At 61.7% G+C, this 45,473-nt stretch carries 35 protein-coding genes, 2 rRNA genes and 1 pseudogene (1 of these 38 cut by a window edge); 23 read left to right on the top strand and 15 right to left on the bottom strand.

The features are described 5' to 3' along the window. Positions 1-102: ribosomal RNA gene (locus ACQ4WR_RS09240) — 23S ribosomal RNA — on the top strand; the annotation flags it as partial. A 139-nt stretch (positions 103-241) separates the two neighbouring features. Then, a 5S ribosomal RNA gene (gene rrf, locus ACQ4WR_RS09235) occupies positions 242-354 on the top strand. A gap of 266 nt (positions 355-620) precedes the next feature. Here rrf and uraH read toward each other — a convergent pair. Continuing rightward, positions 621-974: a hydroxyisourate hydrolase gene (gene uraH / locus ACQ4WR_RS09230; RefSeq protein ID WP_102295694.1), complete on the bottom strand. Its 354-nt coding sequence runs from the start codon at positions 972-974 to the stop codon at positions 621-623. Between the two features lie 121 nt (positions 975-1,095). Between uraH and puuE the strand changes: the two genes are divergently transcribed. The 10 genes from puuE (at position 1,096) to ACQ4WR_RS09180 (ending at position 18,324) form a co-directional block, all read left to right on the top strand. After that, the gene (gene puuE, locus ACQ4WR_RS09225; protein WP_436486780.1) at positions 1,096-2,049 is read left to right on the top strand and encodes an allantoinase PuuE; all 954 of its coding nucleotides are present in this window, start codon (positions 1,096-1,098) and stop codon (positions 2,047-2,049) included. A gap of 99 nt (positions 2,050-2,148) precedes the next feature. Beyond that, on the top strand, positions 2,149-3,615 hold the full coding sequence (xdhA, locus tag ACQ4WR_RS09220; RefSeq protein WP_436486778.1) for a xanthine dehydrogenase small subunit: 1,467 nt from the start codon (positions 2,149-2,151) through the stop codon (positions 3,613-3,615). Between the two features lie 10 nt (positions 3,616-3,625). Further along, the gene (gene xdhB / locus ACQ4WR_RS09215) at positions 3,626-5,971 is read left to right on the top strand and encodes a xanthine dehydrogenase molybdopterin binding subunit (RefSeq protein ID WP_436486777.1); all 2,346 of its coding nucleotides are present in this window, start codon (positions 3,626-3,628) and stop codon (positions 5,969-5,971) included. A gap of 10 nt (positions 5,972-5,981) precedes the next feature. After that, positions 5,982-7,049, top strand: coding sequence for a xanthine dehydrogenase accessory protein XdhC (gene xdhC, locus ACQ4WR_RS09210; RefSeq protein ID WP_436486797.1), 1,068 nt, complete (start codon positions 5,982-5,984; stop codon positions 7,047-7,049). Positions 7,050-7,058: 9 nt separating this feature from the next. Then, a complete protein-coding gene (gene guaD, locus ACQ4WR_RS09205; protein WP_436486775.1) occupies positions 7,059-8,375 on the top strand; it encodes a guanine deaminase in 1,317 nt (438 codons plus the stop codon). Between the two features lie 83 nt (positions 8,376-8,458). After that, positions 8,459-9,973 (top strand): adenosine deaminase family protein, encoded by a 1,515-nt coding sequence (locus ACQ4WR_RS09200; protein WP_436486773.1) that lies wholly within the window; start codon positions 8,459-8,461, stop codon positions 9,971-9,973. 793 nt (positions 9,974-10,766) lie between these two features. After that, complete coding sequence (locus tag ACQ4WR_RS09195; RefSeq protein ID WP_436486772.1) at positions 10,767-14,177, top strand: TonB-dependent receptor; 3,411 nt, start codon at positions 10,767-10,769, stop codon at positions 14,175-14,177. A gap of 113 nt (positions 14,178-14,290) precedes the next feature. After that, the gene (locus tag ACQ4WR_RS09190; RefSeq protein ID WP_436486770.1) at positions 14,291-16,000 is read left to right on the top strand and encodes a bifunctional metallophosphatase/5'-nucleotidase; all 1,710 of its coding nucleotides are present in this window, start codon (positions 14,291-14,293) and stop codon (positions 15,998-16,000) included. An 18-nt stretch (positions 16,001-16,018) separates the two neighbouring features. Then, positions 16,019-17,248, top strand: a complete 1,230-nt coding sequence (locus tag ACQ4WR_RS09185; RefSeq protein WP_436486768.1) for a phospholipase D-like domain-containing protein — start codon at positions 16,019-16,021, stop codon at positions 17,246-17,248. An 8-nt stretch (positions 17,249-17,256) separates the two neighbouring features. Then, positions 17,257-18,324, top strand: a complete 1,068-nt coding sequence (locus ACQ4WR_RS09180; RefSeq protein WP_436486766.1) for a S1/P1 nuclease — start codon at positions 17,257-17,259, stop codon at positions 18,322-18,324. Between the two features lie 27 nt (positions 18,325-18,351). Here ACQ4WR_RS09180 and ACQ4WR_RS09175 read toward each other — a convergent pair whose 3' ends face one another. After that, positions 18,352-19,116: a DeoR/GlpR family DNA-binding transcription regulator gene (locus ACQ4WR_RS09175; RefSeq protein WP_436486764.1), complete on the bottom strand. Its 765-nt coding sequence runs from the start codon at positions 19,114-19,116 to the stop codon at positions 18,352-18,354. A gap of 75 nt (positions 19,117-19,191) precedes the next feature. On the opposite strand from ACQ4WR_RS09175, the pseudogene ACQ4WR_RS09170 reads away from it, so the two are divergent. Then, positions 19,192-19,776 (top strand): annotated as a pseudogene (locus tag ACQ4WR_RS09170) (NUDIX domain-containing protein); the annotation flags it as partial. A 473-nt stretch (positions 19,777-20,249) separates the two neighbouring features. Here ACQ4WR_RS09170 and ACQ4WR_RS09165 read toward each other — a convergent pair. From ACQ4WR_RS09165 to ACQ4WR_RS09135, 7 genes are all read right to left on the bottom strand, one after another. Further along, positions 20,250-21,221: an ABC transporter permease gene (locus tag ACQ4WR_RS09165; RefSeq protein WP_071325225.1), complete on the bottom strand. Its 972-nt coding sequence runs from the start codon at positions 21,219-21,221 to the stop codon at positions 20,250-20,252. Between the two features lie 4 nt (positions 21,222-21,225). Further along, positions 21,226-22,305 carry an ABC transporter permease gene (locus tag ACQ4WR_RS09160; RefSeq protein ID WP_436486762.1) on the bottom strand — a complete coding sequence of 360 codons (1,080 nt, stop codon included), beginning with the start codon at positions 22,303-22,305 and terminating at the stop codon, positions 21,226-21,228. Then, positions 22,302-23,831, bottom strand: a complete 1,530-nt coding sequence (locus tag ACQ4WR_RS09155) for an ABC transporter ATP-binding protein (RefSeq protein ID WP_102295674.1) — start codon at positions 23,829-23,831, stop codon at positions 22,302-22,304. Before ACQ4WR_RS09155 ends, ACQ4WR_RS09160 begins: the two co-directional genes overlap by 4 nt. A gap of 81 nt (positions 23,832-23,912) precedes the next feature. Further along, complete coding sequence (locus ACQ4WR_RS09150; RefSeq protein WP_102295672.1) at positions 23,913-24,908, bottom strand: BMP family lipoprotein; 996 nt, start codon at positions 24,906-24,908, stop codon at positions 23,913-23,915. Between the two features lie 516 nt (positions 24,909-25,424). Beyond that, positions 25,425-26,327, bottom strand: a complete 903-nt coding sequence (locus ACQ4WR_RS09145) for a LysR family transcriptional regulator (RefSeq protein ID WP_102295668.1) — start codon at positions 26,325-26,327, stop codon at positions 25,425-25,427. Positions 26,328-26,406: 79 nt separating this feature from the next. Further along, entirely contained in the window at positions 26,407-27,348 is a 942-nt protein-coding gene (locus ACQ4WR_RS09140; RefSeq protein WP_436486759.1) for a pseudouridine-5'-phosphate glycosidase, read from the bottom strand. 3 nt (positions 27,349-27,351) lie between these two features. After that, positions 27,352-28,521: a carbohydrate kinase gene (locus ACQ4WR_RS09135; RefSeq protein ID WP_102295666.1), complete on the bottom strand. Its 1,170-nt coding sequence runs from the start codon at positions 28,519-28,521 to the stop codon at positions 27,352-27,354. Positions 28,522-28,922: 401 nt separating this feature from the next. On the opposite strand from ACQ4WR_RS09135, the gene xapA reads away from it, so the two are divergent. From xapA to ACQ4WR_RS09100, 7 genes are all read left to right on the top strand, one after another. Next, positions 28,923-29,762 carry a xanthosine phosphorylase gene (xapA, locus tag ACQ4WR_RS09130; protein ID WP_102295664.1) on the top strand — a complete coding sequence of 280 codons (840 nt, stop codon included), beginning with the start codon at positions 28,923-28,925 and terminating at the stop codon, positions 29,760-29,762. A gap of 120 nt (positions 29,763-29,882) precedes the next feature. Next, positions 29,883-31,076 (top strand): phosphopentomutase, encoded by a 1,194-nt coding sequence (locus ACQ4WR_RS09125; protein ID WP_436486757.1) that lies wholly within the window; start codon positions 29,883-29,885, stop codon positions 31,074-31,076. Continuing rightward, the gene (gene deoC, locus ACQ4WR_RS09120; RefSeq protein WP_102295661.1) at positions 31,073-32,032 is read left to right on the top strand and encodes a deoxyribose-phosphate aldolase; all 960 of its coding nucleotides are present in this window, start codon (positions 31,073-31,075) and stop codon (positions 32,030-32,032) included. The genes ACQ4WR_RS09125 and deoC overlap by 4 nt, the downstream gene beginning before the upstream one ends. A gap of 12 nt (positions 32,033-32,044) precedes the next feature. After that, positions 32,045-34,426, top strand: a complete 2,382-nt coding sequence (locus ACQ4WR_RS09115) for an aldehyde dehydrogenase family protein (RefSeq protein WP_436486755.1) — start codon at positions 32,045-32,047, stop codon at positions 34,424-34,426. A gap of 170 nt (positions 34,427-34,596) precedes the next feature. Continuing rightward, positions 34,597-35,919, top strand: a complete 1,323-nt coding sequence (gene deoA, locus ACQ4WR_RS09110; protein ID WP_436486753.1) for a thymidine phosphorylase — start codon at positions 34,597-34,599, stop codon at positions 35,917-35,919. A 124-nt stretch (positions 35,920-36,043) separates the two neighbouring features. After that, complete coding sequence (locus tag ACQ4WR_RS09105; RefSeq protein WP_092798106.1) at positions 36,044-36,451, top strand: cytidine deaminase; 408 nt, start codon at positions 36,044-36,046, stop codon at positions 36,449-36,451. Between the two features lie 19 nt (positions 36,452-36,470). Beyond that, positions 36,471-37,682: a nucleoside deaminase gene (locus ACQ4WR_RS09100; RefSeq protein WP_436486751.1), complete on the top strand. Its 1,212-nt coding sequence runs from the start codon at positions 36,471-36,473 to the stop codon at positions 37,680-37,682. Here ACQ4WR_RS09100 and ACQ4WR_RS09095 read toward each other — a convergent pair. The 4 genes from ACQ4WR_RS09095 to ACQ4WR_RS09080 all read right to left on the bottom strand — a co-directional run bounded on the left by ACQ4WR_RS09095 (position 37,679) and on the right by ACQ4WR_RS09080 (position 40,320). Beyond that, positions 37,679-38,842, bottom strand: a complete 1,164-nt coding sequence (locus ACQ4WR_RS09095) for a dipeptidase (RefSeq protein WP_102295656.1) — start codon at positions 38,840-38,842, stop codon at positions 37,679-37,681. The genes ACQ4WR_RS09100 and ACQ4WR_RS09095 overlap by 4 nt on opposite strands. An 11-nt stretch (positions 38,843-38,853) precedes the next feature. Further along, positions 38,854-39,276 (bottom strand): VOC family protein, encoded by a 423-nt coding sequence (locus tag ACQ4WR_RS09090; RefSeq protein ID WP_102295654.1) that lies wholly within the window; start codon positions 39,274-39,276, stop codon positions 38,854-38,856. A gap of 143 nt (positions 39,277-39,419) precedes the next feature. Beyond that, positions 39,420-39,692 carry a hypothetical protein gene (locus tag ACQ4WR_RS09085; protein WP_102295652.1) on the bottom strand — a complete coding sequence of 91 codons (273 nt, stop codon included), beginning with the start codon at positions 39,690-39,692 and terminating at the stop codon, positions 39,420-39,422. Positions 39,693-39,837: 145 nt separating this feature from the next. Then, complete coding sequence (locus tag ACQ4WR_RS09080) at positions 39,838-40,320, bottom strand: hypothetical protein (RefSeq protein WP_374755252.1); 483 nt, start codon at positions 40,318-40,320, stop codon at positions 39,838-39,840. Between the two features lie 301 nt (positions 40,321-40,621). On the opposite strand from ACQ4WR_RS09080, the gene ACQ4WR_RS09075 reads away from it, so the two are divergent. Further along, positions 40,622-41,566, top strand: a complete 945-nt coding sequence (locus ACQ4WR_RS09075) for a choice-of-anchor A family protein (RefSeq protein ID WP_436486748.1) — start codon at positions 40,622-40,624, stop codon at positions 41,564-41,566. A 51-nt stretch (positions 41,567-41,617) separates the two neighbouring features. Here ACQ4WR_RS09075 and ACQ4WR_RS09070 read toward each other — a convergent pair whose 3' ends face one another. Continuing rightward, positions 41,618-42,274 carry a TetR/AcrR family transcriptional regulator gene (locus tag ACQ4WR_RS09070; protein ID WP_102295649.1) on the bottom strand — a complete coding sequence of 219 codons (657 nt, stop codon included), beginning with the start codon at positions 42,272-42,274 and terminating at the stop codon, positions 41,618-41,620. Positions 42,275-42,284: 10 nt separating this feature from the next. Continuing rightward, the gene (locus ACQ4WR_RS09065; protein ID WP_436486746.1) at positions 42,285-43,742 is read right to left on the bottom strand and encodes an aminotransferase-like domain-containing protein; all 1,458 of its coding nucleotides are present in this window, start codon (positions 43,740-43,742) and stop codon (positions 42,285-42,287) included. A 199-nt stretch (positions 43,743-43,941) separates the two neighbouring features. Here ACQ4WR_RS09065 and aptA point away from each other — a divergent pair, with 199 nt between their 5' ends. Both aptA and ACQ4WR_RS09055 read left to right on the top strand, forming a co-directional pair. Continuing rightward, a complete protein-coding gene (gene aptA / locus ACQ4WR_RS09060; RefSeq protein WP_102295646.1) occupies positions 43,942-45,258 on the top strand; it encodes an omega-aminotransferase AptA in 1,317 nt (438 codons plus the stop codon). 119 nt (positions 45,259-45,377) lie between these two features. Continuing rightward, positions 45,378-45,473, top strand: the start of a protein-coding gene (locus ACQ4WR_RS09055; protein WP_436486744.1) for a CoA-acylating methylmalonate-semialdehyde dehydrogenase. Its footprint extends 1,407 nt past the window's final position; only the first 96 of its 1,503 coding nucleotides appear in the window; it begins with the start codon at positions 45,378-45,380; the stop codon falls past the right edge of the window.

Raw genomic sequence — 45,473 nt, 5'->3', positions numbered from 1 at the left:
TCTTTGAAGGGTCGTTCGAGACCAGGACGTTGATAGGCTGGGTGTGGAAGTGCAGTAATGCATTAAGCTAACCAGTACTAATTGCCCGTACGGCTTGTCCCTATAACCTTAGCAGGTGCAGAGGATAAGACGGTACAACGTTGCGTGTGTGTTGATACAACCAGTCATTACCCCAATCTTTGCTTCTTCCAGATTCATGGCCTTGTCGTCCTACAGGAGACAAGCGTCAGTACAAGTTATGCCTGATGACCATAGCAAGTTGGTCCCACCCCTTCCCATCCCGAACAGGACCGTGAAACAACTTTGCGCCGATGATAGTGCTGCAACCAGTGTGAAAGTAGGTTATCGTCAGGCTTGTTATTCGCAGTAGAGAAAAACCCCGCCAGTAATGGTGGGGTTTTTTTTCGTCTGGAGATTCGTGGCTTATGTCTGTGGTGTTTGTCGGCTTACGCGCTGCGCGCTAAGCCGACCTACTTCGATTTACCGCCGGCCAGGTCAGGTAGGTCGGATTAGCGCGGCAAGGCCGCGCGTAATCCGACAACCACGCCAGCCGCTAGGTCGGATGCACGGGGCCGTCGAGGTGCGCAGCGTAAGCCGACAATATGCTTGGTACCAAATTATCAGCTCCCGCGATACGTGGAATACGACCACGGCGACACCACCAGCGGCACGTGATAATTCTCATCCGTGTGCGCAATGCCAAATGAAAGCGTTACCAGGTCGATGAAACGGGGCGACGGCAGTTCCACGCCTTGGGCGGCAAAATAGTCGCCGGCATTGAAGACCAGCTCATACTGGCCCGCTTTCATGCTGTCGCCTTCCAGCAAGGGCGAACTGCAGCGGCCATCGCTGTTGGTCATATCCATCTTCAACAACACTTTTCCTTCCGCTGCGACTGAAAACAGGGCCACCTTGACCCCGGCTCCGGGTTTGCCGTGGGCGATGTCGAGTACATGCGTGCTGAGTTTTCCCATTTGCTATCCTGTATATAGGGTGAGTGAATGTGCTTATCGTGCAAATCATATACCGGCGACGGCATCGGGCTATATGATTGGGCATATAGACCACATTGTCCTCCTATAGGCGAGCCAGCGCATGAGTACTTACGACCATTATCCACGTGACCTGATCGGCTATGGCCGCACGCCGCCCCATCCGCAATGGCCGGGCAAGGCCCGTATTGCGCTGCAATTCGTCCTCAATTATGAAGAAGGTGCGGAAAACAGCGTGCTCCATGGCGATCCCGCCTCGGAGACCTTTTTATCGGAAATGATAGGCGCCGCCGCCTTTCCCACCCGTCACCTGAGCATGGAGTCGATCTATGAATATGGTTCGCGCGCTGGGCTGTGGCGCTTGCTGCGCATGTTCGAGGAGCGAGGCCTGCCGTTGACGGTCTTTGGCGTCTCGATGGCCTTGAAGCGCAATCCGGAGGCAGTGGCCGCCTTCCAGGAGCTGGGGCATGAAATCGCCTGCCATGGCTTGCGCTGGATTTCCTATCAAAACATGGATGAGGCGACGGAGCGCGAACACATGCGCGAGGCCGTGCAGATTATCCGTGAATTGACGGGGGCCGCGCCGCAAGGCTGGTACACCGGGCGCGATTCGCCAAATACGCGCAAACTGGTGGTGGAACATGGCGGTTTCCGCTACGACGCCGATTATTATGGCGATGACCTGCCCTTCTGGGAAAAGGTCGCGTACACGGACGCGGCAGGCGTACCAGTCGTGCAGCCGCAACTGATCGTGCCCTATACCCTGGACACGAACGACATGCGCTTTGCTGCCATGCAAGGCTTTAATTCGGGCACGCAGTTCTTTGATTATCTGAAGGACGCCTTCGATGTGCTGTATGCGGAAGGCGATCCGAACGGCTTGAACCAGCCGAAGATGCTGTCCGTCGGCTTGCATTGCCGTCTGGTCGGGCGGCCGGGCCGCGCGGCGGCTCTGGCGCGCTTTCTTGATTACGTACAGCGCCATGAGCAGGTATGGATTACGCGCCGCATCGACATCGCCGAGCACTGGCATGCGACGCACCCGTTCCAGGCATAAGTTTTATTGATATAGGATGATAAGTAAAATCAGTCTTTGCATATAGTTGTCCTGTGTGCCGGTGTTAATCTTCTCCACTGGGACTATTCCGAGGCCAGCATGTCAGAACCGATTCGCTTTTATTACCGTGGTGCCGTGCAGGAAGTGCACAACGCCGCCCCCACGCAGACTGTGTTGCAGCACCTGCGCGAGGATTTGCATTGCACGGGCACCAAGGAAGGCTGCGCCGAAGGCGATTGCGGCGCCTGCACGGTGGTGGTCGCCAGCCTGCTCGACGGCAAGGTGGAAATGAAGGCTGTCAACGCCTGCATCCAGCTTACGCCCACCCTCGATGGCAAGGCCCTGTTCTCCGTGGAAGACTTGCAACAGCCCGATGGCGCCCTGCATCCGGTACAGCAGGCAATGGTCGAATGCCACGGTTCCCAGTGCGGTTTCTGCACGCCCGGTTTCGTCATGTCGCTGTGGGGCATGTATCTGGAAAAAAATGGCGCGACGCCCACGCGCTGCGAAATCGACGACACCCTGTCAGGCAATTTATGCCGCTGCACCGGTTACCGTCCCATCATCGATGCAGCCAGACGCATGGGCGAATTGCCGCGCGTGGAATTTGATCGCGCTGGCTTGCAAACGCAATTGCAGGCGCTGCAGCGCGGCAGCCTGCTGACCTATGAACATGGCGGCCAGCACTTCCATGCGCCGCGCACGGTGGATGAACTGGTGGCGCTGCGCAAGGCGCATCCGCAAGCCTGCCTGCTGGCTGGCTCCACTGATATCTGCCTGTGGGTGACCAAACAGCTGCGTGACCTGGGCGACATCATTTATTTGGGCAACGTGGCTGCGTTGAAAACCATTGTGATTACCGACGGCAAGCTGCAGATCGGCGCCGGCGCCAGCCTCAACGATGCCTACGGCACGCTGTGCCAGCATTATCCCGATGAATTGTCGGAACTGTGGCAGCGCTTTGCCTCCTTGCCGATCCGTAACGCGGGTACCCTGGGCGGCAATGTGGCAAATGGTTCGCCCATCGGCGACTCGATGCCGTGGCTGATCGCGCTGGGCAGCGAGATCGTGCTGCGCGGTCCCGCCGGCCAGCGCAGCATGCCGCTGGAAGATTTTTATCTTGGCTATCAAAAGAAGGATCTGCAGCCCGGCGAGTTCGTCGAAGCCGTGCACGTGCCTTTGCCACGCGCCGGCGTGCATTTCCGCACGTATAAGCTGGCCAAGCGCTTTGACCAGGATATCTCGGCCGTCTGCGCCGCGTTTGCCTTTGAGCTCGATGGCGAGCGCATCACGGACGCGCGTATCGCCTTTGGCGGCATGGCGGCCACGCCGCAGCGCGCCGCGCAAACGGAGGCATTTTTGCGTGGACAGGCTTGGACGGAAGAGAACTTGCTCATCGCCATGCGCTTGCTGGCCGACGATTACGCGCCGCTGTCGGACATGCGCGCGTCGAACACTTATCGCATGACGACGGCGCAAAACCTGCTGCGCCGCTTCTGGCTGGAAACACGCACCGGTGCGCCTTTGCCACGCACCGCCATCAACGCCTACGCTTGCCGCGCCTGAAAGGCCCCGCATGAACCATCCTGCCACGCCCGAACTGCAAGCTGCCGCCTGGAGCGCCGTAGGCAAGCCCAGCCCGCACGAATCGGCCCAATTGCATGTGCTGGGGCAAGCTACCTATACGGATGATATTGCCGAACTGCAGGGCACCTTGCACGCGGCCTTGGGCCTGTCGCAAAAGCCGCACGCACGCATCACGGCCATGGATCTGTCCGCCGTGCGCGCCGCCCGTGGCGTCGTCGCCGTCTACACGGCGCAGGACATTCCCGGTACCAACGATTGCGGTCCCATCATCCATGACGACCCCATCCTGGCGGCGGAGCTGGTGCAGTACGTGGGCCAGCCGATTTTTATCGTGGTGGCCGATACGCACGACCACGCGCGCCGCGCGGCGCGTCTGGCGCAAGTGTCGTATGACGAATTGCCGGCGATCATGACACCGCAAGCGGCCAAGGCGGCGCAGTCGTATGTGCTGCCGCCGATGCGCCTGGCGCGTGGCGACTACCAGGCCGCGTTCGAGCAGGCGCCGCATGTGGTCAAGGGCCAGTTGTATGTGGGCGGCCAGGAGCAGTTTTATCTGGAAGGACAGATTTCCTACGCGATCCCGAAGGAAGCGCAGGGCATGCTGGTGCTGTGTTCTACCCAGCACCCGAGCGAGATGCAGCACGTGGTGGCGCATGCACTGGGCGTGCATTCGCATAACATCACCGTCGAATGCCGGCGCATGGGCGGCGGTTTTGGCGGCAAGGAATCGCAGTCGGCCCTGTGGGCGGCGGCCTCGGCCATCGCCGCATCGAAATTGAAACGCCCGGTAAAACTGCGCGCCGACCGTGACGACGACATGCTGGTGACGGGCAAGCGCCATTGTTTTTATTATGAATACGAAGTGGGCTACGACGATGATGGCAGGATTCTTGCCGCGAAAGTCGACATGACGACGCGCGCGGGGTACTCGGCGGACTTGTCCGGTCCCGTCGCCACGCGCGCCGTCTGCCATTTCGACAACACCTATTATTTGTCCGACGTGGATATCCGCGCCGCTTGCGGCAAGACGAATACGCAGTCGAACACGGCGTTCCGGGGCTTCGGCGGGCCGCAGGGCGCCATCGCCATCGAATACGTGATCGATGAAATCGCCCGCCATCTGCAGCGCGACGCGCTGGATATCCGCCTGCTCAATTTTTACGGGCGCAACGATGGCGAAGGGCGCAACGTCACGCCGTACGGCCAGAAAATCGTCGACAACGTCATCCATGAACTGGTGGCCGAGCTGGAACAGAGCAGCGATTACCGCGCGCGCCGCCGCGCCATCGACGCCTACAACGAAGCCAGCCCCATCCTGAAGAAGGGCCTGGCGTTCACGCCGCTGAAATTCGGCATCGCCTTCAATGTCACGCATCTGAACCAGGCCGGTGCCTTGGTGCATGTGTATGTGGACGGTTCCGTGCTGGTCAATCATGGCGGCACGGAAATGGGGCAGGGCATCAATACCAAGGTCATGCAGGTGGTGGCGCATGAGCTGGGCCTGGACCTCGAACGTGTGCGCGCCACGGCCACCGATACAAGCAAGGTGGCGAATACCTCGGCCACGGCGGCGTCCACCGGTGCCGACCTGAACGGCAAGGCGGCGCAGGATGCGGCGCGGCAGATCCGTGAACGCCTGGCTGATTACGCGGTCAAACTGTATGGTGGCGAAACGGCTTCCGTGCGCTTCTTCGGTAACCACATCCACGTGCAAGGCCACGTCGTACCGTTTGCCGAACTGGTGCAAAAGGCGTATCTGGCGCGGGTGCACCTGTGGTCGGACGGCTTTTATGCCACGCCTGGTCTGTCGTGGGATGCGAAGACGATGACGGGCCATCCTTTTTCGTATTACGCCTATGGCGCGGCCGTGGCCGAAGTAGTGGTCGATACCCTGACGGGCGAATGGAAGCTGCTGCGCGCCGATGCCTTGTACGACGCGGGCCAGTCATTGAATCCGGCGATTGACCTGGGCCAGGTGGAAGGCGCGTTTATCCAGGGCATGGGCTGGCTGACGACGGAACAGCTATGGTGGAATGCCGCCGGCAAGCTGATGACGCATGCGCCATCGACGTACAAAATCCCCGGCATTTCCGATTGCCCGGAAGACTTCCGTGTGAACCTGTTCCAGAACCGTAACGTGGAAGACAGCATCCACCGCTCGAAAGCCGTGGGCGAGCCGCCGCTGCTGCTGCCGTTTTCCGTGTTCTTCGCCATCCGCGACGCCATTTCCAGCGTCGGCAATCACGTCATCCAGCCCCCGCTCAATGCCCCGGCCACCAGCGAGGAAATCCTCAGGGCGGTGATGGCCGTGCAAGCGGCTGGCGTGGCGGCGTAAGGGGCCGATGATGAGCGACTGGCTGACAGCGATGGAGAATGACACGCAAGCTTGCGTGCTGGTGACGGTGGCCCTGGTGGAAGGTTCCGGGCCGCGCGAGGCAGGCGCGAAGATGCGCGTCGCCACCAGCGGCCAGGTCGACACCATCGGTGGCGGCCACCTGGAACTGCGCGCCGTGGAGATCGCCAAGACCATGCTGGCCACGGGCAATACCCAGGCGCGCCTGGAACGCTTTGCGCTGGGCCCCAGCCTGGGCCAGTGCTGCGGTGGTGTCGTCTGGCTGGCGTTCGAACCAGTGGATACCGGCCGCGATGCGGTCTTGTCCGCCTTGCGTGAACGCCGCCAGCAAGACAGCTGGCGTCTGACGGCGCTCGATGGCGACGCCGCCTCGGCCCTGTTCGATACGGCGGGCAAGCTGATCGCTGGCACGGGCGAGCACGCGCCCGATACATTTTCGCGCGAACGGGGCACGCATGTGGCGCAAGGCATGGACGGGCGGCGCTGGCTGGTCGACCCGTGCCTGGCGCCGCGCGCCCATTTGACCTTGTTCGGCGCCGGCCACGTGGGCGCCGCCATCGTGCGGGCGCTGGCCCACTTGCCCTGCAACGTCACCTGGGTCGATGAACGCGACGACATGTTTCCGTCCGATATGCCTGATAATGTGCGCATCGCCGCCACCGACACGCCCGAGGAATTTGTGTCCATGGCGCCGCCGGGCGGCAGTTTTCTTGTCATGACGCATAGCCATGCGCTCGATCAACGCTTGACCGAGGCCATCATGGCGCGCGACGATGCCGGCTGGTTTGGCTTGATCGGTTCGCACACGAAACGCAAGCAGTTCGAGCACCGCTTGCAGGCGCGCGGCGTGCCGGATGGGCGCATCGCCGCCATGGTGTGTCCGATCGGCATGCCAAGTATCCGCAACAAGGCGCCGGCCGTGATCGCCGCGTCCGTTGCCTGTCAATTATTGATGGTGTGGGAGGAAGCCGCCAGCGCGGCCCTGGCCGCACCGCTGCGGCTGGTATCTGCCAACGCGCCGCCGCGCCGCAAGAGCCGCGCTGCCACTCACCCCTTATAGAAAGAAGTCATGCCGATTGTTCCTGCCACATTGCAAGCTTACCGTGCCAGCTTGCTGCACTTCCACGCCGATCCTGCTTTCAGCGACGACGCGCATGCCTGGCATGCGGACGGCTTGCTGATCGTTGCCGATGGCAAGGTCGTGGCGGCCGGCGATTATGCACAACTGCTGCCGACTTTGCCGCCAGGCAGCCAGATCATCGATTACAGCGGCAAGCTGATCGTGCCTGGCTTCATCGACACGCATGTGCATTTCCCGCAGACGGAAATGATTGCCTCGCCCGCGCCCGGTTTGCTGCCATGGCTGGAGACGTATACCTTCCCCACCGAGCGCGCATTTGAAAATCCTGAGCACGCGCGCAACGTGGCCGAGTTTTTTCTCGACGAACTGCTGCGCTGCGGCACCACCACGGCCATGGTGTACGGCAGCGTGCATCCGCAATCCGTCGATGCCTTCTTCGGCGCCAGCGAGGCGCGCGGCTTGCGCATGGTGGCGGGTAAGGTCATGATGGACCGCAACTGCCCGGAATTCCTGCGCGATACGGCCGAGTCCGGCGCGCGCGAAACTGAAGAGCTGATCCGGCGCTGGCACAAGCACGGCCGCTCGCTGTACGCGATCACGCCCCGTTTCGTGCCCACTTCGACGAATCAACAGATGCACCTGGCGGGCGAGCTGGCACATGCCTTTCCGGACACGTATCTGCAGACGCATGTATCGGAAAACGAGGATGAGTGCCGCTGGGTGCGCGAACTGCATCCGCAGGCGCGCAGCTACCTCGACGTGTATGACCAGTACGGCATGCTGCGTCCGCGTGCCATGTTCGGCCATTGCATCTGGCTCGACGAGCGCGACCGCGCACGCATGGCAGAGACCGACTCGGCCGCCGCCATCTGTCCGACTTCGAATCTTTTCCTCGGCAGCGGCCTGTTCGATTTTGAGCGGGCCGATGCGGCGCGCGTGCTGCTCTCGCTGGCCACCGACGTGGGCGGTGGCACCTCGTTCTCGATGTTGCAAACCATGAACGAAGCCTATAAAGTAGCACGCTTGAAAGGCAGCTATCTGCCCGCCTTGCGCATGTTTTACCTGGCAACCCTGGGCGCCGCGCGCGCCATGCAACTGGAAGGCACTCTGGGCAATTTCACGCCGGGCACGGAAGCGGATTTTATTGTGCTCGACAAGCAATCGACGCCGCTGCTGGCGCGCCGCACGGCCGCTTGCCAAAGCATCGAGGAATTGCTGTTTGCCTTTGCGCTGCTGGGCGACGACCGCGCCGTGGCCGCCACTTATTCAGGCGGACGCTGCGTGCATGTGCGGGAGCAGAACTGACCTACCCGTTGTTCAACCTTGATGTATCCTGATGATTTGCCGCTGCTTATTTTCAGGATGATTCACCCTGATCGAGAACGCTGATGCAAAAGAAATTCCCGGGCCTGGCGCTGGCCGCCGCACTCGCCGCCGCGCTGCCATTGGCTGGCACGGCCCACGCCGCCAACGCCGTGGCCGCTCCTTCCGCCAACGAGGTGGCCACCGCGCGCCATTTTGCCGCCCTGGTCTCGGGCACCCAGCCGAAGACCGCCGAGCTGAGCCTGTTCTTTTCCATGATGCCCAAGGGCGGTGATCTGCATCACCATTACTCGGGCGCCATCTATGCCGAGCAATTCCTCGACTGGGTCGACAAGGAAAACTATTGCGTCAACAAGACGACCTACCGCATCGAAAGCAACAAGGAAGTCGTGGCGGCCGAGCGCGCCAAGCCGGCCGCCCAGCGCGGCTGCCTGTCGTCCACGGAAGTATTCGCCGATGCGGGCCTGTATGCGGAATTGCTGCAGCGCTGGTCGACCAAGGATTTCTATAATCACGGTGCCATCCAGACGCCCCCTGACCGTACCTTTTTTGATACTTTCGGCTACTTCGGTCCCGTCGCATCGAGCAACACGGCCGATGGCCTGAAAACCCTGAAGCAGCGCGCCATCGCGGAAAACTTGAGCTATATCGAAACGATTTTCGAGCTGTCGCCGTTCGTGCAAAGCACGCAATTCGACCAGCAGGTGCTGGCGCCGGGCTTGCAGCCGGCCGCCCTGCAAGCCGTGCTGGCCAACTGGACAGCTAGCCTGGAGCAGGATGCCAGCTTCCAGAAAAGCATCACGGCCTATAACGACAACGTGAACAGCAGCAGCGCCGGCATCGACGACGCCGATTTCACCATGCGCTACCAGGCGTACGTGCTGCGCTTCCTGTCGCCATCGCAAGTATTTTCCTCGATGGTGGCGGCCTTCAAGGCGGCCAGCCTGAATCCGCTGGTGGTGGGCGTCAACATCGTGGGCCAGGAAAGCGTGAATGTCTCCATGCGCGACTACAGCCTGCACATGGAAATGTTCAAGTTCCTGAAGGCAAAGTATCCGAACGTGAAGATCGCCCTGCACGCCGGCGAGCTTGCGCTGGGCATGGTGCCGCCGGAAGGCATGGCATTCCACATCGCCGAAGCCGTCAATGTGGCGGGGGCCGACCGCATCGGCCACGGCATGGATATCGCCTACGAGCACAATGCGCTGGCCACCATGCAGAAGATGCGCGCGCGGGGCATTCCCGTGGAAGTGAATCTGACCAGCAATGATTACATCCTCGGTATCAAGGGGCAGGCCCATCCGATCACCCTGTACCGCAAGTACGGCGTGCCGTTCGTCATCTCGACGGATGACGCGGGCGTGTCGCGCAATACCTTGTCGAACGAATATGTGCTGTTTGCCAGCCAGTACAAGACGGATTACGCGGAACTGAAAAAGCTCTCGTATAACAGCCTGCGCTATTCCTTCCTTGCTGATGCTGATAAACAACGCTTGCTGAAAGCCCTGGACGTTCGTTTTGCCCGCTTTGAGGCGCAAATTGCCGCCGCCGACAAGACGGAAAAAAGCAGCAAACCGTAAGTTTCGCCCGCGTCGAAACTGACACTCTTGCCACGGCCGGGTTCTCCGGCCGTTTTCCATTTCCCTGCCGAATTTTCAACGATGTTTTATTGTCAATTTTGTGGCGGCTATGCGACACAATTCACCCCAGATGCATGACTTTATCCAATTTCCTGGATGAATCAATTTCAAGCACATATTGCTCACTTATAATCTCGCGCCATAAGCCCGGATACGCTCATCACGATATCAATCCTACTACTTAGTCTCTGCTATTTATATTTTAAATATATAAATATGTAAAAAAAAACGTATTTGTCATCCATTTTTTGATGATGCATAGTGAGATGAGGGTGATATTAAAAAGTCACAATTCATATTCGTGATGACGTATGAAGATGGGTATTTGCAGTAAATAAAGGTGAGATGCAGAGTGAAACAAACAGTCATGCCGCAAAATGACGAGATTTTTCTGCATCTTGCCGCCGTGTCACAGTCTTGAAATATTTAACAATTACACTCGCGGCTTGCCATGTTGGCCGGTGCAGCATGTCGGGTGAATGACACAGGTGCTAGCGCCCTGGGTTGTACGGACCGGAACAGTGTTTTCAGCCGAAATTGTCAGGATACGGAGAGCCGTGATGTGCGGAGAGGCGTTTGTGATGGTCTTTGTCAGGACCGCAGCCAGTCCAGCCGGCGTAACAGTTGCAGCATCGTAAAGAGGAAATGTTGTGTTTGTGTTGCTGTGCGGCGCAGCCGGGCGGTGAGGCAATCCAGGATTTTCAAAAAATAATAGTCTTTTCTGGGGTTAAAGATGATCAATCACAAACGACTTCGGCTAACGCAAATCGCGTTAAGCCTGTCTATTGCACTGGCGGCGGCACCATCGTTCGCACAGAACACTACCTCGGCCATTAGCGGACGTATCTCGTCCAACGATGGTCAGCCAGCAGCTGGCGCCCAGGTAAACATCGTGCACGTTGAATCTGGCTCCGCCAGCAACGTGACCACCGATGCTGAAGGCCGCTATGTTGCCCGTGGCTTGCGCGCTGGCGGTCCTTACACGATCACCATCACCAAGAACGGCGAAGTGGAAAAACGCGAGGGCGTGTACATCCAGCTGGCTGAAACGGCCAGCGTCGATGCGACCCTGGGTGCGCCGATGCAATCGGTGAAAGTGGTCGGCAATGCCGCCCGTGCACAAATCTTTAACCGCAGCAACATGGGCGCCGGCACCAACATCGGCCCGACGGAACTGGCAACCCAGGCATCGATCTCGCGCAGCCTGCAGGACTACGCCCGCGCCGACCCGCGCCTGTCGCAAACGGACAAGGAACGTGGCGAAATCTCTGTTGCTGGCCAGAACTCGCGCTACAACTCGATGACGATTGACGGCGTGGCCGTGAATGACACTTTCGGCCTGGAAGCATCGGGTACCGCGACCGGCAAGCAACCGATTTCGATCGAAGCGATCCAGTCGGTTCAGGTGAACGTCGCCAACTATGACGTGACGCAAAAAGGCTACACGGGCGCGAACATCAACGCCGTGACCAAGTCCGGCACCAACAAAGTCAAGGGCAGCGTTTACTACGTGTTCCGCAATGACACCACCGCTGGCGACCGCTACAACGATTCGACCGGTGAATACTACGCGCCGCCAAAGTCGAAAGACACCACCAAGGGCGTTACCCTGGGCGGCCCGCTGATCCAGGACAAACTGTTCCTGTTTGCGAACTACGAAGAAACCAAGAGCTCGCGCGGCGCGCCAGCCTTCGGTCCGATCGGCAGCGACAAGACCAACGTGGCCATTTCGCAATCGGCCATCGATAGCGCCATCAGTATCGCCAAAGATAAATATGGCCTCGATATCGGTAGCTCGGCTATCCCTGCCGGTTCCGAATTCTCGGCCAAGGAAAAGCTGCTGAAGCTGGACTGGAACTTGACCGACAGCCAGCGCATGATGCTGCGTTACACCAAGACAGAACAAGCGGAGCCGATTTACACGGGTTTCTCGCAAACCGGTTTGTCGTTGAGCTCGTACTGGTACACCCAGGAAAAGAGCCTGGAAACCCTGGTCGGCCAATGGACGGCCGAGTGGACCCCAACGTTCTCGACCGAAGTCAAGTTCTCGACGCGCGACTATGACAGCGTACCGAAAAACAATGCCTACCTGCCAGCCATGGGCTTGCAATTCACGGGCGCGCTGCCAGCAGGCGCACCGGCTGGCCTGGCCACCGGCAACCGCTTCCTGAACTTCGGTACCGAACAAAGCCGCCAGCAGAACGTCTTGAAGACCAAGACGAAAGATTTCTACGCTGCCGGTACCTGGGCGCTGGGCGACCATGAAGTCAAGTTTGGTACCGATTACAGCAAGAACGATGTCTACAATGCGTTCCTGCAAAACGTCTACGGTAACTACACCTTCGGTTGTATCAACAGCAGCGCAGCGCTGACCTATTCGTTTGGCGCGATCAGCTGCGGTACGGCTACCGCCGCACAATTGCAAGCTGCCGTGCTGGAAAACTTCAGCCGCGGTCGTCCAAGTTCGTACTCCTACCAGGTGGCACAGCCAGGCCGCACCCTGAACGATGCGATCGCGACCTTCTCGCTGAAAAACATCGGTTTGTTCGTGCAGGATAGCTGGGATGTCAGCAAGCAGCTGACGGTCATGGCCGGCTTGCGCATTGATGGCACCCGTATTGGCGAAAAGCCGATCTACAATGCGCTGGCAGCCCGTCCTACCGTGGCACGCACGACGCCAACCGGCCGTCAAACGGGCGGCTTCGGTATCGACAATTCGCACACCATCGATGGCGAGAATCTGTATCAGCCACGCGTAGGCTTCAACTACAAGCTCGATTCGGCTCGTCCGACGCAGTTCCGTGGCGGTTTCGGTCTGTTCCAGGGCGCGGCAGCCAGTGTCTGGCTGGGCAATCCATACCAGAACACCGGTCTGGTCACGCAAAACATCACTTGCACCTCCGCCGCTGGCACTTGCCCGACGACCGATGGTTTCTTCAACCCGGATCCAACCAAGCAGCCAACCAACCTGGCCGCCGTTGTTCCAGCCATGAAAGTCGACGCCCTGAGCCCCGATCTGGCGCAACCGTCGGTATGGAAAGCCAATCTGGCGTTCGAGCATGAGTTGCCATGGATGGGCTTGATTGTTGGCGCGGAATACCTGCGCCTGCAAACCAAGAACTCGATCTACTACGAAGAGCTGAACATGGGCGCGCCTACCGCCACCGGTAGCGATGGCCGTCCGCTGTACTATGGCCCGAACGCCTACAAGACTTCGTGCTGGAATGCGACCGGTGGTCTGATCGGTGGCGCCAACTGCAGCGCGTTGACCAAAGCGGGCAGCAACGCCGCCTTCGGCCAGGTGCTGATGGCCAAGAACACGGACAAAGGCGAGTCGAACGTGCTGACCCTGTCGGTACGCAGCCCGCTGCGTGAAGGCCTGTCGTGGGGTTCGTCGTACACCTACAGCGATGCCACGGAAGTGTCGCCGCTGACGTCGTCGACCTCGAGCTCGAACTGGGGTGGCCGTGCCGTCTTCAACCCGAACGAAAACGTCGCGTCAAACTCGAACTACATGGTCAAGGACCGCTTCACGGCTAACCTTAACTGGCAAAAACGCTTCTTCGGCGAATACAAGACCACTTTCGGTCTGTTCTATGAAGGCCGTAGCGGCAAGCCATACAGCTGGACCATCAACAATGACTTGAACGGTGACGGTCTGGCCGGCAATGACCTGATGTACATTCCTAGCGCGCCAGGTTCGGGCGAAGTGGTCTTCTCCGGTGCGACGCCAGCGGCCCGCGCCGCCAATGAGGCAGCGTTCTGGAAAGTCGTCAATGCCAATGGCGACTTGCGTAAAGCCAAGGGCGGCGTGATTGGCCGTAACGAAAGCTTTGCATCATGGACCAACAGCTTTGACGTGCGTCTGAGCCAGGAAGTGCCAGGCTTCTTCAAGGGCAACAAGGGTATCTTCACCTTTGACATCTTGAACGTCGGTAACATGATCAACCGTAAATGGGGCCGCATCAATGAAGTGGCCTTCCAGTCGGCTGGTGGCCAGGTGCGCAGCTTCGTCGACTACGTCGGTATGGAAAACGGCAAGTATGTCTACAACACCCGTGCAGTAGTCGAAGGCCTGGAAACACGCCAGGCCAAGGGCGAATCGCAATGGGCACTGCAAGCAACGATCAAGTACGAGTTCTAATCTCGTCCTTGCCTCGTAGCTTGGCAAACTAAAAAACGGCTGGTGGCGACACCAGCCGTTTTTTTTATATGCAAGATGGTTTACTCTTTCCCCTTTTTAATAAATATCATTCCATGGCTCACTTCCTACGCACTCCTGTCGCCAGCGCGGCCTTGATTCTCACCCTGTCCGGCTGCAGCCATTTCGCTGCCGCGCCACAGGCTGCGCGCAGCGGCCCCATTGAAGTGAACCTGGTCGCTTTGAACGATTTCCACGGTAACCTCGAGCGCAGCAAATTCAGCTACACCAGCGTCACCGACCCGGTGCGCAAGACGGTGCAGGCAGGCGGCATCGATACCTTGTCCGGCGCCTTGACGGCCTGGCGCGGCGAAGACGCGCAGCTGATCTTTGTCGGCAATGGCGACCTGGTCGGTGCCAGTCCCGCCATGTCGGCCCTGTGGGCGGACGAACCGAGCATCGTGGCCATGAACATGCTGGGCATGAAGGCCAGCTCGGTCGGCAACCATGAGTTTGACCAGGGCAAGGCGGAGCTGCTGCGCCAGCAGCGCGGCGGCTGCGACTCGTCGCGTGCCGACAAGGCATGCAAGTTCAGCCCCGACTTCAAGGGCGCCAGCTATGCGTATCTGGCGGCGAACGTGATCGACAGCCAAACGGGCAAGTCCCTGCTGCCGGCCTACCGCATCGAAGAAGCGCATGGTGTCAAGGTGGGCCTGATCGGCGCCGTGCTGAAAGATACGCCATCCGTGGTGACGGCGGCCGGCATCAGCGGTTTGCAGTTCGGCGATGAAGCCGACGCCATCAACGCCACCTTGCCGCAATTGCGCGCGCAGGGTGTGGGCGTGTTCGTCGTGCTGCTGCACCAGGGCGGCGAAACGCCGGAAGCCGTCGACCAGCCTGACTGCAGCGGCCTCAAGGGCGAAGTGGTCGACGTGGTAAAGCGCCTCGACCCCGCCATTCAACTGGTCATCAGCGGCCATTCGCACCAGGGCTATCTGTGCCGTGTCGATGGGCGCCTGGTGACGCAGGCGCAAATGGGCGGCCACATGCTGACCCGCATCAAGCTCAAGGTCGATCCCGTCAAGAATGCCGTCATCGATGCCAGCGCACAAAACGTCGTCATGCTGCCGGGCCAGTACGCGCCGGACCCGGCCGTGGCGGCCTACCTGGAATCCGTGAAGCAGCGTAGCGCGGCCGAATTGTCGCGCCCGGTGGCCGTCATCGCCGTGCCCAGCGTGGGCCGCAGCACCAAGGGCGGTGGCGCTTCCGCGCTGGGCGACCTGGTGGCCGACAGCACCCTGTTCGGCGCGCGCGCCGCCGGCGCGCAAATCGGACTGATGAACAATGGCGGCATCCGCAAGGACCTGGAAGCGGGCGCCGGCCTGATGACGAACGTGGGGCAGAACCAGGCTGTGGTTCCGTTTGGCAATACCCTGATCGTCGTGAGTCTTTCTGGTGCGCAAATCCGCATCTTGCTGGAACAGCAATGGCCGGGCGCCGAAGCGGAAGAGGGCAACCTGCTGCAAGTGTCTGAAGGCTTTACGTATCGCTGGGACAGCACCCGGCCGCAGGGCCAGCGCGTGTTGCCGGGCAGCATCATGCTGAATGGCGTGGCCATCGATGATCAACAGCAATACCGTGTCGCCGCCAACAGTTTCCTCGCCGGTGGCGGCGACCGCTTCACCGTGCTGGCAGCCGGCACGCGCCGCCTCGACACGGGCGTGCGCGATATCGACGCCTTCAGCGACTACCTGATCGCCCGCGCCCGTGCTGGCAAGCCAGCCGGCAGCGCCACGCCGGCGGGTCGCATCGTGCGCGTCAAATAATTTTAACAAGGAAAAACTATGCGTCGTTTATTTGTTTCCGTTCTCCTCTCCAGCCTGTTCGCGGGCAGCGCCCACGCCGATTTCACGATTCCCGGCTTTGAGCTGGTGCACACCTCGCCCGTGGAAACGAGCTTGACGAATCCCGACCTGCGCGAGCCTGTTGCCGTGTGGACCGAGCTGTTCGACGGGGCCAGGAAAGAAATTGTCATCGCCCAGTTCTATGCCGTCAGCAAGCCGGGCACGGCCTTTGAAAAAGTGCTGGCCAGCCTGACGGCGGCCGGCCAGCGCGGCGTAAAGATCCGCTTCCTGCTGGACCAGAAGGGCGTGGGCTTGTCGGAAGCGGCGACCATCGCGCAGATCAAGGCGATTCCCAATCTGGACTTGCGCCTGATCGATTTCAATAAAGTCACGGGCAACGGCATCGTGCACGCCAAATACCTGGCCGTCGATGGCCAGGTGGCCTACATCGGCAGCCAGAATTTCGACTGGCGCTCGTTCGAGCACATCCATGAGACGGGCTTGAAGATCACGGAAGCCGCCATGGTTGGCCAGGTGCAATCGATCTTCGAACAGGATTGGCAAGCCCAGGCATTGACGTCGCAAGGCAGCCGCGCCACCGTGCTCAACAGCAAGGTGGTAGCGGCCAACTACGCGCAGAACGCTTTCCTGCTGGCCAGCCCGAATGCCTACAACCCGGCCGGCGTGGGCGATTCGGAAACGGGCTTGCCCGCCTTGCTGGCGGAAGCGAAAAACGAAGTGCGCATCCAGCTGCTCGATTACGCGCCGCTGTCCTACGGCCCGAACCGCACGCGGCCGTACTACGCCGTGATCGACAATGCCGTGCGCGCTGCCGCCCAGCGAGGCGTGAAAATCAAGCTGATGGTATCAAGCTGGAACACGGAAGCGCCGGCCATCGCCTACCTGAAAAGCCTGGCCCTGGTGCCGAACGTGGAAATTCGCATCGTCACCTTGCCTACGGCCTCGACGGGCTTCATTCCGTTTGCGCGCGTGATCCACAGCAAGACCATGAGCATCGACGGCAAGCTGGCCTGGGTCGGCACGAGCAACTGGGCGGGCGGCTATTTTGACCTGTCGCGCAACCTGGAAGTGGTGCTGCGCAACGACGCGATGGCGCAGCGTATCGCGGCCTTGCATGAGCAGACGTGGAGCTCGGCCTACGCGCAGCCGATCGACATCAACAAGCAGTATCCGAAGCCGGCCAAGGCCACGCCGCAAGGCAAGGAGTAATGGTGAACATGCAAAAACTGCTGAGTGTGCTGGCGCTGGGCGCCGCCTTCGCATCCGGTAATGCGCTGGCCTGGGGCAATGACGGCCACCGCGCCGTGGGCGCCATTGCCGATCAATTGCTCAAGGGTAGCGCGGCGCAGGCCAAGGTGGCAGCCTTGCTGCTGCCGGGCGAAAGCCTGGAAAAGATCGCCAACTGGCCCGATTGCGTGAAGGGTACGTATTGCGGGCCGCAATCACCGGAAATGCTGACCTATGTGGCGGCAAACCCGAAACACGGCGAATACCACTACACGAACGTGCCGTTCCAGAACGCGCACTACCACGACCACGGCGTGGGCACGGCCGACGACGATATCGTGCAAACTTTGAAACAGGCGATCCTCGTGTTGCAGGGCAAGGCTGATGCGGCCAGCAATCCGCATGGCTTCAGCCAGCGCGAGGCCTTGATTTTGATCACGCACCTGGTGGGCGATATCCACCAGCCGCTGCACGTGGGTAACGCCTTTGTCGGCAAGGATGGCCAGTTCTTCGCGCCCGCCACGCAGGCGCAGATCGATGACGTGGCCATTTTCAATGCGCGCGGCGGCAACGACTTGCTGCTTGACGATGCGAAGATGAAGGCGCTGTCGGACGCCGTGATCCCCGCGCCGCTGCCGGTGGAAGCGGGTGCCAAGCCGGCCAGCGCCTACCCGAAGTCGCCCACCAAGCCCTTGCATTCCTACTGGGATACGACCGTGGTCGACTATGCCATGCGCCGCCTGAGCACGCGCACGCCGCGCCAATTCGCCAGCACCGTGATTGCCAGTGCGCCTGTAGTGAGTGGCAATAGCGGCGACCCCGTCACCTGGCCGTATCAGTGGGCCGATGCCTCGCTGGCGGCCTCGAAGATTGCCTTCGCCGACGTGGTGGCAGGTCCGGCCACGCAGCAGACCAGCCGCAAGGGCGACGTCTACAACGTGTGGGCGCTGACGGTGCCGGACAATTATCCTGTGCCCAGCTCGGCGCTAGCCAAGCAGCAGCTGACGGAGGCGGGCTATCGCCTGGCGGCCGTGCTGCAGGCGATCTGGCCGCAGTAAGGTAACAACGGCCTTTGGGCCGTTTTTTTACGCCAGGATCACCTTGATGCCCAGTTCGCGGTAGGGGGCGACCAGGGCATCCTCCACGTCGCGGTGCACGACAATATCGCTGACCTGGCTCAAGGGCATGATCTGGAACGGCGAAGCCGTATTGAACTTTTCCGGCGAGGCCAGCACGATGGTGCGGCTTGACGCCTCGCTCAGCGCACGCTTCACGCACGCTTCCTCGTAATCGCCTGTGGTAATGCCCGTCTGCGGATGCAGGCTCGATACGCCCATGAAACACAGGTCCGCACGGATGCGGCCGATGGCTTCCACGGTCGCGGCGCCTACGCCGACAACCGAGTGCTTGTACAGGCGGCCACCCAGCATCAGCACTTCAATGGATGGGTGATTCACCAGCTCCACAGCAATCGACGGGCTGTGCGTGACGACGGTGGCGCGCAGTTCGCGCGGCAACTGGCGCGCCAGTTGCACGGCGGTAGTGCCGCCATCGATGAAGGCCACTTGCCCTGTTTGTATCAGCTTCGCCGCCGCGCGGCCGATGGCCGCCTTGATGCCAACCGAGAGCTGTTCGCGGCCCGCAAACGGCGCCAGCGCAGGCGAACGCGGCAGCAAGGGCAGGGCGCCGCCATGCACGCGCTCCAACAAGCCCTCTTTTGCCAGCTCGCGCAGGTCGCGGCGTATCGTGTCTTCCGACAAGCCCAAGGCATCACTGACGCCCCTGGCGACGATCTGGCCTTCGCGCTGGAGCAGATCCAGCAGATATTGTTTGCGCTGATGTGTGAGCATGGATTTTCTTGTATTTTCTTGATATTGCACGAGTTTGCATGATAAAGTCGGCAAAGACAAGCGCAAGGAGACGATATGCACAAAGAAAACAAGCAACAGCAACGGGTACGCATCCACGGCGTGCAAACCCTGTCGCACGACTGGTATCTGTTGCAAAAGACCACGTTCGACTACCTGCGCCGCGATGGCCAGTGGCAGACGCAGACGCGGGAAACCTATGACCGCGGCGATGGCGCCACCATCCTGCTCTACAACAAAATCAAGCGCACGGTGATCCTGATCCGCCAGTTCCGCTTTCCCACCTACCGCGAAGGCCACGATGGTTTCCTCATCGAATCAGCGGCCGGCTTGCTGGAAGAGGCCAGCGCGGAACAGCGCATCCGCGCCGAGGTGGAAGAGGAAACCGGTTACCGGGTGGGGCAGGTGCACAAGGTCTTCGAAGCCTTCATGAGTCCCGGTTCCGTGACGGAGCGTTTGCATTTCTTCGTGGCCGAATATGATCCGTCCAGCCGCATCGGCGACGGCGGCGGTCTGACGCACGAGGGCGAAGATATCGAGGTGCTGGAACTGCCGCTGGCGCAGGCAATGCGCATGGTGGCCGATGGCCGCATCTGCGACGGCAAGACCATCATGCTGCTGCAGCATGCGCAATTGCAACTGATGCCGGTAAAACAAGGCATGCAGATCCTCGTTGCCGGTCCGTATCGCTCCGGCACGGGCGACGATCCCGCCCTGATGGCGGCCAATGTGGCGGCCATGCAAGCCGTCTGCCTGCCCCTGTATGCCAAGGGACACATGCCCGTGCTCGGTGAGTGGCTGGCCTTGCCCATGCTGGCGCTGGCCGGCTCAAGCCGGGTGGGCGATGCCGTGTATGAGCAACTGTTCCACGCGCATGCGACGCGTTTGCTCGGCCATTGCGACGCCGTGCTGCGCATTGGCGGCGCGTCGGCTGGGGCGGATCAGATGGTGGCCGCAGCGCGCGGTCTTGGCTTGCCCGTGTATTTCTCGCTGGAAGAGATTGCACAGGCGTAAAAAAAGCGAAGCCCTGGGGCTTCGCTTTTTGTTATTTTAGGGGGCGCCTGAAAAAAGCCCAGGGCAAGGCAACGACGCCATGGGTATTTTCTCAGGTGCTCTTAACGCGATTTGACGAATGGAATGCCGATCGCTTTAGGCGCGATGGATTTCGCCATCAAGCCTGCCAGCACAATCACGGTGACCACGTACGGCACCATCTGGATCAGCGAGCCGGGGATGCGGCCCACGACCGGCAAGTCCACGCCTTCGATCTGGATCTGGATGGCGGCGAAGAAGCCGAACATCAGACAGCCGAGGAAGGTGTAGACGGGGCGCCAGTTGCCGAACACCATGGCCGTCAAGGCCAGGTAGCCGGCGCCGGCCGACATGTCGCGCAGGAAGAAGCCGCTTTGCACGATGGCCAGATAGGCACCCGAGAACGAGCACAGGATACCGGCCACCAGCATGGCCATGTAGCGCGTCGCTTCCACGCTCACGCCGGCCGAGTCCGCCGCATGCGGGTTTTCGCCGCAGGCGCGCAGGCGCAGGCCGAAGCGCGTGTGGTACAGCAGCCAGTGCACGAGCGGAATCAACAGGAAGGCCACGTAGACGAGGATGGAATGGCCGCCGATCAAATGGGCATACACCCAGCCGATGAAGGGAATATGTTCCACGTACTGCGTGCCCGGCAAGACCACGTCGAACAGGCGCGCCGAACCGAGATCGGGCGTGCGGCCGCCTTGCTGGAAGAAGAACTGCGCCAGCACGAACGTCAGTCCGCTCATGGCGATGTTGATCGCCATGCCGGCCACCAGCTGGTTGCCCTTTTGCGTGATGCTGACATAGGCCTGCAGCAGGGCCAGGGCGACGCACACCAGCATGCCGGCAGCCATGCCGTAATACGGGTTTTGCGTCGTGTACGCCACGGCGGCGGAAGCGAAGGCGCTGGCCAGGATCTTGCCTTCCAGGCCAATGTCGATCATGCCGCTGCGTTCGGCGAACAGGCCGGCCATGGCGGCGAAGATCAGCACCGGCGCATTGCGCACGGTCGATACCAGGATGCTGGCGAAATGAAAGTCGTCGAGTGTCATGGTGTTAGCCTTTGGTGCGCTTGAGCAGGGCGGAAATGGCCGGTGCGTAGAAGTTTTCCATCGCGCCGCAGAAGAGGATGATCAAGCCCTGGATGAAGATGAAGGTTTCCGTCGGGATATTCGGTTTTTCCAGCGACAAGTCGAAGCCGCCCTGGATCAGCGCGCCGAATAGCACGGCCGACAGGAAGATGCCGACCGGATGCTGGCGGCCCATCAGGGCGATGGCGATGCCGATGAAGCCGGCGCCGCCGACGAAGTTGAGCGACAGATAATGCGTCGAACCCATGATGGAATTGACGGAGCCAAGGCCCGCCAGCGCGCCCGAGATCAGCATGACGATGATGATCATCTTGCTGATCGATACGCCCGCATAGTGGGCCGCGTGCTTGTTCAGGCCCGTGGCGCGCAGCTTGAAGCCCCACGACGAGCGCCACACCATCACGCCATAGATCACCAGCGCGATGATGGCCAGGATAAAACTGATGTTCAGCGGCGTGTCGCCCAGCGACGGGAACCAGGTACTTAAGCGCGGCATTTCGCCGCTTTCCGCAAACACGCGGCTGGCCGTGTTCTGCTCGCCTGGCGGGATCAGGTATTTCACGATCACGAAGTTCATGAGGCTGGCGGCGATGAAGTTGAACATGATGGTGGTAACGACGATATGGCTGCCGCGCTTGGCTTGCAGGTAGCCGGGCAGGAAGCCCCACAGCGCGCCGAACAGGGCCGCGCCTATCATGGCCGCCGGAATCAGCAGCCAGGCGGGCAGGGTCTGGTCGAAGGCCAGCATGGCTACCGTCAAGCCCAGGCCGCCAATATACATCTGGCCTTCGCTGCCGATATTGAACAGGCCGGCCTGCATCGCCACGGAGACCGACAGGCCCGTGAAAATGAAGGTGCTGGCGTAGAACAGGGTGTAGCTCAGGCCTTCCGGATTGAGGATGGCGCTGTTGACGAGAATACCCAGCGATTCGGCCGGGTCTTCGCCCAGCATATAAATTACCAGGGCTGCGACCAGCATGGCCGACAGCAGGTTTAACATGGGCATGACAAAGGCTGTCGCCCAGCGTGGCAAGTCGTTATTCATGATTTATGCATTCCCCCCATCAGCAGACCGATGCGGGTGGTATCGAATTCTTCAATTTTCAGTTCGCCGGTGATGCGTCCGCCGCACATGACCAGAATGCGGTCGGCCAGCGCCCGCACTTCTTCCAGTTCGACCGACACCAGCAGGATCGCCACGCCTGCGTCGCGCAGGGCCAGCAATTGCGTATGGATGCTTTCGATGGTACCGATATCGACGCCGCGCGTGGGCTGGCCCACCAGCATCAGTTTCGGCTGCGCCAGTACTTCGCGCGCGATCACCACCTTTTGCTGGTTACCGCCCGACAGCAAGCCGATGCGCAGGTCCGGGTTCGCCGGGCGCACGTCGAACGTCTTCAGCAGCTCGGCGCAGCGCGCGCCGATGGCCTTGAAATTGAACAGGCCCCAGCGGTTCTTCAGGCGGTCCTGGTAGCCGAGGATGGTGTTCTGCATGACGGAGAAATTTTTCACCACGCCATCACGCAAGCGGTCTTCCGGAATGTGCGCGATGCCCAGTTCGCGGAAGGCCAGCGGCAAGCCATCGGCATCGTGGCGCTTGGCAAACGGCAAGTCCTTGTCCAGGAAACGCAGCTTGCCCGATGTCGGCAAACGCATGCCCGATAAAATTTCCAGCAGCTCGCTCTGGCCATTGCCCGACACGCCCGCGATGGCGACGATTTCGCCGGCGCGCAAGTTGAAACCTATGTCAGCCAGCAATTTGACCTGCTGCTCGTCGGCCAGTTGCAGGCCATCAACTTCCAGCACGGTGGCGCCCGGATTGTAGGGGGCGCGCGGCAAGTGGCTCTGGATGGGGCGGCCGACCATCATGTTGGCCAGTTCCTCTTTCGAGGTGCCGGCCGTCGCCACGGCGCCCACCACCGTGCCGCCGCGCATGACGGTGACGTTGTCGGTGATTTCCAGGATCTCTTGCAGTTTATGAGTGATCAGGATGATGGTCTTGCCCTGTTCCTTGAACAGGCGCAGGATTTCAAACAGCGATGCGGTTTCCTGCGCCGTCAGCACGGCCGTCGGCTCGTCGAGGATCAGGATATTGGCGCTGCGGTAAATCTGCTTGAGGATTTCCACGCGCTGCTGTGCGCCGACGGAGAGGTCCTCGATCTTTGCCAGCGGGTCGACGTCGAGGCGATAGCGCGCGCAAATCTCGCGCAGCTGGGCTTCCGCTTCGGCGCGGTGGCTGGCCAAACGAAAACCGCCTTCCGTGCCCAGCATGATATTGTCGAGGACGGTGAAATTCTCGACCAGCATGAAATGCTGGTGCACCATGCCAATGCCGAGGTTGATCGCCTCCTGGCTGTTGCGGATAGGCTGTACTTTTCCGTCGAGCAGGATTTCTCCGCCGTCGGCACGGTAGTACCCGTACAGGATGCTCATCAAGGTCGACTTGCCCGCGCCGTTTTCCCCCACCAGGCCATGGATACTGCCCTTGGCGATGGAGAAGCTGACGTCGGCGTTCGCCTTCACATGCCCAAACTGCTTGGAAATGCTGCGAAATTCTACTGCTGGCTGCATAGGTTCATAACTGGATAGTTTCATGGAAACGCGCCGCGCGGAGACAGGCCCCGGCGGCGCGCTAAAAGATACGGAGAAAAATTAAACCGGGCAGCTGCTGCCGACGCGGTAATCAATCACTTTGATCTTGCCATCGATAATGTCCTTACGCGCACCCAACACGCGCTTTTCGATTTCCGGCGTAATCAGCTTGCGGTTGTTCGCGTCGAGCGCCCAATCCACGCCGCCTTCTTTCAAGCCTTTATAGCTGACGCCGCCCTTCCAGGTGCCGTTCTTGACTTGCATGAAGCTGTCGTAGACCGTGTTGTCGACGCGCTTGACCATCGAGGTCAGGATGCTGCCTGGATACAAATGGTTCTGGTTCGAATCGACGCCGATGGCCAGCTTGCCTTTTTCCTTGGCCATTTGCAAGGTGCCCATGCCGCTGCCGCCGGCGACGGCGAAGACGACATCGACGCCGCGCTCGAATTGCGAGCGGGCCAGTTCGCCACCCTTGGCCGGGTCATTCCAGGCGCCGGACGTGGTGCCGACCATGTTTTGCGTGATTTCCGCCTTCGTGTTCACGGCCTTGACGCCTTGCGCGTAGCCGCAGGCGAAGTTGCGGATCAGGGGAATATCAATGCCGCCGATGAAGCCGACTTTCTTGCTCTTGCTGGCCATGGCCGCAGCCACGCCCACCAGGTAGGAGCCTTCTTCTTCCTTGAAGACGACGGAATTGACGTTGCTGCCGGCGGCCTGGCCGTCGATCAGCACGAATTTCACGTTCGGGAATTCCTTGGCGACTTTTTGCACGGCTTGCGTCTGCGCAAAGCCGATGGCCGCGATCATGTCGAGTTTCTTGCGGGCCAGGCCGCGCATGACTTGTTCAGCCTGCGTATCGCTCGATGCCTGTACTTCAATGAAGGAAATGCCCGTGTCTTTTTTGAAGCGCGATGCGCCTTCGAAAGCGGATTGGTTGAACGACTTGTCGAACTTGCCGCCCGCGTCATACACGACACCCAGTTTTGGGGTAGCCGCGGACGCTTGAGCAGTCAACAATACGGCTGCGATCGTCAAACTAAATTGTGTAAGTTTCATGAATTGGCTCCTGGAAGATCGATATTGTATATTTTTTATAGGTGAAACATATAATTTGGGGCCGATTTAGCCTGTTTTTCATGCACGAGGTGATGATTCCTTATCAACATTGCACTGTATTGCACAAGATCATTGCTGAGCTTGTATGCTTTTGCCGCGTCAATGTGATGCTCATGCAACAGTTGAGCCCCGTCTCTTTTATAGTTACAACATCGAATGGGGCGGCCGGAGCGGGCTGGGATGCGCCGTCAGCGGACGGGCAGGGCAAGCACGGAACCGGCGCCACGATGGGCGTCCGAATCACTATGCATCATGCCAGATATGTATGACAAATACGTTTTTGTTTAACTATTTATATGAAAGCCATATAAATTGGAGCGCAAACCCGAAAGAAGGGCCGGGGTAGGCCCCTCAGGGGCCGACCCCGGTCTTGCTGCTTTTCGGCTTCGCGTTACGCATGCACAGTGAGCATCGGTGGCCGCACATCCCCACGCGCAGCAGATGTTGTTCGCGTTCTCAGGCAGCCGGGGGATTGAGGATATTCAGGAAAGCCCGCACGACGGGCGCGTCGTCGAGCGTCGTGTAGCTGATGTACAGATTCGCAGACGGCGGATTGGTCTTGATTGGCAGGAACACCACGCCAGGCCAGCCGATGCGGCTCGTCGTTTCCGGCACCAGGGTCACGCCCAGGCCTGCGCCCACCATGGCCAGCAGGGTTTGCGGCTCGCTCGCTTCCTGGAAGATCACGGGTTCGAAACCGGCATTGATGCAGCATTGCACCAGGTAGCGGGGAAACGCGGATTTGTCCAGGTTCAGGGTCAGCATCGGCTCGTGGGCGATGTCGATCAGTTCGATCGCCGTGTTTTTCGCCAGCGGATGGTGTTCATTGACGGCCACGCAGACGTTTTCGCGGAAGCACAGTTCCTGGCGCAGATTGTCGTGGCGCAGGTCGTCGTCGTTGAGCTTGGGTTCGCGCCAGAAGCCCACGTCGATCTGCTTGGCGCGCAGCGCTTCATATTGCACCGTGGGGCCGAATTCATGGATGGTCCAGGTGACCCGGGGAAATTTGGTCTGGAATTCTTCCAGCAGGCTGGGGATGGGGCCCCACATGGCCGAGCCGACGATGCCCACGCGCAAGCGGCCCACTTCGCCGCGGTCGATCTGGCGGATGGTGTCGATGGTCATGCGCATCTTCGCCAGCAGTTCGGTCGCTTCATTCATCAGCGCCTTGCCCGCCACGGTCAGCTCGAAGGTGCGCGTGGTGCGCGCAAACAGGCGCACGCCCAGTTCACTTTCCAGTTTCATGATCTGCTGGCTCAGGGGCGGCTGCGAGATATGCAGGCGCTCGGCGGCGCGGCTGAAGCTTTTCTCCTCGGCGACGGCAAGAAAATACTTTAACTGTTTCAGATCGATGGACATGCTTTCCTTGCATTACCTGATGCTAAGCGGGAACGGCGCGCAAGCCTGAAAGGCTGCGCGCTTCTTTACAGCAGTCCTATTATCGTGCCACGACTGCCTGCATGGCAATGGCCAGTGCCGTACCGACTTGGGCATTGTGCTTGACCAGGGCGATATTCGTCGCCAGGCTGCGGCCATCCGTCAGCTGCTTGATGCGCGACAGCAGGAATGGCGTGACTTGCTTGCCCTTCACGCCGCCAGCGTCCGCTTCCTGCAGCGCTTGCGTGGTGATCGCGTCGATTTCTTCTTTCGGCATGGCTTGCGCGGCCGGCACGGGGTTGCTGACGACGACGCCGCCTTTCAAGCCCAGCTGCCATTTGGTGCCGATGAAGGCGGCCTGTTCTGCTGGAGTGTCAAGGCGGAAATCGGCCTTGAAGCCGCTTTCACGCGTGAAGAAGGCAGGGAAGCCTTCCTGCCCCACGCTGATGACGGGCACGCCGTGGGTTTCCAGGTATTCCAGGGTCAGGCCGATGTCGAGGATGGATTTCACGCCCGCGCAGACGACGGCGACGGAGGTTTGCGCCAGTTCCTGCAAGTCGGCGGAAATGTCGAAACTGGTTTCCGCGCCGCGGTGCACGCCGCCGATGCCGCCCGTGACGAACACGGCGATGCCGGCCAGTTCCGCGCAAATCATGGTAGCGGCCACGGTGGTGGCGCCCAGCTTGCCTTGCGCCAGCACGAATGGCAGGTCGCGGCGGCTGACCTTCATGGCGTCGGGCGAGGTGCCCAGCAGTTCCAGCTGCTCGGGCGACAGGCCCACGCAGATCTTGCCGTCGATGATGGCGATGGTGGCCGGCACGGCGCCGCCGTCACGGATGATCTGTTCCACTTCGCGCGCCATTTCCACGTTTTGCGGATACGGCATGCCGTGCGAAATGATGGTTGACTCCAGCGCCACGATGGCTTTGCCGGCGGCGCGCGCGTCGAGCACTTCCTGCGAGAACGAGAGGAAGCTATTGAGTTGAGTAGTGAGTTGAGTCATGTTTCAGTCCTGTTGAAAGAGGGTAGGAGGGGGCGGCGCCAGGTCGGCGTCGTCGATATCGTCGAGCGCGCCGGCGGAAATATGCGGCGAGACGGTGGCGGCCGATTCCAAGGTCATGGCGGCCAGTTTCAGGCCGCGCCGGCAGGCCAGTTTCAAATCGCCGCTGTCGTGGTACAGCGACCAGCAGACGGCGGCGGAAAACGCGTCGCCGGCACCCGTCACGTCGACGGCGTCCACTTCGCGCGCGGCCAGGTGCTCGATCGGTGCGTCCAGGGTGTCGCCATCCGTGAAATACACGCCTTCGCCGCCGCAGGTAACGACCACCTGGCGCGCGCCCTGGCGCTGCACTTCGCGGCAGGCGGCGCGCACATCAAACGCCGTTGGCAACGCGCGCGCCACGCGCGTTTCCAGTTCGCCGCGGTTGAGTATCAACAGGCGCAAGCCCGTCAAGTCCTGCGGCAAGTGCGCCATCTTCGGCTGCGAGACGGCGACGATGACGAGCGGGGCGGCGGCGCTGCCCATGGGGCCGGCGTCCTGGCGCGCATCGGCCAGCAAGGCTTGCACGCTGTCGTGGCCCAGGTTCAGGTCGCAGACGGTGAGGGCGGCGGCCGCGCGCTGCGGCTGGCGGCTGTGCAAAAAGGCGGGCGTCAGCTGCTCATACAGTTGCATGTTGGCCATCGCCAGCAGCATTTCGCCATGCTCGTCGAGCACGGCCGTGTAGGTGCCACTGCTGGTATTACTCAAATGCAAACTGCCGCGCATGTCGATGCCGGCATCTTCCGCATGCGTCTGCAAGGCGTGGCCGGCCGCATCGTCGCCCAGCGCCGTCAGCAAGGCGACGGGAATCGACAATCGGGCCAGGTTCTCCGCGATGTTGCGGCCCACGCCGCCAAATACCTCTGTCGAGCGCACGGGATTCGAGGTGCCCATCTGCAAGGCTGCCAGGGTGCGCATCTTGCGGTCCAGGTTGGCGGCACCGATGCACAGCACGGGGCGGCTGTCCGGCAGCACATAGGCGCGGCCCAGCAAGCGGCGCTCACGGATCAGGCCGGCGATATGGCCGGCGACGGCCGAGCGCGACAAGCCCAGTTCGCTCGCCAGGTCTTGCTGGGAAATGAAGGGGTTGTTGCGGATCAGCGTGTACAGCTGGTCTTTTTTATTGGTATCGGTCACAAGGTTTTCGCGGAAGGTTTAGACATTTGTCTTCGACTGTAAACATTTGTCCGTAAAGTGTCAAGCGCGCCTCAAGCGCGTGCCAGAGGTGCTTGAAAAGCGCGCGTATGGAGCTTGTATGCATGCGTTTTGGCGGGGATGGCAGAGGCGTGGCCATGGCTGGCAGGGGAGCGCTTGCCTGGACTATAATATCGGCCATTTATATTTGAATTATATAAATGGGCAAGAAAAATGGTATTTGCCATACATATTCCGTTTGATGCATAGTGGCGGCTTATAGAGGCAATACGCATTCGGATATACCTGTAACACCACACATCCCCGCTACCTGGGCCGCAGTATCTTGCCGTGTACTGCCGCGCAGGCAGCAACCATCATCATTAGTCAATCAGAGGATAACCATGTCGAACAACGCCCCTTTCCACGCCGCCGAAATCATCCGTGCCCGCGCTCCTGAAAATTTCAAGCCGCGCGTGGCGATGATCCTCGGTTCCGGCCTGGGCGTATTGGCCGAGCAGATGACGGATGCCGTCAGCATCAGCTTTGACGAATTGCCGGGCTTCCCGATCAGCACCGTGCATGGCCATGCGGGCGAGCTGGTGGTCGGCACCCTGTCGGGCGTGGCCGTCGTCTGCATGAAGGGCCGTGGCCACTTCTACGAAGGCTATGGCATGGGCGTCATGACGAGCGCCATCCGCACCTTGAAACTGCTGGGCTGCGAAATGCTGTTCGTTACCAACGCGGCCGGTTCGCTGCGCCCTGAAGTGGACGCCGGCAGCCTGGTGGCCATCAGCGACCATATCAACTTGCTGCCAGGCACGCCGATGGTCGGCCCGAACGACGACCGCTTCGGCCCGCGCTTCTTCAGCATGGCCAATGCCTACGACGCTGATCTGCGCAACCTGGTCAAGGAAACGGCCGCGTCGAACGGCATCACCCTGCACGAAGGCGTGTTCGTCGCCTATCCCGGCCCGAACTTCGAGACGGCCGCTGAAATCCGCATGATGGCCCGCCTGGGCGCCGACACGGTCGGCATGTCGGTGGTGCCGGAAGTGGTCTCGGCGCGCCATTGCGACCTGAAAGTGGTGGGCGTATCCGTCATCACCAACCTGGCAGAAGGCATGTCGCCATTCGCCCTGTCGCACGAGCAGACCCTGAAATACGCGGCCATCGGCGCGAAAGACCTGGTCAAGCTGATCCTCGCTTTCCTGGCCACCGTTTCCGCTACGCCGCAAGCCTGAGCACCCTTCTTTACGCAGTAGCGGCGCGCCATCTGCCGGCGCTGCCGCGCGGCAGGCCGGGAAAATCCGGCCTACACTGACCGCATCATCTTTGCATCACTCCATAAAGCGAGCCTTATCATGTCACGCGCATTTATCCTCCTGCTTGATTCCTTCGGCCTTGGCGCGACGCCAGACGCCGCCAAGTATGGCGACGCAGGTGCCAATACCTTTGGCCACATTGCCAGCACTGTCGCCAAAAGCGGCAAGACCTTGAAACTCCCGAACATGGAACGCCTGGGCCTGGGCGCCGCCGCCCACCTGGCCAGCGGCGAATGGGCCACGGGCTTCGACCAGCGCGACGGCTTTACCGGCGCGTATGGCGCCGCGCGCGAGCGTTCCACCGGCAAGGACACGCAGAGCGGCCACTGGGAAATCGCCGGCGTGCCCGTCGAATTCGACTGGGGCTACTTCCCCCGCACCACGCCATCGTTCCCCGCCGACCTGACCGACAAGCTCAAAGCCATGTCGGGCGTGCCGGGCTTCCTCGGCGACTGCCATGCCTCGGGCACGGACATCATCAACAAGCACGGCGATGAACACGTCGCCACCGGCAAGCTGATCATCTACACCTCGGGCGACTCGGTGATGCAGATCGCCGCGCACGAAGAATCGTTCGGCCTCGAACGCCTGTACGCAGTGTGCGAAATGGCCTTCAAGCTGGTCGAGCCGTACAACATCGGCCGCGTCATCGCCCGTCCGTTCACTGGCAGCAACGGCAACTACACGCGCACCTCCAACCGCCACGACTACGCCGTCGCGCCACCCGCACCGACCCTGCTCGACCACGTCAAGAATGCGGGCGGGGAAGTCGTCGGCCTGGGCAAGATCAGCGACATTTTCGCTACCCAGGGCATCTCGCGCGTCGTCAAGGGCGTCGACAACATGGCGCTGTTTGAAGCGCTGTTGACAACGGCCGACGAAGTGCAGGACAAGTCGCTCACGTTCGTGAACTTCGTCGACTTCGACCAGGCCTTCGGCCACCGCCGCAACGTCGAGGGCTATGCCGACGCGCTGCGCGAAATGGATGCGCGCCTGCCGGAATTCATGGCCAAGCTCAAGGAAGGCGACCTGGTCGTGATCACCGCCGACCATGGCTGCGACCCGACCTGGCACGGCTCCGACCACACCCGCGAACACATTCCGATGATCTTCTTCGGTCCCGGCGTCGCCCCGCGCGCACTGGGTATTTCCGAGACCTTCTCCGATATTGGCCAAACCCTCGCCAAGCACCTTGGCGTACCACCACTTGCTAATGGAACCAGCTTGTTATGACACTCATGCACCCCGACTTCAAGCGTAACGAAGCCATCGGCCTCGACCTGGGCTGGATCAACCAGATCCGCGTCAACCGCGCCGCGACAGACCGCCGCGCGGCCAGCCTGGCGAACCGCCGCACGGTGAAAAAAGAATACCAGGCCGCCTGGCTGGTGAAAGCCATCCAGATGATCGACCTGACCACCCTGGGCGGCGACGATACGCCGGGCCGCGTGGAACGCCTGTGCATGAAGGCCATGCGCCCGCTGCGCGCCGACCTGATGGACGCCTTGGGCCTGACCGACTTGAGCACCGGCGCCGTCTGCGTCTACCACGAGATGATCGCCCCCGCCGTGAAAGTCATCCAGGGCCGCTTGCCCATCGCCGCCGTGTCGACGGGTTTCCCGGCTGGCCTGACGAGCATGGAAACGAAGCTGCGCGAGATCGAACTGTCGGTCGCCGCCGGTGCTTCCGAGATCGATATCGTCATCACGCGCCAGCACGTCCTGAACGGCAACTGGCAAGTGCTGTACGACGAAATGCTGGCCTACCGCAAGGCCTGCGGCGAAGCGCACGTGAAGGCGATTCTCGCCACGGGCGACTTGCTGACCCTGGAAAACGTCGCCAAGGCGTCGTGGGTCTGCATGATGGCAGGCGCCGATTTCATCAAGACTTCCACCGGTAAAGAGGGCGTGAACGCCACCATTCCCGTGGCCCTGACGATGGTGCGCACGATCCGCGAATACCACGAGCAGACAGGCTTCCAGGTGGGCTTCAAGCCGGCCGGCGGCGTCAGCTCGGCCAAGAGCGCGCTGCAATACCTGAGCCTGATGAAAGAAGAACTGGGCAATGAATGGCTGCAGCCGCATCTGTTCCGCATCGGCGCTTCCAGCCTGCTGACGGACATCGAGCGCCAGCTCGAGCACTACGTCACCGGCAGCTACTCGGCCAATCATCGTCACGCACAACCTTAAAGAACAATCGTCATGCCAACAATTAACGAGATCCTCACTACTATGGACTACGGCCCTGCTCCCGAAAGTCAAAAAGAAGCGCAGGCGTGGCTCGATGGCCATCAGCGCAAGTTCGGCCTGTTCATCGACAACGCCTGGAGCGAGCCAGCGGAACTGTTCGCCTCGACCAATCCGGCCGATGGCACGCAGCTGGCGGAACTGACGCAAGCCACTGACGCGGACGTCGAACGGGCTGTCGAAGCGGCACGCCGCGCGCTGCCCGTCTGGCAAGGCATGGGCGGCCATGGCCGCGCGAAAGTCATGTATGCGCTGGCCCGCTTGCTGCAGAAGCATTCGCGCCTGTTCGCCGTGCTGGAAACCCTGGATAACGGCAAGACCATCCGCGAAACGCGCGATATCGACTTGCCGCTGGCCGCGCGCCATTTCTACCATCACGCCGGCTGGGCGCAGCTGCAGTCGGAAGAATTCGCCGACTACCGCGCCGTGGGCGTGGTGGGCCAGATCGTGCCGTGGAATTTCCCGCTGCTGATGCTGTCGTGGAAAATCGCCCCGGCCCTGGCGGCCGGTAACACGGTGGTCTTCAAGCCGGCCGAATTCACGTCGCTGACCGCCATGCTGTTCGCCGAACTGTGCCTGCAGGCGGGCGTGCCTGCCGGCGTGGTCAACATCGTCACCGGCGACGGGCGCGTGGGTTCGGCCATCGTCAACCATCCTGGCGTCGACAAGATCGCCTTTACGGGTTCGACCGAAGTGGGCCGATTGATCCGTGAAGCGACGGCCGGCAGCGGCAAGAAGCTCTCCTTGGAACTGGGCGGCAAGTCGCCGTTCATCGTCTTCGAAGACGCGGACCTGGACGGCGCCGTGGAAGGCCTGGTCGATTCGATCTGGTTCAACCAGGGGCAAGTGTGCTGTGCCGGTTCGCGCCTGCTGGTGCAGGAATCGATTCAGGAGCGCTTCCTGAACAAGGTGCGTGCGCGCATGGAAAACCTGCGCCTCGGCTCGCCGCTGGACAAATCGATGGACGTGGGCGCGCTGGTCGATCCGGTGCAGCGCCAGCGCATCGCCGCGCTGGTCGATTCGGCTCGCGCCGAAGGCTGCGACGTGTGGCAACCGGCGTGCGAACTGCCGGCTGACGGTTCGTGGTTCCCGCCGACCCTGATCACGGGCGCGTCGACCTCGGCCGCCGTGGCGCAGGCTGAAATCTTCGGCCCCGTGCTGGTGGCCATGAGCTTCCGCACGCCGCCTGAAGCGGTGCAGCTGGCGAACAACACGGTGTACGGCCTGGCCGCCAGCGTGTGGACCGAGTCGATCAGCCTGGCCCTCGATATCGCTCCCGCCATCAAGGCAGGCGTGGTGTGGATCAACAGCGCCAACCAGTTTGACGCGGCATGCGGCTTTGGCGGCTACCGCGAATCGGGCTTCGGCCGTGAAGGCGGCCGTGAAGGCATGCTGGAATACATGACGGCCCTGGCCGAAGATGCGCGTCCGGCCCTGCCGGTGGTGGAAGCGAAAGCGAAGGGCAATGTAAAGCCGGCGGCAGCCGACCCGTTCGCCATCGACCGCACGGCCAAGATGTACATCGGCGGCAAGCAGGCGCGCCCTGACAGCGCCTACAGCGCGCCCGTGTTCGGCGCAAATGGCGCCCTGCTGGCCGAAGTGGGCGTGGGCAGCCGCAAGGACATCCGCAATGCCGTCGAAGCGGCGCACAAGGCGTCCGGCTGGACCAGCGCCACGGCGCACAACCGCGCGCAAGTGCTGTACTACATCGCCGAAAACCTGGCAGCGCGCGCCGACGAATTCGCCGCCCGCATCGCGGCCATGACGGGCAGTAAAAATCCCGAGAAGGAAGTGCAGGCATCGATCGAACGCCTGTTCTACTACGCCGCCTGGGCCGACAAGTACGACGGCCTGGCGCACCAGCCGCCCACCAAGGGCATCACCGTGGCGCTGAACGAAGCGGTCGGCGTGATCGGCATCGTCTGCCCGAACGAAGCGCCATTGCTCGGCTTTATTTCGTTGGTGGCGCCGGCCATCGCGCTGGGCAACCGCGTGGTGGTGGTACCGTCGGAAGCGCATCCGCTTTCCGCGCTGGATCTGTACCAGGTGTTCGACACCTCCGATTTGCCGGGCGGCGTCGTCAACATCATCAGCGGCAATGCCGATGAACTGGCGCGCACCCTGGCCACGCACGCCGACATCGACGCCGTCTGGCGCCATGACGGTTCGGCGGAAGGCTGCGCGGAAGTCGAGCGCCTGTCGGCCGGCACCCTGAAGCGCACCTGGGTCGGTGGCGCCAAGGGCCGCGACTGGTACAGCGCCGCCCAAAGCGGCGGCCGCGCCGTGCTGGCGCATGCGTCGCAGGTAAAAAACGTGTGGATTCCTTACGGCGTCTAAGTTTATAAAGCAGGAAAGTGGGGCCGGTTCACCCGCGCAGCGATGCGCCGGGGCGCCGGCCCCAAGTTGCTTTCGCCAGCAGGACGTGTAGGCCGGATTGGCCCGCAGGGCGTCATCAGGCAAGGCCGCTGGCTGGACATCAGCATTTGAATATTAAATCGGGAGCTATCATGTTTCTAACCCAGGAAATTATCCGCAAAAAGCGCGACAAGGGCGTGCTGAGCGCCGAGGAAATCCAGTTTTTCGTGCGCGGCATTACTGACGGCAGCGTCAGCGAAGGACAGATCGCGGCGCTGGGCATGGCCGTCTTTTTCAACGACATGAACATGGACGAGCGCGTGGCGTTCACCCTGGCCATGCGCGATTCCGGCCACGTGCTGGACTGGCGCGCGCTGAACCTGCCCGGCCCTGTCGTCGACAAGCATTCGACGGGCGGGGTGGGCGACGTCGTTTCCCTGCTGCTCGGGCCCATGGTCGCCGCGTGCGGCGGCTACGTGCCGATGATCTCGGGCCGCGGCCTCGGCCACACGGGCGGCACCCTGGACAAGTTCGACGCCATTCCCGGCTACTGCACGGTGCCGGACAATGAACTGTTCCGCAAGGTGGTGCAGGAGATCGGCGTGGCCATCATCGGCCAGACGGCGCAGCTGGCGCCGGCCGACAAGCGCTTCTACAGCATCCGCGACGTCACCGCCACGGTGGAATCGGTGGCCATGATCACCGGCTCCATCCTGTCGAAGAAACTCTCGGCCGGCCTGGACGCGCTGGTAATGGACGTGAAGGTGGGTTCGGGCGCCTTCATGCCGACCTACGACAAATCGGTGGAACTGGCCGAAAGCATCGTCGCCGTCGGCAACGGCGCGGGCATGCAGACGTCGGCCATTCTGACGGACATGAACGAATCGCTGGCGCCGTACGCCGGCAATGCGCTGGAAGTGCGCGGCGCCATGGACTATCTGACGGGCCGTTCGCGTCCCGCGCGCCTGCACGAAGTGACACTGGCGCTGTGCGCCGAGATGCTGGTGCTGGGCGGCCTGGCCGCCACCGAGGAAGAAGCGCGCGTGAAATTGATGGCGGCTCTCGATTCGGGCGAGGCGGCCGAACGTTTCTCGCGCATGGTCTCCGCCCTGGGCGGCCCGTTTGATCTGGTCGAGAACCCTGACAAGCACCTGGAGACGGCGCCGTTCGTCGTGCCGGCGCCGGCGCTGTCGGCCGGTTTTGCCAACGTGCGCGATTGCCGCGCCATCGGCCTGGCCGTGGTGGCCCTCGGTGGTGGCCGCCGCCGTCCGACGGACAGCATCGACTTCGCCGTCGGCCTGACGGACCTCGTTGGCCTGGGCGAACAGGTGGCCGTTGGCCAGCCGCTGGCCATGGTGCACGCGCGCACGGAAGCGGCGGCGCAGCAAGCCGTCAGGGAAATCCAGCAAGCGTATGACATCAGCGCGGTGGCCCTGCCGGCCAATCCGGTGATTTACCGTACCATTCGACCGTAACTATTTTTAGCCCCAAAGCAGGGTCTGGGGTCGGTCCTTGCAGGATTGGAATGCGTACCATTGGAACGCATTCCCCCTCAGGGTACGACCCCGGCCTTTGCTGGTTTTACAGGTAAATAATCAAATGAACAACCAAGAACTGATCGCCGAAGCCAACGCCGGCCGTGAACTGGCGTACGCGCCATATTCGCGCTTTAAAGTGGGCGCGGCGCTGCTGTGCAAGGATGGCCGCGTCTTCCGTGGCTGTAACGTGGAAAACGCCGCCTATGGCCTGTGCAACTGCGCCGAGCGCACGGCGTTTTTCAGCGCCATCGCGCATGGCTGCAAACCGGGCGACTTCGCCAGGCTGGCCGTGACGGGCGACACGGCCGAACCGATTTCGCCATGCGGCGCCTGCCGCCAGGTGATCTTCGAGATGGGCGGCGCCGACCTGCCGGTGATCCTCACCAATCTGAAGAACGACATCATGGAAGTGACGGCAGGCTGGCTGCTGCCGCACGGCTTTGGCAATTCCGACCTGGACATGAAGTAACTTAGGCAATGGCACCAGCTTGAACAAGACGATCGACATCCAGGCCGCCGTGGCCATCGCCGCGGCTGAAGCCCTGGCGGCCAAGACGCAGGGTACCTTCGGCGTGGGCGGCGTGCTGCTCGACGGCGCCGGCAACGTGCTGCAATCGATGCACAACAACGTCGTGCGCCACGGCCTGGTATTCGATCCCACCGCGCACGGCGAACGCCAGCTGGTGGACTGGTATTTCGCCGAGCGGGCCAAGGGCACGTCCTTGCCGCCACCGGGCGAACTGACCATCGTCACGTCGCTCGACCCGTGCTGCATGTGCACGGGGGCGATTCTGGCCGCCGGTTTCAATGTGGTGGTGGCCGCGCCCGATGTCAATGCGGGCATCAACTACGATGGCAGCGCCACCTTCATGGCCCTGCCGGCGCCGCTGCAGGCGCAGGCGGGCCGCAGCTTCTGTTATCCGGCCGTGCGCGGCGCCACCGTGTATGCGCGGCTGCCGGCCGGCGCCGCGCCCCGGTCTTTTTTCATCGGCAAGAGCATCCACGAAGCGACGCAGGCTTTGTGCTCGCTGGTGTTCGAGTCGACGTCGGCGCAGGTGATGCAGCTGCTGAATGCTGGCGACGATGAGCCGCGGCGCGACCCTGCCACCTTGCCGTCCGAGCATCCGGTGGTGCGCGCCTTGCGCCGCCGTTACCCCGACGCCCTGACTTACCGCTGCGCGCCGCACGCGCCCGATGCGGGCCTGGCGCCCTTCCTGCAGGCGGCCATGGAGCAGGACGTGCGCGATGGCGGCCAGGGCGATGCTGCCGCCTTGCTCGACTCTTTCGGCAACCTGCTGCTGTGCATGCCGGGAAAATCGGCGCAATCGGCTATCCGCACGCCGTTCATGGAATGCACGCGCCAGTATGCGCAGCTGCGTTTTGAATTGATGGCCAGCGCGGAGCCGGCGCTGCAGGAAGAGATCAAACGCTATCTGGGCCATCCGAAGCACGGCACCTTCGTGCTGGCCGTCGGCCCGGACGACAGCGCCGCCAGTTTCATGACCCTGGGCGCCTACGGCTCCACCATGGAAGGGGCGCTGCCGGAAAATAATCCGGCGCAGTTCCAGTACGTGCGCCCGGCCATGGCGCAAGATGCGCTGCTGGCGCTGTGCGATGCCATGCCGCCCCTGTACCGCAAACTGATACGCATCCGGCCGCGCCAGGTGGCAAGCCAGGCCTTGATCAGCGCACTGGCTTAGGCGTCATCGTCCGGCAGGTTTTTCAGTAAAAAGTCGCGCACGTTTTCACCGGCGACGCGGCGTACCTGCGCTTCCGACAAGCCCGCGTCGAGCAGCGCCTGCGTCAGGCGCGGCAAGCCGGCAGCGTCGATGGCGGTGGTGACGGCGCCGTCGAAGTCCGAGCCATACGCCACGTGCTGCGCGCCAATCAGTTTGACCGTGTAGGCGATGGCGCGCGCGATCGAAGCCACGTCCTTGCCGCAAACGGCCGTGTTCCAGAAGCCGATGCCCACCAGGCCACCTTGGGCGGCGATGCGTTTGAGCTGTGCGTCGCTGAGGTTGCGGCCGTTGGCGCAGGTGCCGCGCACGCCCGTGTGCGACACCATCACGGGGCGTTTCGCCAGCGTCAATACCTCGTCGATGGTGGCCGGCGAGGCGTGCGCCAGATCGACGATCATCTTGCGCTCTTCCATGGCGCGCAGCCATTGCCGGCCCAGCGGCGTCAGGCCGCCTTTTTTCAAGCCATGCTGGGAGCCGGACAGTTCCGTGTCGAAGAAATGCGTGGGCGCGGCCATGCGGAAGCCGGCCTGGTACAAGGTGTCGAGGTTGTCCAGCTTGCCTTCGAGCGCATGCGCGCCTTCCAGTGTCAGCCAGCCGGCCATCAGGGCCGGGTCCTTCTCGCGCGCGGCGACGAAGCTGCGCAGCTGCGCGCGGCTGCCGATGACGCGCAGCTTGCCATGGCTCTTGCCCGCTTGCTGGCGCAGCTCGTCGGCCTGGTAAGTGGCGCGCGCCAGCAGGCTGTTCCAGGTAGCCGGCGGCAAGCCCTGCGCCATCACCAGGGCCGTGATGTTGTCCGTGTCGCTGCCATTGCGCTCGATATTCATCTTGCGCGGCGTCTTGGTGACGACGGAAAAAGCTTGCAGGGCCACGTTGCCCCGTTGCATGCGGGGAAGGTCGACATGGCCGCGCTGGCTGTCGCGGTTCAGGTCGCGCTGCCACAGCAGGCTGTCCGCGTGCAGGTCGGCGACCCACAGGTTGCGGTGCAAGGCCAGAGTGGCCGTCGATGGCGCCTTGCCGGATGGAGGATGGACGCGGTTGAAATGCTCGTCGACGAGGACGGGGGCGGACAGCAAGCCGCCAACCAGCGCAAGGCTGGCGGCGGCGATGGTACTGATGATCATTGTTCTCCGTTTCACCATGGGTCGTAAGTGCCCAGGCTCCAGATGTGGCCTTCCGGATCGCGGCAGGTAAAGCCGCGTCCGCCGTAATCTTCATCCTTGATGTCGAGCACGATCTCGGCGCCGGCTTCGCGCGCGCGGCGATAGACGGCATCGGCATCGTTGACGACCAGGTAGCAGCTTTGCGTGTTGGCATTGCCGATCTCGCCCGGCTGCTTCATCAGGCGGCCATACTCGCCATCGACCACGGAACCGAGCATGATCATGCCGTTGCCATAGCTGAGCTGCGCATGGGCGATGCCGCCGTCGCTGTCGGGGACAACCAGCTGTTTTTCAAAGCCGAATGCCGTGCAGAGCCAGTCGATGGCCGCAGGCGCATCGCGGTAGCGCAGGCAGGGAATGGTGGTGGCCCTCGTGTCTTTGGCTGTCGTGGTCATATGGGAACTCCTATCGGGGATGGAGTAGTTTCGATCGTGAATGCTGCATGGCGTTCACCATGACGGGTATTGATGGCAAGGATCTTGATACCTGTCATGGCCGCGCTTCACTATATGCCACTCTCGTCCGCCCTACAAGAGTGTCACGCCTGCGGCGGCTGCTCCTGCTGCGCCGTTTTCTTGTCCCAGCTGAAGCCGCCCGCATTGCCGGCCCATTTCAGCAGCAGGAACACAAGGAACAGGGTGATGGCCAACGGCAGGATGGTGATGACGAAAGCCAGGCCGATGGCGCAGGCCAGCAACATGGGCCAGGACATGGCCGACAGCGCATCGAGGCCCTGGCGCGCATACGCGCACAGCGCGTTCCAGAATTCCGTAAAGGATGTGCTGCCCGGTGCCGAATTGATGTCTTTCATGCTGCTCTCCTGTCGTCGTTAGTGCCGTTGCCGTCGTGATGGCCTGGCGATGAAGCAACTATAGCCAGGCTTTTGCTGACTGGCACCCGGTCTGCGACGAATTGCAGGCTGGGCGGAACGAACGACGACAGGCGACGACAGGCGGTTATTCGAAGATTTTCAGCTTGAGCTGGAAGCTGAGCGCGCCATACAGCCGGTCTTTATACGATGGCACGATGGCGATATTCACGCCCACGCGCTGGTATTCGTAGCTGATGGTGGGCACCAGCGCGGGAAACCAGCCGCCGTCGCGCATCTTCGGATAGCCGCTGAAGCCGCCAACGACGGCACCCACGCGGAACGGCCCCATCTGGATGGGCTGGTAATACACGCCCACGTAGTTCGAGTAGGCGCGGTCGCTATTGTAGAAGCGTCCGGCCGTCGCCGAGGCAACGGTGGAAAAACGGTATTCGGCGCCCAGGCCAGGATTGCTGTCGTTCAGGTTCTTGTCGCGCTGGAAATGATAGGAATAAAAGCCCGCATTGAGCCAGGTTTCGCTGAGCGGCTTGTTCTCGATCAGGTTGAAAACATCGGCTTGCGCGCCGCAGGCATACGCCAGCAACAGGGCGGCTAGTGACAATCGTTTCATGCGTGCTATATCCTTTTTGATCTGGTGGTCTGATGGCGTGCCTGGGCTGGCGCTGCCGCGATCGTATCACCAAGTCCGCCTTGGCTCTAGGCAATATTGAAAACGCAGAACAGGCGGTCGTTTGCCGGCCTGTTTCTGGCATGCCGGCATGGTTACGCCGTTTCCCGGGCGGGCTGAAAAGAATGATTCTCATTGTGCAACTATATTTGCATTATTGTTACAAAAGTTGTTGGTTTGCGACATATCAAAGTCGATGGATATGATATTCTGGCGTCAAGTTAATTTTCTTTTTGGAAATAAAATGTCAACCATGTTCAAATCACCATTCGTTCTCGTTTTGTCGACCGTCTTTGCCGCCGGCGCCGCGCAAGCTGGTGTTGTCGATCTGGGCATCGGTGGCGCCAATTTCTATTCCCTGAGCAACTTCACCGCTTCCGGCAGCGATGTCGAAGGCGGCGTGCTGGTCGCCGGTAACCTGTCGGCGTCGAGCTATTCGATCAATGACAAGAACAAGGATGCCTACGTCTCGCATGGCAATACCGGCTATGCGCTGGTCGTTGGCGGCAACCTGAACTACAGCTCCGGCTCGATCAAGAACGGCAACTACTATGTGGGCGGCACGACGACGACCAGCAGCGTGGGCCTGAACACGGCAAGCAAGACGACGGCCTCGCCCGTATCGTTTGCCACCACCTCGGCCCAGCTGAAAAACACCTCGACGTCGCTGTCGAACGTGGCGGCCACGGGCAGCAGCTCGGTGGCCTATGGCGGCATGACCCTGAAAGGCGGCACGGGCAATGTGCAGGTGTTCGACCTGACTTCCGCGGCGCTCGGTTCGGTGAACAACTTCAAGTTCAGCAACCTGCACACGAACGACACGCTGATCCTCAACATCAGCGGCACGGACGTGACCCTGAGCGGCGGCTATGACGGGTTCAAGAACTACAATGTGCTGTACAACTTCTATGAAGCGAAAAACCTGACCTTCAGCAATGTTGGCCTGTATGGCAGCGTCCTGGCGCCGCTGGCAAACGTGGCCGGTGGCGGTGGCCAGATCAATGGCAGCGTGGTGGTGGGGAACTGGGCCTCGAACATCCAGGTCAATGCCAATCACTATTTCAGCGCCACCAACGTGGCCGGTTATGTATCGGCCGTGCCGGAACCGGAAACCTATGCCATGCTGCTGGCCGGCCTGGGCCTGGTCGGCTTCATGGCGCGCCGCCGCAAGAACAAGAGCGCAGCCTGAACGCCGCTGGCTGACTGAAAACCGCCTGCACGGCGGTTTTTTTTCGTCGCGTCATACCTTCACGGCCGCCAGCACCATTTGCACGATCAGGCTCTCGGCATCATCGTAATCCTTGCGCGCGAGCTGCTTGCGGTCCAGCACCAGGCTCATTTGCGCGGAAAAATCCGCATACGATTGCGTCATGGCCCAGATGGCGAACATCAGGTGCGTGGCATTCACGGGTGCGATCTTGCCGGCGGCGATCCATGCCTCGAAGACGGCGATATCCTTGCGCAGCAGCGGCACGACCCTGTCGCGTATCTGCGCGCCGTACAGGGGGGCGCCGTTGATCACTTCCAGCGCATACACGCGCGACGCCCACGGCTGCTCGCGCGAAAAGCGCAGCTTGGCGCCGATATACGCGCGCAGCACGTCGGCCGGCTCCTCGTGTCCGTGGGCCAGCATGTCCATGCGCGCCAGCCAGTCGTCGAGCACGTCGTCGAGCACGCGCTGGTACAGCGCCTGCTTGCTGGGAAAGTAATACATCAGGTTTTGCTTCGACAGGCCGGCCCGCTCGGCGATGGTGGCGATCGACGCGCCTTCGTAGCCGCTTTCGGCAAACACGCGCACGGCCTGTTCGCGGATGTCCGCTTCCAGGCGGTCGCGGTTTTGCAGGCGCCGGCCGCCAGTATTTTTCACGGGAAGGGCAGGGGATTTGTCGCTGGCCATGGCGGGTTCTTTAGCGTGGACGGATCGATTGCAAAAAGGCTTGCAGCACGGGCGTATCGGTATAGGCCACGTTGAAACGGAACCACACCGTCTCGGGCGCGCGCAGCATGAAAAACTCGTTCGGCGACAGCAGGATGCCGGCCTTTAATGCCATGTCGGCGATGACTTTCCCATTCCATGCCGGCGTCTGGACGTCGGCCCAGCCGGCGCTGACGAACATGCCGCCGCGCGGGCGCGCCACGGGCGCCATGCCGGCCTGCGCCAGGCAGTCGATGCTGCGCTCGCGGGCCGCATCGAGCTGCGTCACCAGCCGTTCGATCATGCGCTTGTAGGGCCGCGCGGAGACGGCGTGGTAGACGGCGCGCTCGTTGATTTCCGACGTCGTCAGGCCCGCCAGCATTTTTACGCGCACCAGTTCGGCCACCAGCGACGGCGACGCGCAGATCGACCCCACGCGCAGCACCGGCGACAGGGTCTTGGAAAAGCTGCCCACGCGGATCACGCGGCGCAAGCCGTCCATGGCGGCCAGCGATGCGTCGCCGCGCGCCGCCAGTTCGCGGTAGATATCGTCTTCCACCAGCCAGAAATCGAATTGCTCGGCCAGGGCCAGCAAGCGGTGGGCCTGCGCCTGGTTCAAGGACGTGCCCAGCGGATTTTGCAGCACCGTGTTGACGAACATGAGCTTGGGCTGCGTGCGTGCCGCTTCCAGCGCCAGCGCTTCGAGGTCGAGTCCCGCCTCGCCGCGTGCGATGCCGACGGGAATGCAGCCGTGGTGGCGTATCAGCGACTGCAGGTTGCTGTAGCCGGGGTCTTCCACCAGCACCGTGTCGCCCGGCTTGGTCAGGCTGCGCAGGATCAGGTCGAACGCGTGCGTGGCCCCATGCGTGAGCAGGACCTGGTCTGCCTCCACCTGGAACAGCTCTTCCGACAAGGTGGCGGCCAGGTGCTGGCGCAGCGAGGGGAAGCCGAGCGGATGGCCATAGCCGCGCAGGCGGCTGGCGGGGATGCGCATGGCCTGGCGCACGGCGTCGAGCACCGTCGCCTCGCCATACAGTTCCGGCGGCAGCCAGCCCGCGCCCACGGGCAGCGCTTCCGACACGCCCGAATACAGGTCCGGCGTGAGGGCGTCGATGGCGGTGGGGCTGGCATGGATAGTTGTCTGCGGCGTTGCAGCGATATCGTGGCGCGCAACAAAATAGCCGGAACCGCGCCGCGACGACAGCAGGCCCAGATTGACCAGGCGGTCGTACGATTCGACGACGGTAAATGTCGACACGCCATTGCAGCGGGCGAACTGGCGCACGGACGGCATGCGCGTGCCGATGCGCAGGGCGCGGCTGCCTACCATGACGCTGATGGCGATGACGATCTGCTCGACCAGGCCGCCCTTTTTCTGGCGGTCGATGTCCAGCACCGGCCAGCCACCGGCGTTACCTTCGCCCTCGTCCTGCTTCACGTTGTGCGTCACCGGTGGCTCCTTTGCTGCCTTGCACAAAACTGTAGTGGTTTTTCGACCTGTACGGTTGGGATACTTTGCCGTTTGTGTATCTGTGCCTTCAAGGATGGCCTGTCTATTATTACATCAGCTTTTTGCCAACTGGTAAATTATTTTACGCTCCGTCAAAAACGATATTGGCGTGGCGGCAGCCCATCACTAGGAGAAGGTCATGAACGAATCAAGGCCGGAATCGATGTCGGCATTCTGGATGCCGTTTACCAACAACCGTGATTTCAAGGCCAACCCGCGCTTGCTGGTGTCGGCCGAAGGCATGTACTACAAGGACGTCGACGGCAATGCCATCCTCGATGGCACGGCCGGCCTGTGGTGCGTGCCGTGCGGCCATGCGCAGCCGAAAATCGTCGGCGCCATCCGCGAGATGGTGGGCCAGCTGGACTTCGCGCCCACCTTCCAGATGGGCCATCCGGCCGCCTTCGAGCTGGCGGAAAAACTGATGGACTACACGGGCCATAAATTCGGCCACGTCTTTTACACCAACTCCGGTTCCGAAGCGGTGGACACGGCCCTGAAAATCGCGCTGGCGTATCACAAGGCGCGCGGCGAGGGTGGCCGCACGCGCCTGATCGGCCGCGAACGCGGCTACCACGGCGTGGGCTTTGGCGGCATTTCCGTGGGTGGCATCGGCGGCAACCGCAAGACCTTCGGCCCGCTGCTGCCCGGCGTGGACCATTTGCCGCACACGCATAATCTCGACAAGAACGCCTATACGGTGGGCGAGCCGGAATACGGCACGCACCTGGCCGATGAACTCGAACGCATCGTCGCCCTGCACGACGCCTCGACGATCGCCGCCGTCATCGTCGAACCGGTGGCCGGTTCCACGGGCGTGCTGATCCCGCCGAAAGGCTACCTGAAACGCTTGCGCGAGCTGTGCACCAAGCACGGCATCCTGCTCATTTTCGATGAGGTCATCACGGGCTTCGGCCGCATGACGACGCCGTTCGCCTTTGATTATTTCGACGTCGAGCCGGACCTGATGACGACGGCCAAGGGCCTGACCAATGGCATGGTGCCGATGGGCGCCGTGTTCAGCAAAAAGCATATCCACGACGCTTTCATGGACGCGCCAGCCGGCATCGAACTGTTCCACGGCTACACGTACTCCGGCCACCCGCTGGCCTGCGCCGCCTCGCTGGCGACCCTGCAAGTGTTCGAGGAGCAGGACATCCTCGGCCACGCCAAAGCGATGCAGGCGTATTGGAGCGACGCCGTGCATTCGCTGAAAGGCTTGCCGCACGTGATCGACTTGCGCAGCATCGGCCTGATCGCCGGCATCGAACTCGATCCCATCGCCGGCAAGCCGGGCACGCGCGCCTTCACTGCCTTCAAGCAGGCCTTCGCCGACGGCGTGCTGATACGCACGACGGGCGACATCATCGCCCTGTCGCCACCGCTGGTGCTGGAAAAACAGCATGTCGACGAGCTGTTTGGCAAGCTGGCCAAGGTACTCAAAAATCTCGATTGAACGGCAAACCCAAAAAAAACCCGGGGTCAGACCCCCTCATCCATTAGCGTCGACTTTTGCGTTAGCGGCATTGAGGGTCTGACCCCAGCCTCTGCCCTTGGGGGTTAAAAAGGAACACCATGAACGATCTCGACACCATCACCCACTACATCAACGGCGCCAAAGTCGACACCATCAGCGGCCGCTATGCCGACGTCTACAACCCCGCCCTGGGC

Source organism: Janthinobacterium amylolyticum (assembly GCF_051380655.1).
Lineage (GTDB): Bacteria > Pseudomonadota > Gammaproteobacteria > Burkholderiales > Burkholderiaceae_D > Janthinobacterium.
Note: the sequence above shows the minus strand (reverse complement) of the source record. Positions and strands in the feature narration are given on the sequence as shown.

Coding starts and splice junctions, on each gene's coding strand:
- ACQ4WR_RS09155 (WP_102295674.1), bottom strand. CDS start 23,831: ATGCAGCCAGCAGTAGAATTTCGCAGCATTTCCAAGCAGTTTGGGCAT.
- ACQ4WR_RS09160 (WP_436486762.1), bottom strand. CDS start 22,305: ATGAATAACGACTTGCCACGCTGGGCGACAGCCTTTGTCATGCCCATG.
- xapA (WP_102295664.1), top strand. CDS start 28,923: ATGTCGAACAACGCCCCTTTCCACGCCGCCGAAATCATCCGTGCCCGC.
- deoC (WP_102295661.1), top strand. CDS start 31,073: ATGACACTCATGCACCCCGACTTCAAGCGTAACGAAGCCATCGGCCTC.
- ACQ4WR_RS09075 (WP_436486748.1), top strand. CDS start 40,622: ATGTCAACCATGTTCAAATCACCATTCGTTCTCGTTTTGTCGACCGTC.
- ACQ4WR_RS09080 (WP_374755252.1), bottom strand. CDS start 40,320: ATGAAACGATTGTCACTAGCCGCCCTGTTGCTGGCGTATGCCTGCGGC.
- ACQ4WR_RS09190 (WP_436486770.1), top strand. CDS start 14,291: ATGGCTCACTTCCTACGCACTCCTGTCGCCAGCGCGGCCTTGATTCTC.
- ACQ4WR_RS09125 (WP_436486757.1), top strand. CDS start 29,883: ATGTCACGCGCATTTATCCTCCTGCTTGATTCCTTCGGCCTTGGCGCG.
- aptA (WP_102295646.1), top strand. CDS start 43,942: ATGAACGAATCAAGGCCGGAATCGATGTCGGCATTCTGGATGCCGTTT.
- deoA (WP_436486753.1), top strand. CDS start 34,597: ATGTTTCTAACCCAGGAAATTATCCGCAAAAAGCGCGACAAGGGCGTG.
- puuE (WP_436486780.1), top strand. CDS start 1,096: ATGAGTACTTACGACCATTATCCACGTGACCTGATCGGCTATGGCCGC.
- ACQ4WR_RS09115 (WP_436486755.1), top strand. CDS start 32,045: ATGCCAACAATTAACGAGATCCTCACTACTATGGACTACGGCCCTGCT.
- guaD (WP_436486775.1), top strand. CDS start 7,059: ATGCCGATTGTTCCTGCCACATTGCAAGCTTACCGTGCCAGCTTGCTG.
- ACQ4WR_RS09090 (WP_102295654.1), bottom strand. CDS start 39,276: ATGACCACGACAGCCAAAGACACGAGGGCCACCACCATTCCCTGCCTG.
- ACQ4WR_RS09145 (WP_102295668.1), bottom strand. CDS start 26,327: ATGTCCATCGATCTGAAACAGTTAAAGTATTTTCTTGCCGTCGCCGAG.
- ACQ4WR_RS09150 (WP_102295672.1), bottom strand. CDS start 24,908: ATGAAACTTACACAATTTAGTTTGACGATCGCAGCCGTATTGTTGACT.
- ACQ4WR_RS09165 (WP_071325225.1), bottom strand. CDS start 21,221: ATGACACTCGACGACTTTCATTTCGCCAGCATCCTGGTATCGACCGTG.
- ACQ4WR_RS09200 (WP_436486773.1), top strand. CDS start 8,459: ATGCAAAAGAAATTCCCGGGCCTGGCGCTGGCCGCCGCACTCGCCGCC.
- ACQ4WR_RS09180 (WP_436486766.1), top strand. CDS start 17,257: ATGCAAAAACTGCTGAGTGTGCTGGCGCTGGGCGCCGCCTTCGCATCC.
- ACQ4WR_RS09105 (WP_092798106.1), top strand. CDS start 36,044: ATGAACAACCAAGAACTGATCGCCGAAGCCAACGCCGGCCGTGAACTG.
- xdhB (WP_436486777.1), top strand. CDS start 3,626: ATGAACCATCCTGCCACGCCCGAACTGCAAGCTGCCGCCTGGAGCGCC.
- ACQ4WR_RS09195 (WP_436486772.1), top strand. CDS start 10,767: ATGATCAATCACAAACGACTTCGGCTAACGCAAATCGCGTTAAGCCTG.
- xdhC (WP_436486797.1), top strand. CDS start 5,982: ATGAGCGACTGGCTGACAGCGATGGAGAATGACACGCAAGCTTGCGTG.
- ACQ4WR_RS09070 (WP_102295649.1), bottom strand. CDS start 42,274: ATGGCCAGCGACAAATCCCCTGCCCTTCCCGTGAAAAATACTGGCGGC.
- ACQ4WR_RS09185 (WP_436486768.1), top strand. CDS start 16,019: ATGCGTCGTTTATTTGTTTCCGTTCTCCTCTCCAGCCTGTTCGCGGGC.
- ACQ4WR_RS09085 (WP_102295652.1), bottom strand. CDS start 39,692: ATGAAAGACATCAATTCGGCACCGGGCAGCACATCCTTTACGGAATTC.
- ACQ4WR_RS09140 (WP_436486759.1), bottom strand. CDS start 27,348: ATGACTCAACTCACTACTCAACTCAATAGCTTCCTCTCGTTCTCGCAG.
- ACQ4WR_RS09175 (WP_436486764.1), bottom strand. CDS start 19,116: ATGCTCACACATCAGCGCAAACAATATCTGCTGGATCTGCTCCAGCGC.
- xdhA (WP_436486778.1), top strand. CDS start 2,149: ATGTCAGAACCGATTCGCTTTTATTACCGTGGTGCCGTGCAGGAAGTG.
- ACQ4WR_RS09095 (WP_102295656.1), bottom strand. CDS start 38,842: ATGATCATCAGTACCATCGCCGCCGCCAGCCTTGCGCTGGTTGGCGGC.
- uraH (WP_102295694.1), bottom strand. CDS start 974: ATGGGAAAACTCAGCACGCATGTACTCGACATCGCCCACGGCAAACCC.